This window comes from Ralstonia pickettii, from assembly GCF_001699815.1.
Classification (GTDB): Bacteria; Pseudomonadota; Gammaproteobacteria; order Burkholderiales; family Burkholderiaceae; genus Ralstonia; species Ralstonia thomasii.
Window position 1 is genome coordinate 512,028 of sequence record NZ_MCGB01000057.1, and the last position, 56,372, is coordinate 568,399.

Below are 56,372 nucleotides of genomic sequence, written 5' to 3' on the forward strand. Positions count from 1 at the left end.
GCCCGGTTTGCGGGCTGTATGCCATCGGCATCTGGTTCTTGCCGCCCAGGAAGCCGGGCTCGGCAAACACCGACTTGCCCTTCTTCTCTTCACCCGCGGCCTGGGCCGGATCGCCCGGACGGTGGTCGGGTGCGTAGTTCGGGCGGCCGGTCTTGAGGTCGATGCTGGTGGCCCAGTTGACCTTCACGAACGGGAACGCGTTGAGCAGCTTGCCGGTTTTCGCATCGTTCACGTAGAAGAAGCCGTTGCGGTCAGCCTTGCCGCCGACGCGCTTGCCGTCCATGTCGAACGTCACGAACTCGTTCACGCCGTCGAAATCCCAGCCGTCGTTCGGGGTGTTCTGGTAGTGCCAGACGATCTTGCCGGTGTCCGGGTCGATGGCCAGCGTGGAAGACGAATACAGGTTGTCGCCCTTGCGCAGATGGCTGTTCCACGGTCCCGGGTTGCCGGTGCCGAAGTAGACCAGGTTGGTCTGCGGGTCGTAGGTGCCGCCCAGCCACGTCGATGCGCCACCGGTCTTCCACGTCTCGCCGGGCCAGCTCGCGTTGAGCGTGCCCGTCATGCCGTTCTCGGTCTTGTTGCCATCCTTGTCGTACTTGTAGCCCATGTGGCCTTCGACCGTCGGACGCGACCAGATCAACTGGCCGGTCTTGGCATCGCGCGCTTCCACACGGCCGACCACGCCAAACTCGCCACCCGACACGCCCGTCAGCACCATGCCCTTCACGATCAGCGGTGCGGCGGTCGTTGAATAGCCGGCGGCGTAGTCCTCGATCTTGTCTTTCCAGACGATCTTGCCGGTGTCCTGATTGAGCGCGATCAGCTGCGCATCCAGCGTGGAGAAGATGACCAGGTTGTCGTACAGCGCGGCGCCGCGGTTGACGACGTCGCAGCAGGGCATGATGCCCTCCGGCAGACGCTGCTCGTACTTCCACAGCTTCTTGCCGGTCTTCAGGTCGATCGCATAGATGCGCGAGTACGACGCCGTGACGAACATCTTGCCGTTGTAGATCAGCGGCTGGGATTCCTGACCGCGCTGCTTCTCACCGCCAAACGAGAACGACCATGCCGGTACAAGCTGGCTGACATTCTTCGTGTTGATCTTGGTGAGCGTCGAGAAGCGCTGCCCTTGCGTACCCATGCCCCAGGTCAGCACGTCGTTCGACGATTTCGCATCGTTCTCGATCATGGCATCGGTAACGGGGGGCGTTGCCGCGTGCACGGCAACACTTGCAGCCGCCATGGCAGCCGCAAGTGCAATCACTCGTAGTGTCCTCATTCTTGTCTCCTCTACCTCTCTTTATGGTCCAGGTCCGGCAGTGTGATGTCACACCGGTCGGACTCAGGGCAAATCCCGTGCCATCGAAAAACGCCGTGAAATTGCAGTTTCAGGCCACTTGCAGTGTGTTGTTGCGTGCCATACCGCAACACATCGTTTGTTCTGTTGCGAAATGGAGCAACGCAATGAACGCAGCCCACGCGAAGACGGGGGGCTTACAGCGCGCGCGTGCGCTGGCCCGGCAGCATGCGTTGCACGCACCTCCGCTCATCGACCCACTGGTGCTTGATCACCCCGGCAACGTGGAGCACCACCAGGCAGAGCAGCAGATCGGCCGTCGTGCTGTGCACCGTGTAGAACATGTGCTGCAGTGCGCTGTCGACCCAACCCCAGGGCGGCAGCGGCACGCCCCAGAAGCGCGTTCCGTATGGATTGAACGAAGACCCGAGATAGCCCGACACAGGCATCACGACCATGCACATGTAGAGCAGGCGATGCGTAATGCGCGCCAGCTCCGTCTCCCAGCAGTACAGCCCCGGAATGGACGGTGGCGCAGCACGGCTGACGCGCACCACCACGCGCCACGCGATGACCAGCGCCGCCGTCAGCCCGAGCGATTTATGCAGATTTACCAAGACCGCCTTCCCCGGTGCGCCCTTGGCCAGACCGGTCATGTAGAAGCCCAGCGCGAACAGGCCGCATAGCAACGAGGCGCTCACCCAATGCAACGCGATCTGCAGGGCCGCGTAGGCCGGCGCGGATGCGTGGGCGGGTCGATCAGCGCGGCGCATCGAGGCTGCCCACCGAGGTTGGATACGTCACCACACCCCAGGGCAACTTGTAGCCTTGGAGCGTATCGACGACCTCGCGCTTCTGCGGGTCGATCACCTGCACAGTGTTCGAGCGGCCGCAGGCAAGCAGCAGCTTCCGATCACCCGGCGTGAAGCTGAAATGCCAGCAACGCTTGCCGACCGGAATGGCGGCCACTTGCGCAAAGGTGCGGGCATCGAACACCTGCAACTGATCAGCGCGGCTGGCAGCCACCCAGAGGTACTGGCCCTCGCGGTCAAACGCGATCCCGTATGGTCCCTGCCCAGTGGGCACGGTCTTGATCGGCTTGAAACCGGCATCCAGCAGCAACAGGTTGTTCGAGTTTTCCAGCGTCACCACATAGGTCTTTCCATCCGGCGCGATCTTGATGCCGCGCGGCCGATTGCCGTATGGCGCGACATCCACCCGCCGGATCTGCTTGAGCGTCGACAGCTCATAAACGCCGACCGTGTTGTCACCTTCGTTGGCCACCAGCAGCAACTTTCCGTCCGGTGAAAATTCGATGGCTTCGGTCTCGCGGGCGGCCTTGATGCGGCCGACCACGGCCCACTGGCTGAGGTCGATGATCGCGACTTCGGCGGGGGCTTCATCGTTCTCATCCTTCTCGTCTTTCACGGCCCGGTCGTTCTTGCCCGGCGGCCCGCCTTCCGACGAAGGCTCGTAGGTGACGAACGCCCGGCGGCCGTCGGGCGAGATGCGCATGAACTCGACATTCCTGCCGACTGCGATGCGCTTGATCTCCTTGCGTGTGCCTGTGTCAATCACCGACACATCGGCGCTGCCCTGGTTGGCCGTCAGCAACCAGCGGCCATCGGGGGTAACGGCAAGGCCGCGCGGGTCCTTGCCCACGGCAATCTCGTCAAGCTGTTTGAGCGTGCGTGCATTGAGCACGGTCACACCGCCGCCCTGATTCGTGACGTAGGCGACGGGATCCGGCACCTCGGCAACCGCCTGGAGGGTCGATACCCAACCCACGCAAAGCAACGTGGCGATCCGGAAGTAGTGGGTCAGTGCTTTCATGATGGTCTCTTATGGGCGGCTCAGTCCGCATCGGCACCGGCGGCCTTGCCTCCAAACGAATACGTCAGGCCAATCCAGATCGCGCGCGGCGGTGCCGGCGTCATGAACTGCTGCTTCGCCAACGTGTAGATGCTCCGCATGCCCGACAGGCCGTACGTGGAATAGCGCTTGTTGAACAGGTTGCTGATGTACGCCGAAATCTCGAGATGTTTCGTCGGCTTGTAGTGCAGGTTCAGATTGACGAGGCCGTAGCCGGCCACCTCGCCGTTCGGGTCGGCATTGCTTTCGTTGCCGTGTGCGATCTGCTTGCTGACCAGGATCACGTTCCCGCCCATCGACAGGTTCGGGCTAAAGGCGTACGACGCGCCGAGCTTGAGCGTCTTCGCGGGGATGCCCGGGATCTTGTTGCCGCTGACCACGTGCTGCCCGCTCGCCGTGGTGAATGCCGACTTGTAGATCGCATCGACATAACCAAAGTTGGCCGACAACGACCACTTGTCGATCTTCGTGCTGGCGCCCAGTTCCATTCCGCGCCGTTCGGTCTTGCCGACATTGGCGAAGTAGCCGTACGTGTTTGACGTGGCGATGAACTGGATGTCATTGCTCAGGCGCGAGTCGTAGACAGCCGCGCTCCAGTAGGTGGACTTGCCCAGCTTTCCGCGGCCGCCGAATTCGATGGTTTTGGCTACCACGGCTTTCAGGTCCGGATCGCCGTTGAACCCCGTGGGGAGCGAGCACGGGCTGTTCGGATCGGCGCAAGACAATTCAATCGATGTCGGAGCGCGCATCGATTCGCTGTAGCTGCCGAAGATGCCCTGCCCCGCGCCCAGGTCGTAGTTGAACCCGAGCGCCGGGTTGAAACGGCGATAGCGATGCGAGCCGGCCAGGCTGTTGGTTTCCGGTCCGGCCACCGCCCCCGGCGGGACACCGTTCGGAGCGGTTGCCGCGCCCGATCCCGCATTCGAGTACCGATAGGCATTCGCGTAGCCGGGGTTGTAGTACGACACGCCCGATACTTGGTCCGTCCAGGAGTAACCGCCGTCTTCGTTCAGGTATTTATTGTTGGCGCCGCCCTGGTTGAGCGTTGTGTAGTTGAAGCTTCCAGAGGCAGTCACGCTCAGCTTCTCCGTCACGCTCAACGTATCGGTGAAGTACAGGCTGAAGTTGTTGATGTTGGACGACAGGTTGACCGCGCCAATGACGTTGCTGCCCGTGAACAACGCGGGGTTCGATGTCGACGGTGCCGATCCATTGGCGGTGAATCCGTATGTCTGGTTCGGGCTCACCACTGTCTGATAGTTGATCAACCGTGCCAGGTAGGTCGTCTGGTCATACGTGATGCGCGAATGATCGAACGCACTACCGAAGGTGAACGTATTGTCGTGTCCCGCAAGTTGGCTGAAGTTCGACCACTGCAGGGACGTGCCCACCGTGTCCTCATGCGTGGCGGAATCGACGACGCTGGTATTGATGGCGTTGGTCCAGCGGCCGTAGCCGAGCGCAAGCGCATTCGCGCCGGTCACTGCATTGACTGCCGTGCCGTTGGGCGCCTTGTTCGCGCATTTGTACGTGGTGGTGCCACCTGCAGCGGTCGTTGCCAGCGAGCCGTCGTCGTTGAAGCAGCCGTCATCCAGCTGTGCGTTGCTGTTGACGTTGTGAAGGCTGGCCTTGCGGTAGTAGATGCTGCCGGCCAGTTGGTTCGTGTCGTTCAACCAATGGCTGCCCGTCAGGTTCAGCAGCGCCATCCGGTTTGAGATGGTGTCGGGCCACGTATAGGCGGCGCTGCGGTTCGCCATCATGTCCATCGGCAACGACTGCGTGCCGCTCAGCGACGTATCTGCCAGTGCGGCCGACAGCTCGAGCTGGGTAGCGCCGTCGTTGCCGTGCCACCGCGCTTTTCCATACAGTTGCTTGACGTTCGAACCCGAGTGGTCGCGAAAGCCGTCCTGCCGGTCGAAGTTGCCGGCGACGAAGTAATCGGTGCCGTGAGCCTTGTCGACGATACCGGTCTCAAAGCTCAGCGCACGGCGGCCAAACGACCCGCCCAGCGCCTCAATCGACGTGCCGGCGTTGTCCTTCCCGTTCTTGGTGTTGACGACAAGCGCGCCACCCAGTGTGTTGAGGCCGAACATCGGGTTGGAGCCCGGCAGGATGTTGACGCTGGACATCGCGTTCATGGGAATCAGATCCCAGTTCACGATGGAGCCGAAGGGCTCGTTCATCCGCACGCCGTCAAAGTAGACCGACACGCCGATGGGCACGCCCAGCAGCGACGACACCTGAAACCCGCGGTAGTTGATGTCGTTCTGGTACGGATTGCCCGACCCGTTGCCGATGCTCACCTGACCCAGGTTGTCGTTGAGCAGGTCCGCCAGGTTGGAGTTGCGTTGCTCGCGCGCATCCTTCGCGCTCACGCGCTGCGCATTGGCAGGAAACTGCGACAGCGGCACGCCAATGCTGTCGATCGGGGTCGAGCCGACGACCTGCGCGGTCGGCAATGCCACCGCCACGATCTGGTCTTCGGCAAACGCGGGCGAGTAAAGCCCCGCGGCAGTGAGCGCAGCCACGCCGCCTGCAAGGCACGGTGCGGCGTTGCGCACACGGCTGGTGCTCTTCTCCGAACGGCTGATAGGCGAATGCACGAAGTGTCTCCCCGAAGTTCTCGCTCGCGGGTCTCGGGTATCAATGACGTATCCCAGAGAACAGGCGTGGCGGTGGCTAATCCCGGCAGGGAATCAGCGGCAATGGGGGTGACACCTGCGCGCGTTGCGGCAGGGCAAATGGTTGGCACACGGCCATGTCTCCTCTTCTTGTTTGCCTGCGGGGTCGTTGCCTCGCAGGTCAGCGGCTGGCGCACAGGCGCGATTCCCCGGCGCCAGCCGTCCTGCTACACCATCAGAAGAAGCCCAGCGGCTTGGTGTCGTAGCTCACCAGCAGGTTCTTGGTCTGCTGGTAGTGGTCGAGCATCATCTTGTGGGTCTCGCGGCCCACGCCCGACTTCTTGTAGCCACCGAACGCTGCGTGCGCCGGATACAGGTGGTAGCAGTTCGTCCACACGCGGCCTGCCTTGATGGCACGGCCCACGCGGTAGGCGCGGTTGATGTCGCGCGTCCACAGACCGGCGCCCAGGCCGAAGTCGGTGTCGTTGGCAATCTGCAGCGCCTGCGCTTCGTCCTTGAAGGTGGTCACGGCAATCACCGGGCCGAAGATCTCTTCCTGGAACACGCGCATGCTGTTGTCACCCTTGAGCAGCGTCGGCTTGATGTAGTAACCCTTCGACAGATTGCCGGGCAGCACTTCCACATCGCCGCCGACCAGGCATTCGGCGCCTTCCTCCTGCGCGATCTCCAGGTAGCTGCGGATCTTGTAGAACTGCTGCTCCGAAGCCTGCGCGCCGACCATCGTGTCGGTGTCGAGCGGGTCACCGCGCTTGATGGCGGCCACCTTGGTCAACACCGCATCCATGAAACGGCTGTAGATGGATTCCTGCACCAGCGCGCGCGACGGGCACGTGCACACCTCGCCCTGGTTGAAGAAGCCCAGCACCAGGCCTTCGGCGGCCTTTTCGATGAAGCTCGGCTCGGCCTGCATGATGTCTTCGAAGTAGATGTTGGGCGACTTGCCGCCCAGCTCCACCGTTGACGGAATGATGTTTTCGGCCGCGCACTTCATGATGTGCGAGCCGACCGGCGTCGAGCCCGTAAAGGCGATCTTGGCGATGCGCTTGCTGGTGGCCAGTGCCTCGCCGGCTTCCTTGCCGTAGCCGTGCACGACATTGAGCACGCCCGCCGGCAGCAGATCGCCAATCAGCTCCATCAGCACGCAGATGCCCAGCGGCGTCTGCTCGGCCGGCTTGAGGACCACGCAGTTGCCGGCAGCCAGTGCGGGCGCCAGCTTCCATGCAGCCATCAGCAGCGGGAAATTCCACGGGATGATCTGGCCGACCACGCCCAGCGGCTCGTGGATGTGATACGCCACGGTGTGTTCGTTGATCTCGGCAGCGGAGCCTTCCTGCGCGCGGATGCAGCCGGCGAAGTAGCGGAAGTGGTCCACGGCCAGCGGGATGTCGGCATTCAGCGTTTCGCGCACGGGCTTGCCGTTGTCCCACGTTTCGGTCACGGCCAGCAGTTCGAGGTTCTGCTCGATGCGGTCGGCAATCTTCAGCAGGATCAGCGAGCGGTCCTGCACCGAGGTGCGGCCCCAGGCGTCAGCGGCAGCATGCGCGGCGTCGAGCGCGCGGTCGATGTCTTCAGCGGTCGAGCGCGGGAACTCGCCGATCACCTCGCCCGTCACCGGGGTCGTGTTGGTGAAGTACTGGCCCTTGACCGGCGACACGAATTCGCCACCGATGAAATTGCCATAGCGCGGCTTAAACGAAACGATGGCGCCGGGAGTGCCGGGATGAGCGTAACGCATGGGTTGTCTCCTGATGTTTGAGTGATGACCGCAGCGTCGTTGTCTGCGCTGTGTCCGGTCGTCATCTGCAAAACCCGGGCCATCCCCTGCGGTGGATGTTCGATCCACTCCCATCGCTTGTTCACGCCGATCGGCCGGCCTGACTGTTCCAGAATGGAACAACAGGTGTTGCAAAGCTCAACGCCCCATCACCTGAACACCCGATGGACGCTTGTGCGGACATACCGCTTGCATGGCATGACTTTCGCAACGTGGACCTTTCATCTGAACCTGCCAAGGCACACGATGAGAACGGCTTCACTCCATGCTGCCGCTGCTGCGCTGGCCGTTGCGTACCTGTCCGGGCCGGCCCGCGCCGATACGAACGTCGACCCGGCGGGCTCGCCGCTCTGGCCGACGATTCAGCAGGAGGTGTTTGGCGCGGCGCGGACGACGTTCGACAGCCGCATCAGGATCACCGGACCGGCGTTTGCGGAAGACGCGATGCAGGTGCCGATTGCGTTCGACGCATCGGCGCTCGGCAAGGTGGAGCGCATCGTCGTCGCGGTCGACCGCAACCCGATTCGCAAGGTGCTGGAATTCGCGCCGATGCACGTCCGCCCGGCGCTGTCGTTCCGGTTCAAGCTGCAGGAGGCCTCTGCGGTGCGCGTGGCCGCACGTACGCCGGACGGTGTCTGGCATGTCGGCACCTTGCAGGTGGATGCCACCGGCGGTGGCTGCACGCTGCCGGGCGCCACACGCCAGAACGCCACCTGGAGCACCACGCTGAACCAGGTCGAGTCGCGCGTGTTTCCGGGCTTCAACGGCGCAGGCAGCCGCATCCGTCTGCGCGTGATGCATCCGATGGACACCGGCCTGGTGGCGGGCATCCCGTCTTTCCATATCGAGCAGCTCAACCTGCTCGATGCCCGGCGTCAGCCCATGCTTGAACTGGCGCTGTACGAGCCGGTGGCCGAGAACCCGATCTTCTCGTTCGATCTGGATGGCCCTGTTGGACGCGGCATCAGCGTGGCCGGCGTCGACAACAACGGCAACCGCATCCGCGCGCAGGTGACACGATGAGCCGACGCCACCAACAGTTGGGCCTTCTGCTGTGTCTTGCGATGTTGACAGCCATCGCGCGCGCGCAGAACCCCGATTACCACCTCGTACCGCACGCGGTTGCGCCCGGCATCTGGGTGCTCGAAGGCGCCAACGCGGATTTCTCTGCGCGCAACGGCTGCAACATCATCAACACCGGCTTCATTGATACCGGCGATGGGGTGCTCGTCATCAACACGGGGCCGTCGATGCTGTACGGCGAGCAGCAACGCCAGGCCATCCGCACGGTCACCTCGGCGCCGGTGCGCTGGGTGTTCAACCTGAACTTGCACCCGGACTATTTTTTCGGCAACCAGGCCTATGCGGATGTCGGTGCCCAGGCGCTGCCCGGCACCATCGCCGGTGCGCAACGCGAGGGCGCGGCCTACGCCGACAATCTTTACCGCATCTGCGGCGCGTGGATGCAGAACACGGTATCGACACCGCCCGGCACGCCATTGACCCCTGGCACACGCACCATGGGGCACCATCGCATCGACCTGATCCGCCTCGACGGACATACCGATGACGATCTTGTGTTGGTGGACCGGACCAGCGGTGTGGTCTTCGCAGGCGGCATTGCCTTTCGAGACCGGATTCCCACCACGCCGCACGCCAACATTGCGCGTTGGCTGGCCAGTCTCGATCGGTTGCAGAAGATCGTTGCCGACAGCGGCGCGCGCGTGTTGATCCCCAGCCACGGGCCCGCGCTGGGCAAGGCGGACGCCATCGCGCAGACACGTCAGTACCTGCAGTGGCTCGATGCGCGTATGCGCCGCTCAGCGGCAGAAGGACGCGACCTGGCAGAGGTGATTGCGATGCCGGTAGACGCGCCCTACGCGCTGTGGGGTGGAATGCCCGCGGAGTACGTGCGCAACGTGACCCGCTTCTACCCACGTTACGAGAACGCCGCGCTGGCGCCCTGACATGGCGCCAGACCCCGCGCGGCGACACTGGATGCGCATCATGCTCACGACACTGATTAGTCCGGCCCCGACGGTGTCTGCGGCCCCCGCGCGCGTCACGCTGTTGCGCCTGCAGGACGGCCTGTACGCGGCGCGCGCCGTGAATGCAGAAGCCTCGCGCGCGAATGCCGGAGAAGTCGTGCCCACGCTGGTGCACACGACGGGCAACGGCGTGCTCGTGGTGGACCCTGGCCCGCACGCGCGATGGGGACACCACCTGATCGCGGCCATCCGGCACATCACGGCCGAACCCATCCGCTGGGTGGTCAACACGCATGCGCATCCCGAGCATGTGCTGGCCAACGCCGCCTTCGCACAACTGCAGCCGCGCCCTGCCTTCCTGGCCTCCGCCGCCACCGCCGACCTCATGCGCCAGCGTTGCGAAACCTGTCTGGCGCGCCTGACCGCCATGCTGGGTGCGCGCGTCATGCATGAAACGGAGATCGTCTATCCGGAACCGGCACTGCGCGATGGCGATTGGCTGCACACCGGCAAGACTGCGTGGCAAGTCCACGTCTGCACGGCCGCGCATAGCGCATCCGACACGGTGCTGTACGCGCCGCAGCGCGGGGTGCTGTGCACAGGCGGCCTGGCATATCTGCAGCGCATTCCGGACCTGCAGGACGGCTCGCTGGCTGGATGGCGCCAAGCATTGCATGCGCTTGTGCAACTGCCCGCCAACATCGTCGTCGGCACCGCCATCGGCACGCCTGCGCAGATGCTGCGGCCGACGCTCGCCTATCTCGACATGCTCGACAGCACGGTCACGCGCGCCATTGAAGGCGGCGGCGACGCAGCCCGCGCGCTCGCGTATGTCCCGGGCGACGCCTATCGCGACTGGCGCAACTTTCATCCCCGCCATGCGCTGAACGTCGGACGTGCGTGGCGCGAACTCGAAGATCGCTGGATGCAAAGCGCGCCGAGCGCCTGATCGCAGCTGCTCCATGGCTGAACAGACGGCAGACATGTGTTGCATCAACTGTCCCGCCACGCTACATCCCACGCAAAGCCGCCGGTATCCGCAAACGTTAATCAACGCGCTGCAACTCCGTGCAATGCGCCGCAAACGTCGTGGTACGCATATTGCAAAGTCCCGCCGACGTTGAGCCCGCCCCCGCGGGTTTAGCGCCAACACCCCATGCGTCCGAGCCGATTCACACGACGCATCAGACAACGACAATACGGAGACAACATGCAAAACACACGCCTTCGACCCTGCGTCCTGACCGCCATTGCAGCCGCTCTCGGCTGCGCAGCGAGTGGCGCCATCGCACAATCGTCGGTCACCCTCTACGGCACGGTCGATGCCGGCCTCCAGTATCAAAACCGCAGTGCGGCCGGCGGCAGCATCACCGAAGTGCATTCAGGCGGCATCAGCCCGAGCATCTGGGGCCTCAAGGGGTCGGAAGACCTGGGCAGTGGGTTGAAGGCCAACTTCAACCTCGAAGGGCATTTCAGCAGCGACACCGGCACGCTCACCACCGGCCCCGGCTTCAGCTCCGAGCTGTTCCGCCGGCAAGCGAACGTTGGCCTCAGCGGCAACTGGGGAGCGATCACGCTTGGGCGCCAGTACAGTCCGGCGCTCATCGGTACGATCGGCACGGAAGTGCGCGGCTTCAAGGAGCAGTTCTCGAACCTGTACGGCTGGGCCTACAACCAGCTCCCCGCACCGGGCAACGCAATGGGCGCGGGCACCAACCCCGGCAACGACGTGGGCGTGTTCATCGGCAATGCACTGCAGTACTCCAACAACTTCGGCCCCGTGTGGCTGGGCGTTGCGTATTCATTTGGAGAGACTGCCGGCAGCTTCAGGCGCGGCAATGAACTCTCGCTGGGTGCCACCTACACGGGCCCGGCCACAGTTGGCCTCGGCTATCAGTCGACGGCAGACAGCGGCACGGGCGAGACCCTCAGCCGCCTGTGGAGCGCAGGTGTGGCCGTACCGTTCGGCGCCTTTACGGGCCGCGTGAACTACATCGGCGTTACCAATAACGCGCCGACCGGCCAACGTGTGTCAGACGTCAAATCGATCGGTGCCGGGCTCGACTACAAGTGGAGCCCCGCCAATACCGCCACGCTGGCGGGCTACTACAGCAAGTACGAAAGCAGCACCCACGACAGCTCTACCAAGTCGGTCGTGCTGAGCAACGACTACGCCTTCTCCAAACGCACCACGCTTTACGCGCAACTTGTGTACGTCAATGCGGGCGCAGTGGGCACGGTGGACCCGCTGGAAAGTCTCAAGACTTCCATCGTTGCGGGCGGCACGGCGCCGGGCGCGAAGACAGTGCTGGCGGGTGTGGGGCTGAAGCATTCGTTCTGAGCCGTACCTGAGCAGAAAAAACCCTTGGCCAACACCAAGGGTTTTTTTCGCCCCTCGGATGCGAAGACGACGCACGAATCCTGACGCAGCGCATGGTCTGGGCAGGCGATCCGCGCTACGCTCACGTATCCTCAACATCACGATTCCTGCCCGTCCAGGCCACCCGGCGGGTACTCATTGGAGGTGCCTTGATCCGCGTCCTGCCTGCCTTTTTACTGGGCACGTTTAGCTCAATCCTGCTTGCCTTGAACACGCTGTTCTGGAGCGTGCCGCTGTTCACGCTGTCAGCGTTCAAGCTGCTGGTGCCGGCAGTGGCCGTCCGCCGACGGATCGACCCGATGCTCAACTGGGTCGCAACGCGCTGGATCGGTTGCAACAATGCCTGGATCGGCGTGCTGCAACGTGAGCCGTGGAGCGTGGAAGGCGCCGACAACCTGCGCTACGCGGGTTGGTACCTCGTCAATTGCAACCATCGGTCTTGGGTGGACATCTTCGTGTTGCAGCGGGTGTTGAACCGGCGCATCCCACTGCTCAAGTTCTTCCTCAAGCAACAGCTGATCTACGTGCCGGTCATCGGCCTGGCCTGGTGGGCGCTGGATTTTCCGTTCATGCGGCGGCACTCCAAGGCGGCGCTGCGCAAGCACCCCGAGCTGCGCAATCAAGATCGCGAAACCACGCGTCGCGCCTGTGCCAAGTTCGCGCACGTGCCGACCAGCGTCATGAACTTTGCCGAAGGCACGCGGTACACCCCGGCAAAGCACCGGACGCAGTCGTCCCCCTATCGCCATCTGCTCAAGCCGAAGGCCGGCGCCCTGGCCCTGACGCTCAACGCCATGGGCGGAAGGTTCCAGTCGCTGCTCGATATCAGCATCGCCTATCCGGACGGCACACCGAGCTTCTGGCAACTGGCCTCCGGCCAGGCCGGCCGGGTGATGGTGCATATCCGCGAGCTGCCGATCCCGCCGGATTTCTGCACGCACGACTACAGCACCGACTCAGCCTTCCGCAGCGATTTCCACCGCTGGCTCACCGAACTCTGGGAGGAGAAAGACCAGCAGATCGAAAACATGCTGGCGCAGGCAGCCAACCGCGTGGCGTAGCCTTCGCGTCGATGCTTTTTGACTAGGTGATCGAAGCGCCAAACAAAAAGCCCCTTGGCCGTAAAGCCAAGGGGCTTTTGCTACTGCTGGCGGGCTGGCGGAGCGGTGAGTCTGGGGCGGGCCTGTCTCAGCTCGTTCCCTGCCAATCGATTCAGGGTGGATCTGCCTCAGCGCCGAGCGGAGGCGCGTGTTCGAGCAGTGCACAGAGCCTCAAGCAGGTGAACCGGCTTGGCCCTGGGAATTTCGCATCGTCTCAGTGCCGCCTAAGTCTGCCTGCGTAGCTTCTCCATTGCGCACCTCCGCGCGCATGTCAGGAGAAGCACCATGTACCGCTACACCAAGCTTTCCCTCCTCGCCATTGCCATTGCGATGACGGGCGCGGCCGCCTACGCCGCCAAAGCTCATATTCAAAACGACGCCCTCGCTGTCACACAAGCAAAGATCCCGCTGACTCAAGCTGTCGCAGCTGCAGAGCAGCACGCCAATGGCAAGGCGTCACGCGCCGAATACGAGCAGTCGAAACAGGGCTGGGTGTACGACGTGGAAGTTGTGAGCGGAGCCAAAGTCTTCGACGTTCGGATCGATGCCGACAAGGGCACAGTCATTTCCGCTGTCGAGGACAAGGCCGATCACGACGACGTTCACGACAAGCAAGACTGATTGCGTACGGCAACCCTGGGTCTATGTCGAGGCTAAGTCCGCTCAACCAAACTGCCCTCAGGTTCCCACTAAAGCGAGGACACATCATGAATCGGTGGCAGGTAAGTGACGCATGGAACAAGGTGCCCGAGATTGCACTGTCGTTTTGGATCGTCAAGATCATGTCCACGACGGTGGGCGAGACGGGAGCCGATTTCCTGGCCGTGAATGCCGGGTGGGGCCAAGCTGCAACGCGAGCCGTGATGGCCGCATTGTTGGCAGCTGCCTTGTTTGCGCAGCTGCGGTCTCGCCGCTATATCCCGTCGATCTACTGGCTCACGGTCGTCCTGGTCAGCGTGGTCGGCACGCAGATCACGGATCTGTTGACGGATGGGTTGGGTATCAGCCTTTACATCAGCACCACCGCGTTTGCTCTGCTGCTCGCTGCCATCTTCTTCGTTTGGTATCGCGTCGAACGAACGCTCTCGATCGACTCGATCGTCACGCGTCGTCGGGAGCTGTTCTATTGGGCCGCCATCCTCTGTACGTTTGCACTGGGAACCGCGGCGGGCGATTTGGCGACGGAAGCGCTGGGCCTTGGCTTCACGTGGGGAGCCGTGGTGTTCGGCACGTTGCTCGGCGTCACGTACGCCGCCTGGCGTATCGGTGGCAACGCCGTGCTCACGTTCTGGATCGCATACATCCTGACCCGACCCTTCGGCGCGGCGCTCGGCGACTTGCTCACACAAGCAAAAACCTACGGCGGTCTCGGCATGGGCGCCATGTGGACCAGTGCCCTGTTCCTCACGGTGATTGTCTTACTGGTGGCGGCTGAGCAGTTCGGCATGGGAAGAAGCCGAGCTGTAGAGGCCACCGAATAGCGCTTCGTTTTTTAGGAGAACCCCCATGTTCCATCAACACACACTCGTTCGGGCGACTGCCACAGTCTCGGCCATCTTGTTTCTGAGCATCGCCACCGGTTGCTCCAAACCGGAGGCTCAAGCCGCGACTGGGACAGTGCCGGGCACATCGACTCAAACCGCATCACCACCCCAATCCAAAACCGCGTCGAAGCTTGGTGATCTATCGGCGTTTCGCAGCATTGCGACGGACGTTGCCAACCTGGTAGACAAAGGTGATCTGGCGGCCGCCAAAGCACGCATCAAAGATCTGGAGGTCTCTTGGGACGCGGCGGAAGCCGGCCTGAAGCCTCGGGCGGCCAATGATTGGCACGTACTGGATAAGGCCATTGACCGTGCGCTGGCCGCATTGCGCGCCGACACACCCAAGCAGCCCGACTGCAAGGCTGCGTTGACCGATTTGTTGAAAACCTTCGACACGCTGCAAGGTCGGACTTGATTTGCGAGGACGCATGATGAAGACGTCAACAGAGCACGCTCTGGCCAAAGTGCCAGAAGTCACATTGGCCTTCTGGCTACTCAAGATTGCGGCCACCACACTGGGCGAAACCGGTGGTGATGCTGTCTCGATGTCGATGAACCTGGGCTATCTGGTGGGCACCGGCATCTTTGCCGCCGTCTTCTTGGTGTCGGTAGCCGCACAAATAAAAGCCAAGGGCTTTCATCCGCTTCTCTACTGGACCACCATCATCGCCACGACCACGGTCGGCACGACGCTTGCAGACTTCGCGGATCGCTCCCTGGGTATCGGATATGCAGGCGGCTCCACCTTGCTGCTGGCGCTGCTGCTCGGCTCGCTTTTTGCGTGGTACCGCACGTTGGGGTCGGTGTCGGTGAGCACCGTCCACTCGCCCAGGGCTGAAGCGTTCTATTGGGTCACCATCATGTTTTCGCAGACCCTGGGCACAGCCCTGGGCGATTGGACTGCCGACACGGCTGGCTTGGGCTATACAGGGGCGGCCGTGGTCTTCGGGGCGCTGCTTGCCCTCATCATCGTCGCCTACTACTGGACCCGCGTCTCCCGCACGCTGCTGTTCTGGGCCGCGTTCATCCTGACACGCCCCTTGGGCGCCGTGGTCGGCGATTTTCTTGACAAACCACACAGTGCGGGTGGGCTCGCTTTGAGCCGCTACTCCGCGTCGGCCGCACTGCTTGCCTTTATCCTGACCGGCATGCTGCTCTTCAGGCAACGCGCAGCTCGGGTTGCCCATTGACTGGGGGCAATGGCTGGAGGGCACATGCGGGTATTGCTTGTCGAGTTGCTCGGGTTCATCCCCGCCCGATTCAGCGTCGACATCGGCAGCAAAACTGGCTATCGGTACGGCCGCACTGGCGCCCTGAGAATGGCGGTCCCAAACCCACGAAAACGTTGGTTGACGGTACCGCCAAGAACACGGAAACGACAAAGCCCCGCCATTGGCGGGGCTTCGTTCGAACCAGGCTCCGTTTGACCGGGGCGCTGGACTTGCTGGCGGAGCAGTGAGTCTGGGGCTGATTCGTCTCTGCGCACCGCCCTGCTAACAGGGAAATTTGCAGGGAATTTGGCACTTTCCCTTCCCCTGATCCGGCCATACCCCAGATTTTGCGCGGGCTGCCCAGAGGTTGCTCGGCACGACGACCGACTCGGAACAGCCAATAACAGGGAAGCAGGCAGGTTTTCCAGCCTGGCACGTCATGGCAAAACGTTGACGCAACAGACTGTCGCCCGCAGCGGCCGCAGACGTTCGTCTTCATCTAAAACATCCGGTCCTCCCCCAAGGTGTCTGAAATTCGGTAGCCCATTGCCCCAAGTGACCGCGGTATGTGGAACGAAACGGGAACGCATCGATGGAGTTGTAAGGCCGGAATAAATGATGTATTGTCAATGCATGTTATATCGCTGCGGGCAAAGTTGAAAACCGCGCACCCACGGCCGACGGCAAGACAGGCCGCACAGGAAGATGAGAGACACGAAGTGAAACTAGATGGCCTACTGACCAAACCAACGCCTTCTTTCGACGAGCCGCTCGAAATGCTCAAGGCGTGTCACGAGCGTATTGCCGCGCAGTGCGCCACGCTCGCAAAACTGTCTGCACACCTGCCATCGCACGGTGCGGACGAGCAGGCGCGGCAGGCGGCCCGAAACATCATGCGCTACTTCGACGTGGCCGGGCCTCATCATCATGCCGACGAAGAAGAGGATCTCTTTCCGTTGCTGATGGTAGAGGGCCAGCGCCTGCGTTCACCGGTGGTCGAGGTGATCGCGTCGCTGCTCGATGAGCATCGATCTCTGGAAGCAAGCTGGGCGCAGTTGCGAGCAGTCCTTGCCGATATCGCCCAAGGCCAGGTCCGGCCGATCGAGCGCGCCTGGACGGACAGCTTTGCTGACGCATACCGCCGTCACATCGCCGTCGAAGAAGACCAGGTTCTGGTGTTCGCCCAAGCGTGCCTAGATCGGCAGCAACTCGCAAGGCTGAGCGCAGCGATGGTTGCTCGACGCGCTGTGGCATCGCACTGAAACCCCAATGAAGCCCATCACGAGGACACTCTTTCCAGGAGAACCTTCCATGCCAACTTTGACAGACATCCACACCATCTTCGCCCAGCATCATGTTTTCGACGCGCGCGGCATTGCCAAGCGTTTCCGGCACGCGGCCATCTTCGGCGCGCTCGACGCCCTGGAGCCAGGCGAGGTGATGCGCTTTGTCAATGATCATGATCCACTCCCGCTCCTTGCGCAGATTGATCGGCACTACGGGCCGCGCGTGGATGCCGGGTATGTCGCCCGCGAGCCGGGCAACATCGTGATCGACTTTACGGTGAGAGCGGCAGGCTGAATGTCTGCCGCGTCGGCCATCAATGCCGGCGAACGTGTTTTGTGGCCGGCCGCGATCGTCGATCAGGTCGGCATAACGGATGCATGATGCGCAGATGATTCGGTCATTTGCGAACGCGCGGACACGTGCCGGTGACCTGAATACTCGTGGACAGAGGACAACATGCTGACCACAATCCAACTCGACAACGCACGCGCGCCTGACACCAGTTGCGAGACGCTTATGCCGCAGGCGCACCAAGAGATTGAGGCGACGAACGTCACCTGCAACAGTTGCGCATTGGCGCGCTTGTGCACCGCTGAGCCAGTCGACACATCGGCCGCAGAGCGGCTCAACGAGTCCATGCGCGGCATCCGTATGATCAAGCGCGGACAAGCGCTGTACCGCAGAGGCGGCAGCCTCCAAAGCATCTATGCCATCCGTGCCGGCTCCTTCAAAACCGTGATCCATCGGACAGCAGGCGAACAGGTCGTCGGCATCGCCTTGTCGGGTGACCCGCTTGGCGTTGACGGTATCGCCAGCGGCAAGCATGCCTGCGACGCGATTGCGCTGGAAGACAGCTCGGTATGCGTGATGCCGTTCGAGCGACTCGAACGCCTGTGCCATGAGCTGAAGATCGTTCAGCGGCACGTATTGAGCATGCTCAGCGCCGAGATCGTGCGCGGGTCCAAGTGGATGGCGCTACTCGGCACGATGGGAGCGGAGGATCGCGTCGCTACCTTTCTGTTCGACTTGTCGGAACGCTGGAGCGCGCGCGGCTTTTCGTCGACACAGTTCACGCTGAAAATGACACGCGCGGAAATTGGCAGCTACCTTGGGTTGAAACTCGAAACTGTCAGCAGAATGCTGACGAAACTGCAGCAGCGTCGGCTACTTGAAGTGCGCGGCAAAGACATCCGGATTCTCGATATGGACCAATTGCAGGCCGTGGCGATGGATGGCTGCACGCCGTTTTCCCGCTCCCGTTTAGTCTCGATAAACGACTAGGCTGAACAATAGCGTGACGTCCGCCTCGCATGCCCACGCGTCCAGCACCTTACCAACGAAATCCGGACTGTTGTCCATCAGGATGGACGCGGGCAAGCCTCGCATCTCCTTAAGCTGTTCCAGCACTTGCTTGACCCGCAGGCCCGGCAATGAAGTTTCAAGAACACCTACCAGCGCGTGGTCTACTACGCGTCGGACAACCCGCAGATCTTGAACGCCCCCACGACGGGGCACGACGTTTCGGTCGGGCAGTGCCTCCCCTTACATCATTCAGAAGAACTATTACAACCAGCGCATCATTTCGGAGCACCCGGACAATGTAGGATCTAACATCTGCAATATCGATGCATCCTCCTGCCTGACATAGACCGCGCCGGACATTTGTTGATCCCAAAGATGCCGACACCTACTCGTCGCTGGTATAGAGATAGAGCCAACGAGGCGATGGCCCATCAAATCGAAGGCCCATTTCACCTGAGTGCCTAACCGCCATCGCACCCCGCTACGAGAGCGCGGCGCCTCACAGTGGCAAACGAGCGCAGAAGGAGAGACGTCATGAGCGATACACGCGTTTTTGAGGTCTACCGCTACGATCCCGATTCAGATGTCCAGCCCTACATGCAGGCCTTTAACGTCGAGTTGAAGCCAGACGACCGGATGCTGCTGGACGTTCTGATTCACCTCAAGGCGCAGGACCAGACACTGAGCTTCCGAAGATCATGCCGGGAGGGCGTGTGCGGTTCAGACGCGATGAACATCAACGGCAAGAATGGCCTTGCCTGCACGACCAACCTCAACGCGCTGCCGCGCCATATCGTTCTACGCCCGCTTCCGGGCCTGCCCGTCATACGCGACCTGATCGTGGACATGACGGATTTCTTCAAGCAATACCAATCGATCAAGCCGTACCTGATCAACGACACTGCACCGCCGGAGCGTGAGCGCCTTCAATCACCTCAGGAACGCGACCAATTGGACGGCCTCTATGAGTGCATCCTGTGCGCCTGCTGCTCAAGCGCATGTCCGTCGTATTGGTGGAATCCCGACAAGTATGTCGGCCCGGCCGGGCTGCTGCAGGCGTATCGCTTTCTCGTGGATTCGCGCGACGAAGCCACTGCCGCGCGCCTGGACAACCTCGACGATCCCTACCGCCTGTTCCGCTGCCGAACGATCATGAACTGTACGAACGTGTGCCCCAAGGGCCTGAACCCAGCCAAGGCGATCAGCGAGATCCGAAACATGCTCGCCCGCAGGGCAATTTGACCGACGCCGCTTTAACGATCAGGAGAGAACATGGCAACACCACACGCCGCGCCCGGAGAGCTGATCGACGTCCGCCCACTGGGCGCTGCACTCCAGCAAGCAAAATCCGTCGCCTTGATCCGCTCGACGCACCTTGAAGTCATGCGACTCGTGCTGCCTACAGGCGGCCGTATTCCTGTCCATCAGGCGCCGGGAGAAATCACGGTGCAGTGCCTTGAGGGCGTGCTGAAGTTCGGCATGAACTCGGGCACACACACCATGCGCGCAGGAGATCTTCTGCTGCTTCCACCGGAAGAACCGCATTGGCTGGAGGCGGTGGAAAGCGCGTCGGTGCTCGTCACCCTCTATCTTCCGCAGCGCCAATAGGCCAATGGGCCAAGCGGAAGCCGCCTTTCGCGGTCCTGTTCCGAACACCCAACCTTATTGGACAGCCCCCTGCCCAGCGTGCCCCGTCAGCGGTGCCCGCCGCACTTCCGACAGGTAGAGGAGGATCAGCGACACCCACACGATGCCGTAGAGGAACATGAAGCACGACGAGCGCACTCGGAACACGTCCAACAAGACGCCAAAGATGATGGGGAGGAGAAACCCGCCCAGGCCGCCGGCCAGGCCGACGATACCGGTCACGACCCCCATGTTTGCTGAGAAATCGTCCGCCACGTACTTGAAGGTAGACGCCATGCCGAAGGCGAATACGCTGCCCATCAGGAAGATCAGCGCAATGAATGCCGCCAACGGTATCTGCAGATGCAGATTGAATGCCCCGTCGATGGTGTGGATCGCGAGGTCGGTCGGCGGATACGCAAGCAAGAACAGGCAGACCCACGCGACCCACAGCCCCCACCAGGTCACGTTCTGGGCGCCCCAGCGATCGGCAAGCCAGCCACCGACGGCCCTCAGGACCGACCCAGGCAACGAAAACCCCGCCGCAAACGCCGACGCCGCAACCAGCGTCATCCCATACTCATTCTTCAGATACTGCGGCATCCACAACGACAGGGCGGTGAACCCGCCAAAGGTGATCGAGTAGTACTGGCACAGTCTCCAGACGCGCCGGTCACGCAGCACCTTGAAACTGTCCACCCAGGACCCCTGCGCCCGCCCCGCGCCCGGGTCGGACGCCGATGCCAGCCAGAAGATGACCGCCGTCACCAGCAGGGCAACCGCATACGCACGCGGCACGAAGCGCCAGCCGTAAGCCGCCTGCAGCGACGGCGTGAGAAAAAGGTTGATGGCCGCGCCCGACGTACCGGCGCCAAAGAACCCCATCGCAAAACCGCGTCGCTCCTGCGGAAAGAAGCGCGCAACGTAGGGGGTTCCGACCGCGAAGGACGCACCGACGCAGCCGAGAAACAGGCCGATCACCAGAAACTGCCAAAGCGCGGTCGCGTAGCTGACGGCGTACACCGGCACCGCGCAGACGACAAGCAGTGTGGTCATGACGATGCGGCCGCCAAAACGATCCGTCCACGCGCCCAGGGGCAGCCGCATCAGGGCTCCGGTCAGCACAGGCGTGGAGGTCAGCAACCCGAACTCGGTGCCGTTCAGCTTCAGATCTTCGCGCAACTGGACGCCGATCACGCCAAACATCATCCACACCACAAAGCAGACCATGAACGCGAGCGTGCTTGCCAGCAGCACTGACCACGCTTGGGCCGAAATGGCCGGGGCGCCGGCCTGATTGTTCGTTGCGCCTGGTGCTCGCATGCTGGCTCCCCTTCCTCTGTGCGTTGCCGACCTATTGAACCAGGGGTCCGTTGGCGGCCCCAAGATCCACACCTTCGACTTGCGCCTGCGAAGCCAGTATCGACACGTATTGCTGCGTGGCCTTGTGTCTGACGCGCGCTTCAAGGTATTGAGCAATCTCGGCCTCGACCGCATCGAACGGCACGGTGTCGCCCGCCACGCGATGCTCGATGCGCACAACGTGGAATCCGAACCGCGTCTTGACGATGCGCGGCAGAACCCCCGTTTCAGTTGAATCGAACAGCACGCGCTCAAACTCCGGAACGCTATCGCCACGCAACAACTGGCCAAGGCTGCCGCCCACGCCCGCAGATGGGCAATTGGAGACTTCGCGCGCCACGGCCTCGAATGTTTCTGGGGCCTCCAACACCTGCTGCAGTGTCTGCTGCGCCTTTTGCAACAGCAACGCGACCGGCGCACGGTCGGTCACCGCAAACAGGATATGGCTGGCATAGACGATATCGTTGCGCCGGAAGCGAGCCGGGTGGTTCTGGTAGTACCGCTCGCAATCGGCACGGGTTGGCTCGGGTACGGCCAGCTCGCGTTCGAGCAACGCATCGACGCACGCATCATCCAGCGCATCGCTGTCTGAAATGAGCTGCAACGCCACAGCGCGTTGCCTCAGCAACTCGTGGATTGCCAACGCACAGGCCGCCGCAGCCAGCGGCTCGGGCTCGCCTGCGTGGTGCTGCTCTTCCTCTGCGATCAACGCAGCGTCGATCACCACACCGTTGATGCGCACCACGGTTGCACTGCCGGACGTTGCCTGCATGCTCATCAAGCCTCCCCCCATTCAGCGTTAACGCTTGCGCACCAACTGATACGGCCGGATCAGATACGCCAGTGACGCAAAGCCGCTCCAGATATGGACCATCCGCGTGAACGGCGTCACGAGAAAGATGGTGAAGCCGAGCAGGATGTGCAACTGATACGTGAGCGGCACGCCATCGAGCAGGCGCGCGATACCAGGGCGGAAGGTGACCACGCCCTTGACGTAGTCGGTCAGCACCTCGAACAGCGCGCCGTCCATATGCCGCATCGACAGCACCACGGTCCCGAGCCCAAGTGCGAGCTGCACCCACAACATCAGCACGATGACGATGTCCCAAGTGCGGCTGTTGCGCCGGACGCGCGTGTCCGAGAGCCGCCGATGTATCAGCATGGTCAGGCCGATGATCGAGACGATGCCTGCCGCGCCCCCGCCCACCATGGCCAGCAACTGGTGCCCCGATGCCGACAGGAAGGGTGACACCATCCAATGCGGTGCGAGAAACCCGGCAAAGTGCCCCACCACGACTACCAGAATGCCCCAGTGAAACAGATTGCTGCCCACGCGTAACGTGCCTCTGCGCAGCATCTGTGAGGTATCGCTCTTCCACGTGTACTGCTCACGATCGAAGCGGATCAGGCTGCCCAGCAGCAGCACCGCAAGGCAGATGTACGGATAGATGCCGTACAGGAATTCGTGAAGGTAGTCAGTCATGCCAGTTCTCCTGACAGCTTGAATCGGGCCGCTTCAACGGGGTTCGCGAGGGTCACGGGGATGGCCCGGCCGTTTGTCGTAAAAATGGAGCGGTTCGGTCACCGGGGTCTCCGCGCCGACAAAACGCACCGGCTCGTCGGCATAGGCGGCGTCGAGTGCCCGGTAGTCTGCGGCGCTGGGTGGCGCATCGACGTCATCATCGGCGCTCTCGCCATCCGACGACACGCTGTGCCGAATACCGGCCAGCGGTAGCAGCGCACCAACCACGAACCGATACCGGCTCGCCCGCTCGGTCAACCGCGTGGTAATGGCCTGCAAAATCTCGCCGGTCTCAGCCAGCAGACTCCGCGCCTCCTTCTCGGGCAAGCGCGAGAGGTATTCGAGAAACACCGGCAGGTAGTCCGGCAACTCGCCCGGCCGCAAATGCAGACCCTGCTTCTCATACATGTTCAGCAGATCGACCATCGCCTGGCCGCGATCACGCGACTCGCCATGCACGTGCTCGAACAAGTACAGCGAAGTCGCGCGGCCACGGTCGAACAATGCAACATAGCGCTCCTGCAGCGTCATCAGATCGCGCTGGGCGTATTCGTCGATAAAGCGGTCGAGTCCGGCGCGCACGTCCAGGGGCAGCGCGCGTGCCGCATTCAGCAGCGTGCGGGCCTCCGGCAAGGCACGCTGCGTGGATGGGTCGGGGTAATCCAACAGCGCCGACAGCACGGAAAACACAACGCCCGTCGATCCGGTGGTTGCTGCCATCATGTCAGGACTCCTGCCGGATCGGAATCGTGCGCCCGCTCTTGCGCGAGCTGAACAGCCCCACGTCTGAGGTACCGTCCGAGCATCCGTTCCCAAACGAAAAGCCACACGATGCGCGCAAGTCGAAGGCATCTTCGGCATATTCGCGGTGCGTGGTCGGGATGACGAATCGGTCTTCATAGTTGGCGATCGCCAGGTAGCGGTACATCTCTTCGACCTGCGCGGTGGTCAACCCCGCCTGTGCCAGCACGGCTGGCGCTGCCACGCCATCGACGTGCCGCGCACGCATGAAGGCACGCATCGCCAGCATGCGTTCGAGTGCAAGCTTCACGGGCGCTTCCTTGCCCGCCGTCAGCAGGTTGGCGAGATAACGCAACGGAATGCGCAGCGAGTCAACATCGGGCAGATAGCCGTTCATGCCCAGCTCCCCGCTATTGGCGGCTGCATTGATCGGCGAGAGTGGCGGCACGTACCACACCATCGGCAGCGTGCGGTATTCCGGATGCAGCGGAAACGCGATCTTCCAGTCGATCGCCATCTTGTACACCGGCGAGCGCTGCGCGCCTTCGATCCATGCAGCGGGCACGCCGTCGCGCTCGGCCTGTGCAATCACCTGCGGATCGTGCGGGTCGAGAAACACCGACAACTGCGACTCATACAGATCGGTTTCTTGCTCCACGCTTGCCGCCTCGCTAATGCGGTCTGCGTCGTACAGCAACACACCCAGGTAGCGAATGCGGCCCACGCAGGTTTCCGAACACACGGTGGGCTGCCCAACCTCGATGCGCGGATAGCAGAAGATGCACTTCTCCGCCTTGCCGCTCTTCCAGTTGAAATAAATCTTCTTGTACGGGCAACCCGACACGCACATACGCCAGCCCCGGCACTTGTCCTGGTCGACCAGCACGATGCCGTCTTCCTCGCGCTTGTAGATCGAGCCCGACGGGCATGCGGCCACGCAGGCAGGGTTCAGGCAGTGCTCGCACAGTCGCGGCAGGTACATCATGAAGGTGTTCTCGAACTGGCCGTAGATGTCCTTCTGTACGTTCTCGAAGTTGTAGTCCTTCGCCCGCTTCTCAAACTCGCCGCCCAGGATTTCCTCCCAGTTCGGGCCCCATTCGATCTTCTCCAGGCGCTCGCCGCTGATGAGCGAGCGCGGCCGTGCAACCGGCATTGCGGCGGAATCGCCCGCGGTTTGCAGGTGGGCATAGTCGAACGTGAACGGCTCGTAGTAGTCGTCGATCTCGGGCAGATGCGGATTCGCAAAAATCTGCGCCAGCAGCCGCCACTTGCCGCCCAGCTTCGGCTGAAGCTTGCCGTCAGCCTTGCGTACCCAGCCGCCGCGCCACCGCTCCTGGTTCTCCCAATCTTTCGGATAACCGATGCCGGGCTTGGTCTCCACGTTGTTGAACCACGCGTATTCCATGCCTTCGCGGCTCGTCCATACGTTCTTGCACGTTACCGAACAGGTATGGCAACCGATGCACTTGTCCAGGTTCAGCACCATCGCAATCTGTGCACGTACTTTCATGAGCGCGCTCCTGCAGGCAACGAGGCGGGTGAGGTGTCGTCAAGCCAGTCGATCCGCTTCATCTTGCGCACGATCAGGAACTCATCGCGGTTCGATCCAACCGTGCCGTAGTAGTTGAACCCGTAAGACAGTTGTGCGTAACCGCCGATCATGTGGGTCGGCTTGATGGCAATGCGGGTGACCGAGTTGTGAATGCCGCCCCGCGTGCCGGTAATTTCGGAGCCGGGAGTGTTCACGATCTTCTCTTGCGCGTGGTACATCATGACCATGCCGCGCGGCACGCGCTGGCTCACCACAGCACGGGCACAGAGCGCGCCGTTGGCGTTGTAGCACTCGATCCAGTCGTTGTCGGCAATGTCGATCTGCTTGGCGTCGGCTTCTGCCATCCACACGATCGGCCCGCCGCGCGACAGGGTCAGCATCAGCAGGTTGTCCGTATAGGTGCTGTGGATGCCCCACTTCTGGTGCGGCGTGATGAAGTTGAGCACCAGTTCCGGATTGCCGTTCGAGCGTTTGCCGACCATCGCTTCATAACTGCCCGTGTCGATGGGTGGCTTGTACACGCACAAGGACTCGCCAAAGGCGCGCAGCCACGCGTGGTCCTGGTACAACTGCTGACGGCCGCTGATGGTGCGCCACGGAATCAGCTCGTGCACGTTGGTATAGCCCGCGTTGTACGACACGTGTTCCGACTCGATTCCGCTCCACGTTGGCGAAGAAATGATCTTGCGTGGCTGCGCCTGGATGTCGCGGAACCGGATCTTCTCGTCCTCGCGGGCATCTGCCAGATGCGCGTGTTCAATACCCGTCATGGCCGACACCGCTTGCCATGCCTTGACGGCCACCGCACCATTGGTCTCCGGCGCAAGCGACAGGATGACCTCCGCCGCATCGATGGCCGTGTCTATGCGCGGCCGGCCGTTCGCGCAACCCGCATCGTCAACGCGGTAGTTCAGGTCGCCAAGCAGCTTGACCTCGTCTTTCGTATCCCACGAAATGCCCTTGCCGCCATTGCCCAGTTTGTCCATCAGCGGGCCAAGCGACGTAAATTTCTGGAACGTGTTTGGATAGTCGCGCTCGACGGCAATCACCGCAGGCATGGTCTTGCCTGGCACCGGATCACACTCGCCACGCTTCCAGTCGACCACGTCGAACGGTTGCGCCAGTTCTGCCGGCGAGTCATGCGCGATGGGCGCCAGCACCACATCGCACTCCACGCCCAGATGTCCAACGCTCAACTCCGAGAACCGTTTGGCGATGCCCTTGAAGATTTCCCAATCGCTCTTCGATTGCCACGCCGGATCCACCGCCGCCGATAGCGGATGAATGAACGGGTGCATATCGGACGTGTTCATGTCGTCCTTCTCGTACCACGTCGCGGTGGGCAGCACCACGTCGGAGTACATGCACGTCGTGGACATGCGAAAGTCCAGCGTCACCAGCAAATCGAGCTTGCCCTGCGGGGCGTTGTCGTGCCAAGCGATCTCTTCCGGGCGCTTGCCGCCGCTCTTGGCAACTTCCTCGCCCTGCACACCATGCACCGCGCCCAGCAGATGCTTGAGAAAGTACTCGTGCCCCTTGCCGGAAGACCCCAGCAGGTTCGAGCGCCAGACAAACATGTTGCGCGGGAAGTTCACCGGGTTGTCTGGGTCTTCACAGGCCATGTGCAAGGCACCGGAGGCCAGCTCGCGCGCAACGACGCTGGGCGCTTCGCCCGTGCTGGCAAGGCTGCGGCCGACGTCCAGCGGATTCGCCGCCAACTGCGGCGCCGACGGCAGCCAGCCCATGCGCTCTGCGCGCACGTTGTAGTCGATCGGCGTGCCATGAAAGCGCGACTTGTCGGCCAGCGACGATAGCAGCGTCGTCGGATCCATCGGGTCGTAGCGCCATTGGTCAGTATGCGCGTAGAAGAATGACGTGGCGTTCATGTGCCGCGGCGGCCGGTGCCAGTCCAGCGCAAATGCAAGCGCGGTCCAGCCGGTCTGCGGCCGCAATTTTTCCTGCCCCACATAGTGCGACCAACCGCCCCCCGACTTGCCAACGCAACCGCACATGATCAGCATGTTGATGATCGCGCGGTACGCCATGTCCATGTGGAACCAATGGTTGATCCCGGCCCCGATGATGACCATGGACTTGCCCTGGGTTTTGTGCGCGTTTTCGGCAAACTGCCGCGCCACCGAAATCACATCCGCCCGATTGACGCCCGTGATGGCTTCCTGCCAAGCCGGCGTGTATGGCAGGTCATCGTCGTAGCTCTGCGCAATGTCGCGACCGCCCAGGCCCTGATCCAGGCCGTAGTTGGCGACAAACAGGTCGTACACCGTTACGGCCAGCATCTCGCCATCGCACGTCTGCAGGCGGCGTGCGCCAAGTGCGCGCGACAACTCCGACGGATGCCCTGTGTGGTTGAAGTGCGGATGTTCACGATTGCCGAAGTACGGAAACAGTACGTCGACCACTTCGTCATATGCCTTGGCAAGCGAAAGCTGCGGAACGATTACCGCCCCTGACGACGCTTCCGACTTGAGGTTCCATTTGCCCTTGTCTTCGCCGTCTTTCTGCCCCCAGCGGAACCCCACCGACCCGACCGGCGTGACGACCTTGCCCGACAGCTCGTCGATCATCACGGTCTTCCAATCGGGGTTGTTCGCCTCGCCCATCGCGCCTTCAAAATCCGATGCGCGCACCAGCCTGTCGGGCACATACTGGTCGCCGCGCCGCACAAGCCGCACCAGGCAGGGCATGTCGGTGAAGCGGCGGCAGTAGTCCATGAAGTAGTCGCTCTTGCCCGCCAGGTGGAATTCCTTGAGGATCACGTGCCCCATGGCGAGCGCCAGTGCGGCGTCGGTGCCTTGCTTGGGATGCAGCCAGATGTCGCCAAACTTCGCGCCCTCGGCGTAGTCAGGGAACACCGAAACAATCTTCGTGCCCTTGTAGCGGGCTTCCACCATGAAGTGCGCGTCGGGCGTGCGCGTCTGCGGCACGTTCGAGCCCCACAGCATGATGAACGTCGAGTTGTACCAGTCGGCAGATTCCGGCACGTCGGTCTGCTCGCCCCAGGTTTGCGGCGAGGCGGGCGGCAGATCGCAGTACCAGTCGTAGAAGCTCAGGCACACACCGCCGATCAACGACAGATAGCGCGAGCCGGCCGCGTACGAGACCATCGACATAGCAGGGATCGGTGAAAACCCCACCACGCGATCCGGGCCGTACTTGCGGATGGTGTAGACGTTGGCGGCGGCAACGATTTCGTTGACCTCGTCCCACGTTGAACGGACAAAGCCGCCAAGGCCGCGGCGGCTCTGATAGCTGCGGCGCGCGGTGTCGTCTTCAACGATCGACTGCCAGGCCTGGACCGGGTCCATGATCGCACGGCGCTCGCGCCAAAGCTTGACGAGCGCGCTACGCACCATCGGATATTTCAGCCGATTTGCGCTGTACAGGTACCAGGAGTACGACGCCCCGCGCGAACACCCGCGCGGCTCATGGTTCGGCATGTCAGGGCGCGTGCGCGGGTAATCCGTCTGCTGGGTTTCCCACGTAACGATGCCGCCTTTGACATAGATCTTCCAGGAGCACGATCCTGTGCAGTTGACCCCGTGCGTGGACCGGACGACCTTGTCGTGCTGCCATCGTTGGCGATATGCCTCTTCCCACTTGCGGTCTTCGTCTGTGACAGCCCCGTGTCCATCCGAGAACGCTGGCCGCTCGGTGACGAAAAAGCGCAGCCTGTCAACGAAATGGCTCATGGGGACCCCTTCCTGGTTTGCATCGGCAAGCGTTGTCCATTAAAGGAAGAGAATGGCGATATGTAAACTCCGGCTTGTGCGCCAAGCTGTAGCCCCCCCTTCTGCACAGGCCCACTTGTGCACCGCAAAGAGGCCGCGCCGGGTTTCGACGGAGGCAATGGACCATGCCTCGCATGCTATCTAGCCACACCTGCTGAACGGCCCAAAGCCGAGGCGATTCAGTTTGATGCTACTCATGCGCACGTTGTTGATTGGCACCGAATCCTGACCCAACCGAGGTCGCCGCGGGTACCGTGGAACAAAGGGAAATTGACCGGTCAGAAGCCGCCGCTCAAGCTCAGCGAGATCTGGGCGATCCGCGTGCGCCTGCAACTCTCCTCCAACTTGCGTGATCTGGCGACGTTCAACCTCGCCATTGACAGCAAACTCCGAGCGTGTGATCTCGCGAAGCTACGTGTGTGGGATGTCTGCCATGGCGAGCGTATCGCCATTCGGCCCAATGGCCCAGTAGGTATGGTTCAACGATGGCTCTTGTGTGCGGCTGCGCCCGGAATATCCACATCACGTCTGGAGCTACGACTTCGTGCACCACACTACCGAAGACGGCCGCAGCCTGCGGCTGATGACGCTCGTCGACGAGTTCTCGCGCCAGTGCCTGGCCATCAAGGTAGGACGACGCTTGAACAGTATGGACGTCATCGAGACACTGGCTGACGCCATGCTGGCACATGGCATCCCCGAGCATGCGCGCTCGGACAACGGTGCGGAGATGACAGCGAACATCGTGCGTGACTGGCTGGGCCGTTTGGGCGCGAAGACGCTGTTCATCGCACCCGACAGCCCGTGGGAAAATGGCTACTGCGAGTCCTTCAACGGCAAGCTGCGCGATGAGCTGCTCAACGGCGAACTGTTCTACAGCCTCAAGGAAGCGCAGGTCGTCATTGAACAATGGCGCCAACACTACAACACGCAGCGCCCGCATTCGTCGCTTGGATAAAGGCGCTGCCCGAGGTGCTCCGCCGCTTTCCATACCACGCGGAGGCGTCGAGGGAAGGGTCTTTTCGAAATCCCGATGGTGTGGCGTTCAAACTCCAAAATTTACGGCAGATTGCCGCCGGCAAGGGTTTAGGGAACGTTTCAGAAACGGATCGCGCGGTTTGGTCCGAGTTTGGGGCGTCGCCCACGGCGGTGAAATCACTGACTGCGTACGTACAGCCCGTCGCTGCCCAGCCCAATCACTGCGCGGCGTCGCTGCGCCGGATCACCGGCAGCCCCCAGGAGTAGTGCAGCGCGAGGGTGCGGATAGCAAAGCAGATTAAGGCGCCAAACCACGGCGTGAGCGTGAGCGTCCAGTCCATGCGCTGTCCAAGCACCTGGATGGCCGCCCCGACCAGCGCTGCCACGGCGTAGATTTCCTTCTCGAGGATGATCGGCACGCGGTTGAGCACCACGTCCCGTGCCACGCCGCCGCCGACGGCCGTCACCATGCCGAGAAGGATGGCCACCTCAATGTTGTGGCCGAACCCCAACGCCTTATGCGCCCCGACGACGGCAAAGAAGCCCAGCCCGAGCGAATCGAAAAAGATGATCGGCTGTTTGAGGTGGTCAATCATGGGGCGTGCCCAGATCGCAATCGCTGACGCGAGCGCTGAGGTGGCGAGGTAGCGCCAGTCCGAAATGCCCACCGGCGGCAGTGCACCGATACACAGGTCTCGAATCACGCCGCCGCCGCACGCCGTCAGATAGCTGATCGCAAGAACGCCAAACAGGTCGAGCCGCTTCTGTTCGGCTGCGAGGGCACCACTGACCGCGAAGGCGAGGGTGCCCAGCAAGTCGACCAGGACAAAGAGGTTGTGCTCCATCATGTTGCCGGAGAAGTGCAAAGCCATGCCGAGGCCGCCGTGAGCATCGCGTGCAGGCCGGTTTCCAGCGTCGGATGAATGACCGGTGCGAACTTGGGTGAATGGTTACTCGGTATTTTGTTGACCTGCCTGGCCGCTTCGGCTTGTGCATAGATTTGAGGGTCGGTTCCGCCGATGAACCAGAAGACGTAAGGCACATTCCAGGCACGCCCAAAGATGCTGAAGTCTTCACTGGCCGACGCAGGCTTCGTCTCGTAAGCCTTGTCGCCGAACTGGGCCTTGAAAGCCTCTGCCAGCCGCTGCGTGGCGGCCGCGTCGTTTTCGGTGAGTGGATACGCGCTGAGGGTCGTGAACTCCGGCGGCCGCTCGGCGTTCGATGCATCGCACTCCGCACAGCAAATCCGTTTGATAGAAGCCAGCATGTATTCGCGCACATCTTCGTCGAAGGTGCGCATGTTGAGCTTGATTGTGGCTTCGTCCGGGATGATGTTTTCCTTGGTGCCGGCCTGCAGCGCTCCAATGGTCAGCACGGCATTGTCCATCGGCGAAATTTCACGAGAGACAATGGTCTGCAAACGCAACGTGGTGGAGGCGGCCATGATGACCGGATCAATCGACGTCTGCGGCTGAGAGCCGTGCGAGCCGCGACCGAACAGCCGGATTTTCAGGCTATCGCCCGCTGACAGAATGACGCCGGGCCGGTAACTGACCGTGCCGCTGGCCCCGACCATGACATGCTGACCCAGGATGATGTCCGGCTTGGGAAAGCGTTCGGTGCCCCAGTCGTCCACCATGCTGGCGGCGCCGCGCCCTACCTCTTCGCCCGGTTGGAACACCACCATGACCGTACCCCGCCAGGCGTCGCGGTGCTCTGCGAGAACGCGCGCAGCACCGATCAGCCAGGTCACATGCATGTCATGTCCGCATGAATGGGCAACATCGACTTCAACGCCCTCCTCATCCTTGGCCTTGACGGTGCTCGCGTAAGGCAAGCCGGTATTTTCCGCCATGGGCAGCGCGTCCATGTCCGCGCGTAGCATCACCGTAGGGCCATCTCCATTGCGCAGCACGCCGACTACGCCCGTGATACCGACATCGCGTGTGACTTCATAGCCCAGCGCCTCGATATGGTCGGCGGCGATCTTGGCGGTCCGGACTTCCTGCATGGAAAGCTCGGGGTGCTGATGGAGGTCTTTGTAAATGGCTTCGAGCTCGGCCAGCAGCGTGTCGCTGCGGCCGTGCAGCGCGTTGACGAGTGCGTTCATAAAAACTCCCGGGATGCCTTGTGCTTCGCATACACATTCAGTTGCCGCCCTGAAGACTCCATGGGGACGCCCTCTTCAGCGCGGACCCCACAAGGGCTATTCCGCAGCGCACCGGGTCAGGATGACCCTGACCGCGCCAGCAACATGAGGCTCAGTACGCCGACGAGACAATTAAAGAGCATGGAGTAAAAAGGTGCCACTTTGCCGTTCGATGGCACGCACCGACTGCGCCCAGTTCCCCACCTGCGTCTCTATCTTGATGACCTCTGCGCCCATGTCGGCAGGTAGCATGACGCAAGCTTGGTCTGCCAGCACGCACGAGCAGTCTCGCACCGCCACGCCTTGGAGGCAGTTGTCGATCGTATACCCGGAGCAGGTACACAGCAGAAACTGCGTGGTCGCCGAGCAGGACGCCAGGAAGTCCGCCGAGGAGCGGCTCAAGAAGAAGATTGAGGCACAGCAGGTTGCCACGACAGCCGAGCTCAGCAAGACCGTCCTGCTCACCTTCATGGGACAGCGCTACATTCCGAGCGATGTTATGGCAAGACAGATTGACGATCAATTTTCCGTCGAAATCGGCGTCAGGAATTCTGGTCCCAAAGCGATCAAGGGCATCAAGGTGCAGCTCGTCTTCAAGAATACCTTCGGGGAGGCCATCTCCAAGATGCATCTGAATATCGAGCAGGCGATCCCGCCCGGCGGTGAATACGTCTGGAAGGGGAGCAGAAAGATCAACGAGTTCATCGATGAAGATCGCCACTTGATGCACTTGAAGGACGGCCAGTTCTCGGCAGAGATGCAGCCAACGATGGTCGTGTATGCGGACGGCTCCACCATTGGCAACCCCGACGCAACTTGACTGGATGTTTCGCCCCTTCTGAGCGTTAGCCTCTTGGCGCCAAATCGCTTTTCCCGCGACAGGTCTATTGCAGGAGTGAAGCCCATTTGCGGTTTCAAAACGCGCCGCTGTGTCATAGCAATGGCTGACGCCTGCCACGCAGCCCGCTCCACCTGATGGCAGGTTAGATGCTGCGTTTTTTTGCTTTTTTTTCGGTTCATCGCCGAATTCCGCGGAGGGCTTGTGGTCCGGCGGCAGAATTCGGCCAGGAACTGTCGTTCAAGCGATGCAACAATTTGCCGCACAGGCCGGCCAAAAGATTGCCTTGGCAAATACAGCCCTGAAGGGCGCGTGTGAACGCCCGCTTCAAGTTGAAGCGGATCATCGATACGCATGCGGCAAACCGATTGGCAACGTCGTCTTGACGTAGATCTGGATACTGATGCTCTTTTTGCGGTGTAATACTGCGCATCCGCACATGCTGGACATTGTCCGCACCAGGACCGCCCGGCAGCTTCACTAGCCCATCATGCATTTCGCTCGCACCCGCAAAAGACTGACCGCCTGGCTTGGCCTGGTGGCGATGGTGCTTGTGCTTTTTGTGCCGATGGTGAGCCAGGCGCTGGAATTGCACGAGCTGCGGGCGTTCGAGCAGGCCGCGCCGCTTTGCGAGGCCAAACAGTCTGCCTCCGCCAATACCGATCTACCCGCTGGGCACGACATGCCGGCCGGCCACCATGCGGCATGCGGCTACTGCGATCTGCTGGCAGAACACGTGCTGGTGCCGACTATCATCCCAGCGATGGCGGCACCGGCGCCAATCCATGCAACGGCATGGTCCCCGGAGCCCGGGCGCCTGGCCGTGCACCAAGCGCGCGAGGCCGGACGGCCGCGCGATTCACCCCTCCTCTTCTGACCACGTCAACCCGGGCAGCGATTGCGCAACGCACTCGCACCCGGCCAGGGCCGTTTTCAGACAAGACGCCGTGCGACGCACCGACCACTGGTCAGGGCGCGCACGTACATATCAGAGCGAGGAATCTCCATGGCAACACCATCCAACATGATCCGACGCGCAGCACTGCTCGCCTGCGCCGTCGGCGTGTTTGCACCTATCGCGGCGCATGCCTGCGCCACCTGTGGCTGTTCACTCAGCACCGACGCCGCGATGGGCTACTCGGCCATCCCGGGTTGGCGTATCGGCTTCGAATACACCTATCTTCCTCAGAACCAGTTGCGCAACGGCACTCACGCGGTCACGCCAGCGCAGGCTGCCGCCATCAACGATGCCGGCGGCAACCAGGAAGTCGAGCGCCAGACCATCAATCGCTACATCAACCTCGGCATCAATTACAGCCCGAACAGTAGCTGGAACTTCGGCGCGATCGTGCCGTACGTGGACCGCAGCCACACGACGTACGGCGCGGCCACGTCCGACCAGCTCACCCCGGGCAATGTCAGCGGTGGCACCGCTAGCGGCCTGGGTGACATCAAGCTGATCGCCAGCTACCAGGGCTTCCTGCCCACGCACAATCTGGGCGTGCAACTGGGCGTCAAGCTGCCGACCGGCCGCTACGGCGGGCAGAACGTATTGACCGGCAATACAGTCGGGCGCAATCCGGTGTTCTTCAACAGCGGCCCGAGCGCGACGGGCGGGCAAGCTCTGGATACCAGCCTGCAGCCCGGTACAGGTAGCACCGACGTGATCCTGGGTGCCTACTACTACCAGCCCGTCAGCCAGGATTTCGATGCGTTCATCAACGGCCAATTCCAGGCCGCCGTGCACCAACGGCTGAATGAGGCTGGCGCGGACTTCCGCCCCGGCAACCTCGCCACCATGAGCTTTGGCGTGCGCTACGAGGCCAATCCGCACGTCGTGCCGCAGTTGCAGTTCAACGTAACGCGCAAGAACGCCGACAAGGGCGCACTGGCGGATACCACCAACACCGCAGGCACGGTGATCTACCTGTCGCCGGGCGTGACGGTGAGCGTGGCGCACAACGTGCAGATCTACGCATTCCTGCAGAGGGCGCTGTACAGCAACCTGCAGGGTTACCAGCTCTTCCCGCGCTGGTCGGGCACCGTTGGAGCCAGCTATGCGTTCTGATACGGAGTGCCGTTCGCCGCGCGCATGGTCGCGACGTACGTGGCTGCAAGCGGCCAGCACGGTGGCGCTGGGCACCGGGCTGGGTAGCCCATCTCACGATGCACATGCCGCGAGCCTTGAAGTCGGGCGGCCGGCGCCTGCCCTGGTGCTGCACACGATTGATGGCCGCAACATCTCTACCGAAGACCTGCACGGTCATGTCGTGATCCTGAGCTTCTGGGCGACATGGTGTGGGCCGTGCCATCAAGAGCTACCGTTGCTCTCCGATTACGCGGCGAAACACGCGCATCGGGGTCTACGCGTCCTCGGCTTCAGTCTGGACGAGCCAGCCTCGTTGTCAGCGGTGCGGGAAATGGCGGCGGCATGGAGCTTTCCCGTGGGGCTGCTTGGTAGCGCCTATGCGGGTGGCTACGGCCGCATCTGGCGAATTCCGGTCAACTTCACGATCGACCGCAACGGCCTGCTGGCCGACAACGGCTGGGACTCGCGTGAACCCGCGTGGACGGCCGAACGGCTTGATCGCATCGTCACACCGTTGTTGCGTTGAAGGGCCGATCGTGGCGGCGTTGCGCCCATCAAAAAATCCAGCGCATGCCGCCTCGCCTGCTATCGGCAGACGCTGCCAGGGAAGGGGCGACTGACCGTTTTGGGTCGGGAAGCGACCGTCGGCTATGCAAATTGACTGGATGTTTCGCCCCTTCAGAGCGTTACTGGTGTTACCGCCGCGGCTAGCGTGGCGGCCCACACCAGGAGCTCATGATGAACAAATCCCCGACCCCGAAAGGCACCCGGCCGTGCCTCCACGACCAAGTCTGCAACCGGTCCGGAGAAGAGCCGTAAAGGCCTCAAGGCAACTCAGGCCAAGGCCCCCGCCTCCGCCAGTCGCCGCCGGGCCACCAAGCCCCCTCCCGCTGCGGCTTCAAGTGAAGCCGTGGAGGCTTTCGCCACCAAGCAGGCCCAACCGATTGCCCTGCTCAAACAAGCCTCCGGCGCCAGCCTGGCTGATCTGATGAGCGCCACCGGATGGCAGGCCCACTCCGTGCGCGGCGTGATCAGCGGTGTGTTGCGCAAGCGCCTGCAACTGCTGGTGATCTGCGAAACGGTTGAGGGGAATGATGCGTTCAGTCATCACTCGACGCGTTGAATGCGCTCTTCCAACTGGGGCTTGAGACAGCCCAGCACGCCGCTCAGCCGTCCGGCCGATTCAGTCTGAAATACGCGTTCAGCAGTGAGGACTTGTGCACCACGCCAAGCAATGTCTGCGGAGCACCGTTGCCTCCCACGGCGGGTATACCGAAAGCTGCGGGCGCTTGGCGACGCACCGACAAGCGATCCGAGGTCACCGCTACGTGACTCCCCAACCCTGTAGCCGGCTGAACGCGTTCCTCGCCGCCGTCATATCGCCACAGAACCGCCTGCGCAGGGGGCGAGCAGAACCCTGTGACACGTAACGACCCGATGCGCCACGCTCAGCGCGCGATCATTGAAAGTTGTTTTTCCATTCGCGAAGCGCGGCAAAGACGTGCACATCGCCAAGACTGGCTGACGGCAACCGACTGAGCGACTGCCGCACGCTGGGTTCGCGCGAGCGAAGGAACGGGTTGATCTGACGCTCGAGCCCAAGGCGGCTCGGTAGCGTCGGCAATCCTTGCGCGCGCAACATCTCGCAATAGGGCACGTGGCGGGCCAGAGCTTCGTTAGATGGTTCGACCGTCTGCGCGAACCGCAGGTTGGCTAGCGTGTATTCATGCGCGGGACACACTTGCGTCTGCGCGGGCAAGGCCGCGAGCGTATCGAGAGATGCCAGCATCTGCTCCGGTGTGCCCTCGAACAACCTTCCGCAGCCTCCCGAAAACAGCGTGTCCCCGCAAAACAAGAGCGGTCCATCGGGGCAGGCAGCACTGAAATAAGCGATGTGGCCGGCGGTATGTCCCGGCACATCGATCACCTCAAACTGCTGCTCCAAGACATCCACCCGATCGCCCTGCCTCAGCCGGCGCGCAGGCTCGGGAATCGGCTCGCCCGCCGGACCGTAGACAGCAGCGCCGGTTTGCTGGCGCAGCGCCTGCACTCCGCCGACATGGTCGGAGTGATGGTGCGTCAGAAGTATCCCCTGCAGAACCAGACCGTGCTTCTGCAGATAGTCGAGCACTTGTGCAGACTCCCCAGGATCCACGACCCAAGCGTGTCGCTCATCATGCAATACCCAAATGTAGTTGTCAGCGAACGCCGGCAACGGTCGAAGTGTCAACATGGGGAGCCAGCCTTCAGACAAATTCCAGCGCCGACGGCGCCTCGGCTTGCGCGGCGTTGAGTTCATCGCTCGCCGCCAGCGCGGCCAGTTGACCGACGACTCCGTATAGATAGAAGCGGTTGGGCTCTTCATCCGTAGTGCACAACGAGAGCGAGCGCGATTGCGAGGATCGGTCGACCGGCAGCATGGGCGAAAACACCGCCCCCGGGGCATTCAGATGCTCGTCCACGCCCTTGCCGGCGTTGGCCCGATAAAAACCGCCCACGACGTGCTGCCCGATCATGTAGACAACAGGTTCGGCCACGGCGCCGTGCAATCGCTCCCTCGTCGGCACCCCTTCCTGGATGATGACGCGGCTAAGCGGCTGACTATCCTTGGTAACAGCCGAAAGCGGGCCCGAGAGCGCGGTGAAGAGATGAGGAATCATGGCGCGTTGCTTCCGAGATCAGATCAGGCACGCTGAGCCATGCCCGCGCGATGGCACGCTCAGCGATAGTGACCGAGGCGCTCAAGCACCTCGATCTTGTAGCCGTCCGGATCCTGGATGAAGAAGAAGCGGGCTAGCAACGCATCGTTTGCCTTGAATTCCTTGACCGCCAGCGGCTCGTAGCCCGCCCTGAGCAATTCGGCATGCTTGGTGGCCACATCGTCGACAACCACGGCCACATGGCCATAGCCGTCGCCGTGGGTGTAGGGCTCCTGGCGGCCCTTGTTCAAAGTCAGTTCCAGTTCAACATCGTTCTCTGCATTGCGCAGGTAGACGAGCCCGAAGTCCGGAAAATCGAGCGTATGCGAGGGCGTGAGGTCCAGTACCTCGCGGTAAAACTTCAGCGACGCGTCCAGGTCGCGCACGCGGATCATCGTATGGATGAGCTTGGCCATGTTTCAGTGGGTAGTCTGTAGTGTTCTCTTCTGCGGTGCCATCTGTGCCTGCATCACCCCCTCAGCCTGCCGTGCAGCTTCGAGCTGGTCGCATTTGCGACGAAGGTAGCGCAGACAGGTCACCCGCAGGAAGGACGTGAAATTCTGAACGTCGCCCCTGTGATGCAGGATCTCGTCGTGAAACTGGACGATCAGCGCGTTGGTGGTCATGTTTTCATCCGCGGCGAGGATCGCCAAGGTATCCCAGACAAAGTTTTCCAGCCGGATGCTGGTGTGTACCCCATGAATGCGCACGGAGCGCGTACGCGACTCATAAAGAATGGGATCAGCGGTGACGAAGAATTCACACATCGCAGTCTCCTGCAGAGGGTCAACCGACGCTGCGGCACTCAGATCGAACGTTGCGACATCTGCTTGGCAATGTAGTCAGCCTGCCGGATAGCGAGCGTAACGATGGTCAATGTCGGGTTTTCCGAGCCGCCCGTGGTGAACTGGCTGCCGTCGCTGATGAACAGATTCGCGATGTCATGTGTCTGCCCCCATTTATTGCAGACGCCATCCTGCGGGCGGGCGCTCATGCGGGCGGTACCCAGATTATGGGTCGACGGATACGGCGGCGTGCGGAACGTCTTGATCGCACCGACTGCACCGTAGATGCGCTCGGCCTGGGTGTAGGCGTGTTTGCGCATGGCGATGTCGTTTTCGTGATCATCGAAGTGCACATTCGGCACGTAGTTGCCCCATTGATCCTTGACGTTCGTATTGAGCGTAACGCGGTTCGTCTCACGCGGCATGTCTTCACCGACGAGCCACATACCCGCCAAATTCGTATAGTGATCCATCCACCACGCGAAGTCGGAACCCCATCCTCCCGGATTCAGAAAGGCTGCCATGAACGGAATACCCAGCGACAGCGTTTCGAGTTCGTAACCGCCGACGAACCCACGACGGGTATCGTGGCGAGCCTCGTCACGCACAATGCCGGCCATGGTCGTGCCGCGGTACATGTGCACAGGCTCCTTGAATGCCGCATAAACCGACCCGGTCATATGGCGCATGTAATTGCGGCCGACCTGACCCGACGAATTGGCCAGACCGTCCTTGAACATGTTCGAAGCGGATAGCAGCAGCAGACGCGGTGTTTCGATGGAGTTCCCCGCCACGCAGACGATGCGCGCCTTTTGCCGCTGTTCCTTGCCGTCCTTGTCCATATAGATGACGGCATTCACGCGCCCCTTGTCATCGTGTTCGATGCGGGTGACATGCGCCTGCGTGCGCAACTCGAAATTGCCGGTAGCGTCTGCCTCGGGCAACTCGGTGTACAGCGTCGACCATTTGGCGCCGCTCTTGCAGCCCTCGAAGCAGAAGCCGAGCTGCATGCAGCGTGCGCGACCCTTGCGCGGCTTGCTGTTGATGGCCATGTTGCCGGTGTGCACTTCCTTATAGCCGAGCCGGGTGGCGCCGTTGTACATCACCTTGAAGTTGTTGTTGCCCGGCAGGCCCGGGATGCCATTGGTGCGCGTGACGCCCATCTTGTCTTCGGCCTTGGCGTAATACGGCTCCAGCTCCTTGAGCGTGAGAGGCCAATCCAGCAGATTCGCTCCCTTGAGGTCGCCGTAGAGCGTCCGGGCTTGAAATTCATGCTCCTGGAAGCGCAGAGAAGCGCCGGCCCAGTGCGTGCTTGTACCTCCAACCGTCTTGCAGATCCAGGCAGGGAGTTCCGCAAAATCCTTGGCAATGCGCCAGCTTCCGGAGGTCGTGCGCTTGTCGAGCCAAGCCAGTTGGCTGAAGGCCTTCCATTCATCATTGATGAAGCTGGCATTCGACTGCTTGCCGCCCGCTTCCAGCACGACGACCTTGATGCCTTTCTGGCACAGCTCGTTGGCCAGCGTGCCGCCGCCGGCACCAGAACCGATGATCACGACGACCGAGTCATCGCTGAAATCAAACGTTGCCATACATGTCTCCTGTATTGCGCACCAGCATGCCGCCGGCATTTTTGTCTCGCTCCGGTCAACGGGCTCGGCTCTGCGTCGAGCGCTTAACGGGCCTGAAGCGGAGGGTTGTTGCGACGCGTATCAGCCCAGAAACGGCGGCGGACTCGCTTCCACCGGGGGCGCTGGCAACCACTTCAGATCCTGGAAGCCGCGAGTGATATAGCCCCCCTTTTCCCACGCCGATCCCGGGTAGCCGAACGTGGCAAACGCCATTTCGTTGTCGTAGAGCGAGGTCACACACTGGCCTCGAACCGTGTTGAAGAAGGGCTTGCCTTCCATGGCCTTGACCGCTGCCAGGCGCCTCTTTGCGCTGGCCTTGATGAAACTGCCGCCAGCCAGCTTATCGAGCGCGGCAATACCTTCGTGCAACTGCGTGGCCGCCTGGGCGTCCTGAGCGGCTTTTGCATCCAGGTCTTTCACGAGCAGTGCATAAGCGGCGTCGGGCAGCTTGGCGTGGGGAAACAGCACACGCCCCATCTGCAGCAGCGTGTCGCCCTCGGCCTTGCTCAGCGCCTTGAGCTCGACAGCCCACACCGTAGACGGGGCCAGCAACGCCAGCGGGCTGCCGATGGCCAACGTGCCCACGAGCACGCCGGTACCTTTGAGCATGCTTCTACGTGTCAGCGTCAGTTCCTTCTTCGAAGCTGCCGCGCCCGGTTCTTGATCATGTGAAATGGGAATGACTTTCACAGGCGTAACCTCCAGAATGTTCAGCGCTTGTCGCCATGCGGCGGACTGACGCGCGTTTTCACAATGTCACCACGAACAGCAAGACAGCTCGCTAAACTCATTGATCGGGGCAGTCGGCCAAAATCCACGCAGCCAGAATCCTGGCATCCGCATCGGACAACTGGGCCTGAGGCGGCATGGCAATCTCACCCCATTTTCCTGCCCCGCCTGACTTGATGCGCGCACCGAGGACAACGGGATTCCCGCCTTTGTATTTGGCCGCCACGTCTTTGTAGGCGGGCCCGACCACGCGTGATTCGACCGCGTGGCAACCAAGGCATGCATTCTGCGAGAGCAGCGCCTTGGCCCGGCCAACATCCAGTGCAGCATGCGACGCGCTCGCCGCCAATAGAGCAGCGCCAATCAATGCGCTGCGGAACAGGACGCGCAGGGTCTGCATGTGCGCGTCCTCACTTGACTTGGGCGGGATATTCAAGGGTGTCGTCTCCATCATGGATCTGGCTCCTCTCTGATGAAGGAGTTGATGGGACTATAGGAGCAAGCATGAGAGCACGGGTCACATCCCGTTATTCACAGGGGAAACCCTTGTGAAGCAATTGAGTCGGAATGACGCAAACGTGCGCGCAGTATGGGCTGGCTGGGCCTGAACTAAAGTTCGAACTTGCGCTGCTGTTGTGTCTCAACGCACGCGATGACCGTTCCACCTCGGGCAACGCATCCGCCCTGCAAGATCCGCATGGCATTCTGTTTGTTGCGCAGTAACGCCCCACGCCGCCCCGTTGCTCGTGTTTCGACAAACGGGGCGTGATCGCCAGGCTGCGGCCCAGGATCACTGAGAAAACGCACGCCGGTCCAGACCTCGGATGCCCTCAGGCAGCACGTGCCATTGCCCATCGATTGGGCCACCCAACGCCAGTTGCTCGGGTTCATCCCCGCCTGACTCATTACCGATATCGGCAGCAAAACCGGCTAACGGTACTGCCAAGAACGCGTAAACGACAAAGCCCCGCCAATGGCGGGGCTTTGTTCGAACCAGGCTCCGTTTGACCGGGGCGCTGGACTTGCTGGCGGAGAGGGTGGGATTCGAACCCACGGTACCGTCGCCGGTACGCCTGATTTCGAGTCAGGTACATTCGACCACTCTGCCACCTCTCCGGTAACTGGGTCGCTGAATCGCGAAACCGCGACTATAACAGAATTTTTCCGGCCAGATCAAGAGGGCCCCGGCGCCACTCGATCAAACTGCGGGCTTCAGCACTTCCTGGCCACCCAGATACGGGCGCAGTGCCGTCGGCACCGTGACCGAGCCATCGGCGTTCTGGTAGTTCTCCAGCAGGGCCACCAGCGTACGGCCCACGGCGAGACCCGAGCCGTTGAGCGTGTGCACCAGCTCAGGCTTGCCCTGCGCGTTGCGGAAGCGCGCCTGCATCCGGCGCGCCTGGAAGTCGCCCATGTTGGAGCACGAGCTGATCTCGCGATACGTGTTCTGCGCCGGAATCCACACCTCGATGTCGTACGTCTTGGTGCTGCCGAAACCCATGTCGCCGGTGCACAGCACGACGGTGCGGAACGGCAGTTCCAGCTTGCGCAGGATGTTCTCGGCGCAGTTCGTCATGGCCTCCAGCGCGGCGGCCGAGGTTTCAGGCTGCACGATCTGCACCATCTCAACCTTGTCGAACTGGTGCTGGCGGATCATGCCGCGCGTGTCCTTGCCGTACGAACCGGCTTCGGAACGGAAGCACGGTGAATGGGCCGCGAACATCATCGGCAGCGTATCGGCGGCCACGATCTCGTCGCGCACGAGGTTCGTGAGCGGCACTTCGGCGGTCGGGATCAGGTAGAAGTTCTCGACGCGCTCGCCGTCTCCCTCTTCTGCGCTGTGCCCCATCTTGCGCGGCACGCGGAACAGGTCTTCCTCGAACTTCGGCAACTGGCCCGTGCCACGCATCGAAGCAGCGTTGACGATGTACGGCACGTACGCCTCGGTGTAGCCGTGCTCCAGCGTGTGCGTGTCGAGCATGAACTGCGCGAGTGCGCGATGCAGACGCGCCACCTGCCCTTTCAGGACGGTGAATCGTGCGCCCGACAGTTTGGCGCCCGCGTCAAAATCCAGCCCCAGCGCGGCGCCCAGGTCTACGTGGTCCTTCACGGGGAAGTCGAACGTGCGCGGCGTGCCTTCGCGGCGCACTTCCACGTTCTGCGTCTCGTCGCGGCCGGCCGGCACGCTTTCGTGCGGCAGGTTCGGGATCGACAGCATCAGGTCCTGCAACTTCGCCTGCACCACGTCGAGTTGCGCGGCAGACGCTTTCAGCTCGTCACCGATGCCCGACACCTCGGCCATCACGCCCGATGCGTCCTCGCCCTTGCCCTTGAGCACACCGATTTGCTTGGACAGGCTGTTGCGGCGGGCCTGCAGCTCTTCGGTGCGGGTCTGGATGGCCTTGCGTTCCGCTTCGAGCGCGGCAAAGCCGGCCACGTCGAGCACGTAGCCGCGATCTTTGAGGCGCGCGGCGACGGCGTCGATGTCTTTGCGCAGCAGTTGGATATCAAGCATGGTGGAGAAAAAGGAAAGCGAAGATTGCGAGCGATCTGAATGACCGAAAAGACCGATTTTATCGTACCGGCCCGTAGGGATTATTTGTTGCGGGAGGATTTGTCCTGCTCGGCATGCCACTGCGCATCCAGCTCGCGCAGGTGCCGCAGCTTCTCGCCAATCTTGCCTTCCAGGCCGCGCGGCGTCGGCACGTACCAGTTCTGCGCGGGCAGATCGTCGGGAAAGTAGGTTTCGCCAGCGGCGTAGGCCTCGGGCTCGTCATGCGCGTAACGGTAGGCATGGCCGTAGCCGAGTTCTTTCATCAGCTTGGTCGGCGCATTACGCAGGTGCACGGGCACGTTGCGCGACTTGTCCTGGCTGACGAAGGCCCGCGCCGCGTTGTAGGCGTTGTAGCCGGCGTTCGACTTGGGCGCGATGGCCAGGTAGATCACCGCCTGGGCCAGCGCAAGCTCCCCTTCCGGCGAGCCCAGGCGTTCGTACGTTTCCGCGGCGTCGAGCGTGATGCGCCCGGCGCGCGGGTCCGCCAGGCCGATGTCTTCCCACGCCATGCGTACGATGCGGCGCGCAAGATAGCGCGGGTCCGCGCCGCCATCGAGCATGCGGCAGAACCAGTACAGCGCGCCGTCCGGGTCGGAGCCGCGTACGGACTTGTGCAGCGCGCTGATCTGGTCGTAGAAGGCGTCGCCGCCCTTGTCGAAGCGGCGCAGATTTTCTGACAGCGCAGAGGCCAGCAGCGCCTCGTCAACGGCGGGCACCGCATCGCCATCCGCTTGCGCGCGCGCGGCGCGGGCCACAATTTCAATGTTGTTGAGCAGCTTGCGGCCATCGCCGTCGGCCGACGCGACGATGGCGTCGAGTGCGGCGGGCGTCCACTCCAGCCCGCCCAGCTCCTGACGTGCACGTTCGGCAAGCTGCTTCAGCTCGTCGTCCGACAGGCTCTTGAGCACGTACACCGCAGCACGCGAGAGCAATGCGCCGTTCACCTCGAACGAGGGATTTTCCGTCGTCGCGCCGATGAAGGTGAACAGCCCGCTTTCCACGTGCGGCAGGAAGGCATCCTGCTGGCTTTTGTTGAAGCGATGGACCTCGTCGACGAACACAAGGGTGCGGCGGCCGTGGGCACGAAACTGCTCCGCACGCTCCACGGCCTCGCGGATGTCCTTGACGCCAGACAGCACGGCGGACAGCGCGATGAATTCCGCGTCAAACGCGTTGGCCATCAGCCGCGCCAGCGTGGTCTTGCCCACCCCGGGCGGGCCCCAGAGGATCATCGAATGCGGCTCGCCGGAGGCGAAGGCCACGCGCAGCGGCTTGCCCGGCCCCAGCAGATGCTGCTGGCCGATCACATCGTCGGCGGAATGGGGGCGGAGGCGCTCGGCCAGCGGCATGTGGGCGGGCGCGTCCGGGAAGAGAGATGCGGAAGCGTTCATGCGGGGATTGTCGCAGAATCCGCCCGCCGGCCGGTTCCCACGGCAACGTCAGGCAGCGCGTGCGTCCAACGCCGGCTCCTCTGCGACCGGGCTGCTCCGGCCAATCCACCATCAGCACGCAGCTGTCCACGCTCGAAACCCGCCTGGGCTACCGCCTATGCGAACGCGGCCGCAGCGGCTTCCGGCTCACCGCGCGCGGCGAACGCTTCGTCGATTCCGCACGCAAGCTGCTGGGCGCGCTCGATGTCTTCAGCGCAGAGGCCCGCAAGGTGGGGCGTACTCTGGTCGGCACGTTGAATCTCGGATTGATCGGTCATGCGCCCATCAACGCGAATGCGCGCATCAGTCAGGCCATCGAGCGCTTTCGGGAGCGCGATGAATCCGTGCATTTCATGGTCTCGGTGCGCCCGCCCGGGGAGCTGGAAGGACTGCTGCTCGACAACAAGATCCACATGGCGATCGGCTATTTCTGGCACCGTGTGCCGGCGCTGGACTACACGACGATCTTCCACGAGACGCAGCTTGCGTATGCGGGACGCGGCCATCCGCTGTTCCGCAAGGCTGGGGACGTGACGCCCGCGCAGGCGCTGGCGCACGCATGGGCGTGGCGCAGCTATCCGCTGCCCGAAGCGGCGGGGTCGCCGGCCGAGCGGCCGGTGACTGCGGTGGCAGACAACATGGAAGCGGTGGCAATGCTGGTGCTTTCGGGCCGGCACCTGGGTTACCTGCCGGAGCACTTTGCGGCGCCCTATGTGGCCCAGGGCCTGTTGACGCCGTTGGCACCGGCAGCCATGCGCTACGAGGTGCCGTTCGACATGGCGGTGCGCCGCGACGCCCGGCGCAATGATCTGCTGGCCGCCTTCATCGCTGACATGAAAGCGGCCCACGCCTGAAAAGGCGGGGCAATCCGTCAGTTCGATGCCCGCTGTACCAGCCCCATGAACGCCTTGGCGGGCAGCGGCCCGTGACACGATTGCGCGCCGTTGGACGCACGCAGCAGCAGCCACACGTTCTCGCTGGCCGGCGGCTGAATCACGAACGGCTGACGCGCCGAAGCCTCGGGCAGGCGCGGATCGGCCGGCGCCTGGATCGGCACGACCTGCCCGGCGTGGCCCTTCACCAATGCGCTGCACTCGGCGCTGGGCAGCTCGGTCGCGTGCAGGAAATCCTTGTTGACCAAGGCCTCGGCCAGCACCGTGTCTGGCGCGGTGAGGAAGGAATCGACGTCAAAACGGGACGCACCGGTGGAGGCACATCCCGCAAAGACGGCCGCCGCTGACGCAGCGACGGCAACAGCGGCTGCTCGGTGCAGCGACGTGGTGAACGGCAAAGGCATGGTCGGTCTCCTGGTCGAAAACCGGCCTGCACGCGTCATTGCTTGATGACGTCGGCCCCTTTGGGCGGCGTAAAGCGGAACACGTTGGCCGGCAGTTGCGGATTCTTCTGGATGTTCGAGAACGTCAGCAAGGTGGTGTTCCCGAAGGCGTCGCGCAGCTCCATCCCCTGCAGCTCGCCGCTGCGAAAACCGATGGCGATGCGCTGGAACTGGGTGTCCTTTGCCTTGGGGGTGAGTTCGACCCAGTCGATGCCGTCCTTGGTGCCGCCTTCCTTAAGCGTGAAGTTTTTGGCCAGATCATTGCTGCCAAACAGGATGGCAGCGGGGCTGGAGCCCAGCGACGCATCAAGCTTGCGCTCCGTGATCTGGTTCAGGTCCTTGTCGAAGATGTACAGCATCTGGCCGTCGGCCGAGAGCTGCTGTTCGTACGGCTTCACATAGCGCCAGACGAAGCGGCCCGGGCGCGAGAAGACAAAATCGCCGTTGGACGTCCCGGCCACGCGCAGCGGGCTGCCGTTGGTGCCGCCCTTCACCTGCCGTTGCACGAACTCGCCGCGCGCAGTGCTGACGTTGCTCACAAAGGCGTTGAGCTGTTCGACCGCACCTGCATAGGCGCCGGCAGACCATGCCGCCAGAGAGACCAGCCCGGCGGCCATCAGGTGACGCGCGTTCAACACAAACATAGGAATCCCGGTTTCAGTTGATCTTGTTGTTAGTGGCCGGCAGCGACGGAACATTCCGCCCGTGCGGTAACGCGATGTAACGGCAAATGCGCGCAGCGCGCGGGCAGCGTCATTCCTCTTCGACGACGTTGCCGTTGCGGTTGGGCGCCAGGATTTCACGGTTGCCGTTGCCCGACATGGCGGACACGAGCCCCGCCTTTTCCATGTCTTCGAGCAGGCGTGCGGCGCGGTTGTAGCCGATGCGCAGGTGACGCTGCACCAGCGAGATCGACGCGCGGCGATTCTTGAGCACCACATCGACAGCCTGGTCGTACAGTGGATCGGCCTCGCCGCCGCCCGCACCCACAAGGCCAGCACCGCCACCAGAGCCATCGCCACCGCCCTCGCCATCGGCCACACCGCCTTCGAGAATGCCTTCGATGTAGTTCGGCTCGCCTTGCGCCTTCAGGTTATCGACGATGCGGTGGACTTCCTCGTCCGACACGAACGCGCCGTGCACGCGCACTGGCAAGCCGGTGCCCGGCGCGAGATACAGCATGTCGCCCATGCCCAGCAGCGCTTCGGCGCCCTGCTGGTCAAGGATGGTGCGCGAGTCGATCTTGCTGCTGACCTGGAACGCGATCCGCGTCGGCACGTTGGCCTTGATCAGGCCCGTAATCACGTCCACCGACGGACGCTGCGTTGCCAGCACGAGGTGGATACCGGCGGCACGCGCCTTCTGCGCAATCCGCGCGATCAGCTCTTCGACCTTCTTGCCGACCACCATCATCAGGTCGGCCAGTTCGTCGATCACGATGACAATCATCGGCAGCTTGTCGAGCGGCTCCGGCGCGTCAGGCGTCAGGCTGAACGGGTTGGGAATCTTTTCTTCGCGCGCAGCGGCTTCTTCGATCTTCTTGTTGAAGCCGGCCAGGTTTCGCACGCCCATCTTGCTCATGAGCTTGTAGCGGCGCTCCATCTCGCCCACAGCCCAGTTGAGCGCGTGACCGGCTTGGCGCATGTCCGTCACGACTGGGCACAGCAGATGGGGAATGCCTTCGTAGATGCTCAGTTCCAGCATCTTCGGGTCGATCAGAATCAGGCGCACCGCGTCGGCCTTCGCCTTGTACAGCAGCGACAGGATCATCGCGTTGATCCCGACCGACTTACCTGAGCCCGTGGTACCAGCCACCATGCAGTGCGGCATCTTGGCCAGGTCGGCCACGACCGGCTTGCCGGCAATATCCTTGCCCAGCGCCAGCGTGAGCTGCGATGCGCTCTCGTTGTAGACCTGCGAGCCGAGAATCTCCGACAGGCGCACCGCTTGGCGCTTCGGGTTCGGCAGCTCCAGGCCCATGCAGTTCTTGCCTGGAATTGTCTCCACCACGCGGATCGACACCAACGACAGCGAACGCGCCAGGTCCTTCGCCAGGTTGACGATCTGGCTGCCCTTGACGCCCGTGGCGGGCTCGATTTCGTAGCGCGTGATGACCGGGCCCGGATAGGCCGCCACCACCTGCACTTCCACGCCGAAATCCTTGAGCTTCTTCTCGATCAGGCGCGAGGTGAATTCCAGCGTCTCGGCGCTCACGGTTTCCACAACCGGCGGAATCGGATCGAGCAGCGCGAGCGGGGGCAGGTCGGAATCGTGCATGTCGACAAACAGCGGCTGCTGCTTCTCGCGCTCCACGCGCTCGCTCTTGACCACGGCGGTCGGGCGCACGATCTGCACCGGCGGCGATTCTTCAATGCGCACGCGGCGGGTTTCGACCACTTCCTCGCGCTCGACCTTGGCCGCCTCGCCGATGGCGCGGTCCTGTTTGCTCTCGCGGCGCGTCTTGAAGCCGACGAACAGCATCTCGACGCCGGCGCCGATCTGCTCGGCCAGGTTCAGCCACGAGAAATGGAAGAACAGCGACAGCCCGACCAGGAACGTAAACAGCAGCGCCAGCGTGCCGCCGGTAAAGCCCAGCGAATGCTGCATCGCCCCGCCGATCACATCGCCCAGCACGCCGCCCGGCGCACGCGGCAGCTTCATGTGCAGCGAGTACATGCGGATGGCTTCCAAACCCATGCTGGAAGCCAGGATGAGCGCAAAGCCGATCCACGTGACACTGGCATCAACGCGCGGCATGGAGGTGCGCGGCAGGCGTTCGTCCGACATCAGCTCGCGCCAGCCGCGCCAGACCTTGCGCACGAGCAGCACCGCCCACCAGTAGGCGGACGCGCCAAAGACAAACAGCAGCAGATCGGCCAGCCACGCGCCCACGCGGCCGCCCAGGTTGCGGATTTCGTCGACCTGGCTGGCGTGGGTGAAACCGGGATCGGCGCGGTTGTATGACAGGAGAATGATCAGGAAGGCGATGGTCACCGCCAGCAACAGGAACCAGCGGACCTCCCCCAGCAGCCGCCCAATGCGGGACGGCAGTGCGGACGGATCGGTGCGGGTTGTCGGAGTGGTGGAAGCTCGAGCCATGCGGGAGACGGGTGCGCCGCTTGGACGAGGCCGCGCGGCTTGGGACAGCACAAATACGATGCCAACGATTGTAACGCGGCCCTATCACCGCCATTGGAATTTACAACCGGGCGGACGAGGGGGTGCCACTTTATAATGGCGCCCATCACCCTCACCTAGCCTGCACGGCGGCGCTCCACCCCTCGTGCCGCGCACACTCAGAACGCATCATGGCAAAACACGCAAAAGTGCTGATCCTTGGCTCCGGCCCCGCCGGCTACACGGCCGCGATTTACGCTGCCCGGGCCAACCTGAACCCGGTGCTGGTCACCGGCCTGGCGCAGGGCGGCCAGCTCATGACCACCACCGACGTGGAAAACTGGCCCGCTGACAAGGAACACCTGCAGGGCCCCGAGTTGATGCAGCGCTTCCTGGAGCACGCTGAGCGTTTCAAGACCGAAGTGCTGTTCGACCACATCCACACCGCGCATCTGAAGGAAAAGCCGATCCGCCTGGTGGGCGATTCTGGCGAATACACCTGCGACGCGCTGATCGTCTCCACCGGCGCTTCGGCCCAATACCTGGGCCTGCCGTCGGAAGAAGCCTTTGCGGGCCGCGGCGTGTCTGCATGCGCCACGTGCGACGGCTTCTTCTACAAGGGCCAGGAAGTGGCCGTGGTGGGCGGCGGCAACACCGCCGTGGAAGAAGCGCTTTACCTGGCCAACATCGCCAGCAAGGTCACGCTCATCCACCGCCGCGACAAGTTCCGCGCCGAACCGATCCTGATCGACCGACTGCATGAGCAGGAGAAGAAAGGCAAGATCGAGATCAAGACCAACATGGTGCTCGATGAAATCCTGGGCGATGAATCCGGCGTGACGGGCGCCCGCCTGAAAGGCACGCACGAGAACGAAGGCAAGACCGAAGAGATCAAGCTGGCGGGCGTGTTCATCGCCATCGGCCACAAGCCGAACACCGACATCTTCCGCGGCCAGCTCGACATGAACGACACGGGCTATATCCGCACGAAGAGCGGCCTGGACGGCATGGCCACGGCCACCAACATCCCGGGCGTTTTCGCCGCCGGCGACGTGCAGGACCACATCTACCGCCAGGCCATCACCAGCGCCGGCACGGGATGCATGGCAGCACTGGACGCCCAGCGCTACCTGGAAAGCCTGGAATAAGCTGCACCGCCCCGGGTTTCCCGGGCGCAAACAACGCGGCCGATGGGTGACCATCGGCCGCGTTGCCATGTGCGGCACCTTCGTATAATCGACACACGCCCCACCCCGGTGTGCTCGCCTGCCTTCACCATGAAACGCGCCCCTTCCCCCGCCAACAAGCTCAGCCTGACCGATCTGGCCGGCCTGCGTGACCAGCTCAAGCATGAGACGCAAGCACGCGAAGCCGAACGCCAGCGCGCCGAAGCCGCCGCACGCAAGGCGGCCGAAGAAGCCAACGTGTTCCGTGCCAGCATCGGCGAGGTCAGCGCGCTGCGCCAGAACAAGCGCGTCGAACATCCGCGCAATCCGCCCGCGCCCGAACCCGTGCACTCGCGCGCCGAAGAGCAGACCGTGCTGCGCGATTCCCTGTCGGATGAATTCGACGTGGACAACTTACTCGAGACCGACGACACGCTGTCCTACCGGCGCCCCGGCATTGGCGACGACGTGCTCAAAAAGCTGCGCCGCGGCGAGTGGGCTACGCAAGACCAGATCGACCTGCACGGCATGCGCCGCGAAGAAGCCCGCGAGGCGCTGGCCGCCTTCCTGCGCCGTGCCGTGCAGCGTGGCATCCGCTGTGTGCGCGTGATCCACGGCAAGGGACTCGGCTCGCCCGACAAAACGCCGGTGCTCAAGGGCAAGGTACGCTCGTGGCTGGTGCAGAAGGAAGAGGTGATCGCCTTCGTCGAGCCGCGCAACACGGCGGGCGGCGCGGGCGCGGTGCTGGTGCTGCTGCGCCAGCCGTACGGCTCCTGACGCGCAGCCCTCCTTACACCTGCTCACAACAAGAACAACACGCACATGCACGTGACCCGCCTGCAGTTGGTGATGCACTGGGTGGAGATCCTCGCGGTCTTCTCGTTTGCCATCTCGGGACTGGCCGAAGCCAAACGGCGCCGGCTCGATGCCGTGGGCGCGTTCATCGTCGCGTTCCTGACCGCGTTTGGCGGCGGCACGCTGCGCGATCTACTGCTGGATCGGCGGCCCTTCTACTGGATCGAGCACGAGCAATACCTGCTCGCGCTGTTCGTGATGAGCCTGTTCGCCAACTGGGTGATCCGGCTGGTGAGCCAGCTGGTGTCCGATCGCGTGCTGATCGTGGCCGACGCCATCGGCATGGGGCTCTTTGGTGTGCTCGGCACGCAACTGGCGCTTGATGCGGGCGTGCCGATCTTTGTGTCGGTGATGATGGGCGTGATCACGGCGGCCTTTGGCGGCCTGCTGCGCGATGTGGTCTGCAATGAAGTCCCCATGCTGCTGCGGGACAATCACCCGTACGCAACGTGCGCGTTTCTCGGGTGCTTCCTCTACGTCGGGCTGACGCAGACGGACCTGCTGCCAAGCGTGTCCGTGGTGATCGCCACGCTGGCGATCGTGATCGGCCGGCTGGTGACGCTGCGCTGGAACATCACCCTGCCGCGTTGATCAGGCGCTGACCGGCGCGAGCGCGCCGGCCACGGGCAGCGGCTTCAGACCGCTGCTTCGTCCTTCTCACCGGTGCGGATGCGGATCACCTGCTCCACCGGCATCACGAAGATCTTGCCGTCGCCGATCTTGCCGGTCTTTGCTGCCTTGACGATCGTGTCGATCACGTTTTCGACCTGGCTTTCGGCCACCACCACCTCGATCTTGATCTTCGGCAAGAAGTCGACCACGTATTCCGCACCGCGATACAGCTCGGTGTGCCCCTTCTGGCGGCCGAAACCCTTGACCTCAGTGACGGTCAGGCCGGTCACCCCCACGTCGGCGAGCGACTCGCGCACTTCGTCCAGTTTGAAGGGCTTGATGATGGCGGTGATCTGTTTCATGGGTGTCTCGCTCACTAGTTGGTGAAGTATTCAAGCGTCCAATAATACTGGAGCCGGTTAATGCGCACATCCTGGGCGATGCCGGCCACCGTTTGCAGCAGCGTCGGATCGTCGGGAAAGTTCTTCAGCACATCATGTTCGCTGCCATCGCGCAAGGGGCGGCGCTGCCACGTGTTGCCATGTTGGTCGCTGTAGGCAATGGGCGTGCTGGAGCCAAACACATACAGGTTGTCGAACCACAGCACACGCACGCCGGGCCCCAGCGCGCGATGCAGCCGTTCGACGTGCTGGCGCAAATGCTGCAGCGGCACATGCGACCACCAGCAGCCCGCCGTCATCACGTCAAACGTGCCGGGCGCGAACGGCAGCGCATCGTTGTCCGCGCGCACAAACGACGCCCCGGCGATGCCTTTGCCACGCGCAACGCGCAGCACGGTGTCGTTGTAATCCGCGCAGACGATGCTGCGCGCATCGGTCATCGGCTCGGCCCAGAAACCGGTGCCGCACGCGAGATCCAGCACCCGCGCGCCGCGCGTCAGATCATGCACGCGCGCCTTCAACCGCGCCAAATCGCCCTGCCGCTCGGGCTTCGTATAGATGCGCTCATATTCAGGGGCGCGCTTGGCGTAGTAATCGAGCATGCCGGGGGCTTACTCTTTGAAGCGCGACGTAATCGGATACCGCCAGTCGCGCCCGAACGCCCGCGGCGTCACGCGGATGCCCACCGGCGCCTGACGCCGCTTGTATTCATTGATCTTGATGAGGCGCACGATCTTCTGCACGTCGGCCTCGGCAAACCCGGCCGCGATGATGTCGGCCACCGGCTGGTTCTGCTCCATGTAGCGCTGCACGATGGCGTCGAGCGCATCGTATTCGGGCAGGCTGTCCTGGTCGGTCTGGTTCTCGCGCAGCTCGGCCGATGGTGCGCGGGTCAAGATGCGCTCCGGAATCACCTCCGACAACGAATTGCGGTAGCGGCACAGTCGGTAGACCAGCGTCTTGAAGATATCCTTGATCACGGCAAAACCGCCGGCCATGTCGCCGTACAGCGTGCAGTAGCCGACCGCTATTTCACTCTTGTTGCCGGTCGTCAGCACGATCCGGCCGCTCTTGTTGGACAGTGCCATCAGCAGCGTGCCGCGAATGCGCGCCTGGATGTTCTCTTCCGTCGCATCTTCGGGCAGCCCGCGGAACTCCTCCGCCAAGGCACCCTTGAATGCGTCGAACATCGGGCTGATGGCGATTTCGTCGTACTGCACGCCCAGCCGGGCCGCCATGTCGCGCGCATCCACCCACGAGATATCTGCCGTGTAACGCGAGGGCATCATGACCGCGCGCACGCGATCCGCGCCCAGCGCGTCGACGGCAATCGCCAGCACCAACGCTGAATCGACGCCACCCGACAAGCCGATGATTGCGCCCGGGAAGCCATTCTTGCCGAGGTAGTCGCGCACGCCCAGCTTGAGCGCTTCGTATACCTGGGCTTCCAGCGGAGGCTCCGGGACGATCGTGCCCGGCAGCGCGCGTCCGCCGTCGAACTGCACGTAGCCCACGCCCTCGACAAACTGCCCCATCCGCAAGACGACGTTGCCTTCGGCATCGAGCACGAACGAGCCCCCGTCGAACACGAGTTCATCCTGCCCGCCGACGAGGTTTGCATACACATGCGGCAATCCCGATTCCTTCACACGGGCACCGATGATCCGCTCGCGCAGGTCTTCCTTGTCGAGGTGGTACGGCGAGGCGTTGGGGATCAACACAACCTGCGCGCCGGCGGCCTTGGCATAGGCCGTGGCCGTGGCGTACCAGGCGTCTTCGCAGATGATGACGCCGAAGCGCGTGCCGTCCACTTCGAACACAAAGGGCTCGGTGCCGGGCTGAAAGTAGCGCTTCTCGTCAAAGACCTCGTTGTTGGGCAGTTCAAGCTTGTCGTACCGGCCGACCACACGGCCGTCAAGGGCCACTGTGGCGCTATTGGTGGGCTTGGGCAGCACGCCGGGCGCTGGGGCTTCCAGCGAGAGTTGTGGGTGCCCGATCAGCACGTGCAAGCCCGGGAATGCCGCCAGCTCGGCGATGAGCGCATCGAGCGCGCGTGCGCTGGCGTCGATGAACGCCGGGCGCAGCAGCAGGTCTTCGGGCGGATAGCCCGTGAGCGACAGTTCCGGCGTGAGCAGGATGCGCGCACCAGCCTGGTGCGCTTCGCGCGCGGCGGCGACAATGCGGGCAGCATTGCCGGCGAAATCGCCGACGGTGCAGTTGATCTGGGCGAGAGCGACAGAGACGGTCATGGGGGCAATGTGGATTGCAAGCGCGGCATCCGAAGCTCGAATTAGAATCGGCGGCATGACCTCTCGCCCCCTTGCTCCCGAGCCTCAAGCGCGCGCTGGTTCGCGACACGAATTGACCGATTATCGCACGCGACTTGTGACCGATCTGCGTGACATCGGCCGCGATGCCTGGGATGCCCTGCTCGCCCTGCAGCCCGAGGCAACGCCTTTTCTGCGCTTCGATTTCCTGCACGCCCTGCATGCGAGCGGCAGCGCGTCGCCCGACACCGGCTGGTCGCCGCAATACCTGACACTGTGGCAAGACGGCCCCGACGGTGAAGTGCTCGCCGCCGCTGTGCCGCTGTATGTGAAAGGTCACTCCTATGGCGAGTACGTCTTCGACTGGGCCTGGGCCAATGCGTACGCGCAGCACGGGCTCGAGTACTACCCGAAATGGCTGTCGGCCATCCCTTTTACGCCGGTGCAGGGCGCGCGGCTGCTGGCGCGGGATGCGGCTGCGCGCGCAGCGCTGGTCGAAACGTTGCTGGCAGTTGCGCGCCAGAGCGCGTTGTCATCGCTGCATGTGCTGTTTCCCACTGCCGACGAAGCCGAGCAACTGCACGCCGCAGGCATGCTGCTGCGGCAAGGGGTGCAGTTCCACTGGTGCAATCCGGGCTTTGCAAGCTTCGACGATTTTCTGGGCGCGCTGGAACAGAAGAAGCGCAAAAATATCCGCGCCGAGCGCCGCCGCGTGCACGACGCCGGTATCACGTTCCGCCACGTGCCCGGCGCAGCCGCGACGGACGCGGACTGGCGCTTCTTCCACCGCTGCTATCGCACCACCTACCGCGAGCATCACTCGTCACCGTATCTAAACCTGGAGTTCTTCCGCCAGATCGGGCAGACGATGCCGGAAAACCTCCTGCTGGTGATTGCCTCGCGTGATGGCAATGACATCGCCAGCGCGCTGCTGGTGATCGACATGCGCCCCGAGGCGTCCGTCATGTACGGCCGCTACTGGGGCGCGATCGAGCATCACCCCTGCCTGCACTTTGAGACGGCGTATTACCAGCCGTTGACGTACTGCATCGCGCACGGCATCCGCACGTTCGAAGGCGGAGCGCAAGGCGAACACAAGATGGCGCGCGGCTTCGAGCCCGTGGCGACGCTGTCGGCACACTGGCTGGCGCACCCCGCATTTGCCGATGCCGTGGGCAGGTTCCTCGACCGCGAAACGGCCGGCATGGAAGCGTATCTGGACGAACTGACGGACCGCTCCCCGTTCAGGCAGCGGCCGGGATCGGATTAGCAGCGGGAAAACAGCGGAGGCGGGAAAGACAGCGTCCGCACGAACGGCGGACGCGAAGGTGCAGCTTAGTGCTCGGCAGGTTTCTGCTGGGCGATCACGCAGTGTGCGGCGTTCGAATCAACCGCCATGGAGGGAACAGCCATGGAGGGCGATGCGACGGCACGCTCGCCAGCGTGGGCTGCGTCCGGTGGCCCAACCAGCAGCGCCCACGCGGTGAATGCGGCCATGGCCACGGCGGAGAGCACGGGAACGACAACGGTCTTGTTCAACATCGCAGTACCGGGGGTTGGAGTCAAACTTGCCCGGGAGTCTAGAGGGGTCGTTTCCGGTGGGCAAATGAGCGTTTCTTAAATCTCTGTGTAGCAGAACTACCGGGCGGTAAGTATGCGCTATGCGTGAAAAATATCATGGAACGCATACAACGGGCCCACCCGGCCGCAGATGGCGCCCCGATGCGAGTCGACGAATCTCCGTGCGTTACATCGATGACGGCTTTGCAAAGAAAAAATCCCGGCACTCC

At 62.7% G+C, this 56,372-nt stretch carries 55 protein-coding genes, 1 tRNA gene and 3 pseudogenes (1 of these 59 only partly in view); 28 read left to right on the plus strand and 31 right to left on the minus strand.

Translation table 11 applies throughout. From position 1 onward, the window contains the following. From BEK68_RS10250 to exaC, 5 genes are all read right to left on the minus strand, one after another. Window positions 1-1,279, minus strand: partial view of a PQQ-dependent methanol/ethanol family dehydrogenase gene (locus BEK68_RS10250; protein ID WP_009241205.1) — the 5' portion only. The gene continues 476 nt to the left of window position 1, outside the view; 1,279 of the gene's 1,755 nt are visible here — the first part of the coding sequence; the start codon lies at window positions 1,277-1,279; its stop codon lies beyond the left edge, outside the window. A 215-nt stretch (window positions 1,280-1,494) separates the two neighbouring features. Next, entirely contained in the window at window positions 1,495-2,070 is a 576-nt protein-coding gene (locus BEK68_RS10255) for a cytochrome b (RefSeq protein ID WP_009241206.1), read from the minus strand. Then, window positions 2,057-3,130: a beta-propeller fold lactonase family protein gene (locus BEK68_RS10260; RefSeq protein ID WP_009241207.1), complete on the minus strand. Its 1,074-nt coding sequence runs from the start codon at window positions 3,128-3,130 to the stop codon at window positions 2,057-2,059. The genes BEK68_RS10255 and BEK68_RS10260 overlap by 14 nt, the downstream gene beginning before the upstream one ends. Window positions 3,131-3,150: 20 nt before the next feature. Next, window positions 3,151-5,772: a TonB-dependent receptor domain-containing protein gene (locus BEK68_RS10265; protein ID WP_009241208.1), complete on the minus strand. Its 2,622-nt coding sequence runs from the start codon at window positions 5,770-5,772 to the stop codon at window positions 3,151-3,153. A gap of 253 nt (window positions 5,773-6,025) precedes the next feature. Beyond that, window positions 6,026-7,546: an acetaldehyde dehydrogenase ExaC gene (gene exaC, locus BEK68_RS10270; protein WP_004631207.1), complete on the minus strand. Its 1,521-nt coding sequence runs from the start codon at window positions 7,544-7,546 to the stop codon at window positions 6,026-6,028. A 285-nt stretch (window positions 7,547-7,831) separates the two neighbouring features. Between exaC and BEK68_RS10275 the strand changes: the two genes are divergently transcribed. The 15 genes and pseudogenes from BEK68_RS10275 (at window position 7,832) to BEK68_RS10340 (ending at window position 20,005) form a co-directional block, all read left to right on the plus strand. After that, entirely contained in the window at window positions 7,832-8,608 is a 777-nt protein-coding gene (locus tag BEK68_RS10275) for a quinoprotein dehydrogenase-associated SoxYZ-like carrier (protein WP_009241209.1), read from the plus strand. Then, a complete protein-coding gene (locus BEK68_RS10280) occupies window positions 8,605-9,552 on the plus strand; it encodes a quinoprotein relay system zinc metallohydrolase 1 (protein ID WP_009241210.1) in 948 nt (315 codons plus the stop codon). The genes BEK68_RS10275 and BEK68_RS10280 overlap by 4 nt, the downstream gene beginning before the upstream one ends. Before the next feature lie 40 nt (window positions 9,553-9,592). Beyond that, window positions 9,593-10,522 (plus strand): MBL fold metallo-hydrolase, encoded by a 930-nt coding sequence (locus BEK68_RS10285; RefSeq protein WP_004631212.1) that lies wholly within the window; start codon window positions 9,593-9,595, stop codon window positions 10,520-10,522. 261 nt (window positions 10,523-10,783) lie between these two features. Continuing rightward, window positions 10,784-11,914 carry a porin gene (locus BEK68_RS10290; RefSeq protein WP_009241211.1) on the plus strand — a complete coding sequence of 377 codons (1,131 nt, stop codon included), beginning with the start codon at window positions 10,784-10,786 and terminating at the stop codon, window positions 11,912-11,914. 188 nt (window positions 11,915-12,102) lie between these two features. Next, a complete protein-coding gene (locus BEK68_RS10295; protein WP_009241212.1) occupies window positions 12,103-13,014 on the plus strand; it encodes an acyltransferase in 912 nt (303 codons plus the stop codon). Between the two features lie 324 nt (window positions 13,015-13,338). Next, a complete protein-coding gene (locus BEK68_RS10300; RefSeq protein WP_004631218.1) occupies window positions 13,339-13,674 on the plus strand; it encodes a PepSY domain-containing protein in 336 nt (111 codons plus the stop codon). Between the two features lie 86 nt (window positions 13,675-13,760). Next, window positions 13,761-14,534 (plus strand): COG4705 family protein, encoded by a 774-nt coding sequence (locus BEK68_RS10305; RefSeq protein ID WP_004631220.1) that lies wholly within the window; start codon window positions 13,761-13,763, stop codon window positions 14,532-14,534. A 25-nt stretch (window positions 14,535-14,559) separates the two neighbouring features. Further along, entirely contained in the window at window positions 14,560-15,012 is a 453-nt protein-coding gene (locus BEK68_RS10310) for a hypothetical protein (protein WP_009241213.1), read from the plus strand. Between the two features lie 16 nt (window positions 15,013-15,028). Further along, window positions 15,029-15,787, plus strand: coding sequence for a COG4705 family protein (locus BEK68_RS10315; protein WP_004631224.1), 759 nt, complete (start codon window positions 15,029-15,031; stop codon window positions 15,785-15,787). Window positions 15,788-16,464: 677 nt separating this feature from the next. Beyond that, on the plus strand, window positions 16,465-17,070 hold the full coding sequence (locus tag BEK68_RS10320; protein WP_249262914.1) for a hemerythrin domain-containing protein: 606 nt from the start codon (window positions 16,465-16,467) through the stop codon (window positions 17,068-17,070). A 49-nt stretch (window positions 17,071-17,119) separates the two neighbouring features. Continuing rightward, window positions 17,120-17,389, plus strand: coding sequence for a DUF2249 domain-containing protein (locus BEK68_RS10325; RefSeq protein ID WP_004631230.1), 270 nt, complete (start codon window positions 17,120-17,122; stop codon window positions 17,387-17,389). Window positions 17,390-17,551: 162 nt separating this feature from the next. Next, on the plus strand, window positions 17,552-18,376 hold the full coding sequence (locus tag BEK68_RS10330) for a helix-turn-helix domain-containing protein (RefSeq protein WP_009241215.1): 825 nt from the start codon (window positions 17,552-17,554) through the stop codon (window positions 18,374-18,376). A 156-nt stretch (window positions 18,377-18,532) separates the two neighbouring features. Continuing rightward, window positions 18,533-18,740, plus strand: a pseudogene (locus BEK68_RS26135) (DUF2334 domain-containing protein); the annotation flags it as partial. Window positions 18,741-18,931: 191 nt separating this feature from the next. Continuing rightward, complete coding sequence (locus BEK68_RS10335; protein WP_009241216.1) at window positions 18,932-19,639, plus strand: succinate dehydrogenase iron-sulfur subunit; 708 nt, start codon at window positions 18,932-18,934, stop codon at window positions 19,637-19,639. 30 nt (window positions 19,640-19,669) lie between these two features. After that, the gene (locus BEK68_RS10340) at window positions 19,670-20,005 is read left to right on the plus strand and encodes a cupin domain-containing protein (RefSeq protein WP_009241217.1); all 336 of its coding nucleotides are present in this window, start codon (window positions 19,670-19,672) and stop codon (window positions 20,003-20,005) included. 54 nt (window positions 20,006-20,059) lie between these two features. On the opposite strand, the gene BEK68_RS10345 is transcribed toward BEK68_RS10340, so the two are convergent. Genes BEK68_RS10345 through BEK68_RS10370 form a run of 6 tightly spaced genes read right to left on the minus strand, consistent with a single transcriptional unit; the run spans window position 20,060 to window position 28,910 of the window. After that, window positions 20,060-21,346 carry an MFS transporter gene (locus BEK68_RS10345; RefSeq protein ID WP_009241218.1) on the minus strand — a complete coding sequence of 429 codons (1,287 nt, stop codon included), beginning with the start codon at window positions 21,344-21,346 and terminating at the stop codon, window positions 20,060-20,062. Window positions 21,347-21,377: 31 nt separating this feature from the next. Continuing rightward, entirely contained in the window at window positions 21,378-22,163 is a 786-nt protein-coding gene (locus tag BEK68_RS10350; protein ID WP_009241219.1) for a peptidylprolyl isomerase, read from the minus strand. A 21-nt stretch (window positions 22,164-22,184) separates the two neighbouring features. Further along, window positions 22,185-22,868, minus strand: coding sequence for a respiratory nitrate reductase subunit gamma (gene narI / locus BEK68_RS10355; RefSeq protein WP_009241220.1), 684 nt, complete (start codon window positions 22,866-22,868; stop codon window positions 22,185-22,187). 33 nt (window positions 22,869-22,901) lie between these two features. Then, window positions 22,902-23,630, minus strand: coding sequence for a nitrate reductase molybdenum cofactor assembly chaperone (narJ, locus tag BEK68_RS10360; protein WP_009241221.1), 729 nt, complete (start codon window positions 23,628-23,630; stop codon window positions 22,902-22,904). Between the two features lies 1 nt (window position 23,631). Beyond that, the gene (narH, locus tag BEK68_RS10365; protein WP_009241222.1) at window positions 23,632-25,158 is read right to left on the minus strand and encodes a nitrate reductase subunit beta; all 1,527 of its coding nucleotides are present in this window, start codon (window positions 25,156-25,158) and stop codon (window positions 23,632-23,634) included. Beyond that, complete coding sequence (locus tag BEK68_RS10370; protein WP_012436181.1) at window positions 25,155-28,910, minus strand: nitrate reductase subunit alpha; 3,756 nt, start codon at window positions 28,908-28,910, stop codon at window positions 25,155-25,157. Before BEK68_RS10370 ends, narH begins: the two co-directional genes overlap by 4 nt. Window positions 28,911-29,171: 261 nt before the next feature. On the opposite strand from BEK68_RS10370, the pseudogene BEK68_RS26140 reads away from it, so the two are divergent. Both BEK68_RS26140 and BEK68_RS10375 read left to right on the plus strand, forming a co-directional pair. Beyond that, window positions 29,172-29,405: pseudogene (locus BEK68_RS26140) on the plus strand (integrase); the annotation flags it as partial. A gap of 16 nt (window positions 29,406-29,421) precedes the next feature. Further along, a pseudogene (locus BEK68_RS10375) lies at window positions 29,422-29,907 on the plus strand (integrase core domain-containing protein); the annotation flags it as partial. Window positions 29,908-30,145: 238 nt separating this feature from the next. Here the strand turns inward: BEK68_RS10375 and BEK68_RS10380 are convergent. The 3 genes from BEK68_RS10380 to BEK68_RS26565 form a co-directional block, all read right to left on the minus strand. Further along, entirely contained in the window at window positions 30,146-30,775 is a 630-nt protein-coding gene (locus tag BEK68_RS10380) for a trimeric intracellular cation channel family protein (RefSeq protein ID WP_012436182.1), read from the minus strand. Then, window positions 30,772-32,037 (minus strand): M20 family metallopeptidase, encoded by a 1,266-nt coding sequence (locus tag BEK68_RS10385; protein WP_009241226.1) that lies wholly within the window; start codon window positions 32,035-32,037, stop codon window positions 30,772-30,774. Before BEK68_RS10385 ends, BEK68_RS10380 begins: the two co-directional genes overlap by 4 nt. A 171-nt stretch (window positions 32,038-32,208) precedes the next feature. Beyond that, entirely contained in the window at window positions 32,209-32,328 is a 120-nt protein-coding gene (locus tag BEK68_RS26565; protein WP_352173658.1) for a hypothetical protein, read from the minus strand. Between BEK68_RS26565 and BEK68_RS10390 the strand changes: the two genes are divergently transcribed. The 5 genes from BEK68_RS10390 to BEK68_RS10410 all read left to right on the plus strand — a co-directional run bounded on the left by BEK68_RS10390 (window position 32,327) and on the right by BEK68_RS10410 (window position 36,126). Continuing rightward, entirely contained in the window at window positions 32,327-32,896 is a 570-nt protein-coding gene (locus BEK68_RS10390; protein WP_012436183.1) for a hypothetical protein, read from the plus strand. The two genes, BEK68_RS26565 and BEK68_RS10390, sit on opposite strands and share 2 nt — an antisense overlap. A 508-nt stretch (window positions 32,897-33,404) precedes the next feature. Beyond that, the gene (locus BEK68_RS10395) at window positions 33,405-33,791 is read left to right on the plus strand and encodes a DUF2946 domain-containing protein (protein WP_004631244.1); all 387 of its coding nucleotides are present in this window, start codon (window positions 33,405-33,407) and stop codon (window positions 33,789-33,791) included. 129 nt (window positions 33,792-33,920) lie between these two features. Next, window positions 33,921-34,982 carry a hypothetical protein gene (locus BEK68_RS10400; protein ID WP_012436184.1) on the plus strand — a complete coding sequence of 354 codons (1,062 nt, stop codon included), beginning with the start codon at window positions 33,921-33,923 and terminating at the stop codon, window positions 34,980-34,982. After that, entirely contained in the window at window positions 34,972-35,529 is a 558-nt protein-coding gene (locus tag BEK68_RS10405) for a TlpA disulfide reductase family protein (protein WP_009241229.1), read from the plus strand. Before BEK68_RS10400 ends, BEK68_RS10405 begins: the two co-directional genes overlap by 11 nt. A 384-nt stretch (window positions 35,530-35,913) precedes the next feature. Continuing rightward, a complete protein-coding gene (locus tag BEK68_RS10410; RefSeq protein WP_009241230.1) occupies window positions 35,914-36,126 on the plus strand; it encodes a DUF3489 domain-containing protein in 213 nt (70 codons plus the stop codon). Window positions 36,127-36,462: 336 nt separating this feature from the next. Here BEK68_RS10410 and gloB read toward each other — a convergent pair whose 3' ends face one another. The 7 genes from gloB to BEK68_RS10445 form a co-directional block, all read right to left on the minus strand. Continuing rightward, window positions 36,463-37,236 (minus strand): hydroxyacylglutathione hydrolase, encoded by a 774-nt coding sequence (gloB, locus tag BEK68_RS10415; RefSeq protein WP_009241231.1) that lies wholly within the window; start codon window positions 37,234-37,236, stop codon window positions 36,463-36,465. Between the two features lie 13 nt (window positions 37,237-37,249). Beyond that, a complete protein-coding gene (locus tag BEK68_RS10420) occupies window positions 37,250-37,663 on the minus strand; it encodes a glutamate--cysteine ligase (RefSeq protein ID WP_009241232.1) in 414 nt (137 codons plus the stop codon). A gap of 59 nt (window positions 37,664-37,722) precedes the next feature. Then, the gene (locus BEK68_RS10425; protein ID WP_004631256.1) at window positions 37,723-38,118 is read right to left on the minus strand and encodes a VOC family protein; all 396 of its coding nucleotides are present in this window, start codon (window positions 38,116-38,118) and stop codon (window positions 37,723-37,725) included. Window positions 38,119-38,121: 3 nt separating this feature from the next. Further along, window positions 38,122-38,469 carry a ribbon-helix-helix domain-containing protein gene (locus BEK68_RS10430; RefSeq protein ID WP_004631258.1) on the minus strand — a complete coding sequence of 116 codons (348 nt, stop codon included), beginning with the start codon at window positions 38,467-38,469 and terminating at the stop codon, window positions 38,122-38,124. A 38-nt stretch (window positions 38,470-38,507) separates the two neighbouring features. Continuing rightward, entirely contained in the window at window positions 38,508-40,076 is a 1,569-nt protein-coding gene (locus BEK68_RS10435) for a GMC family oxidoreductase (protein WP_009241233.1), read from the minus strand. Window positions 40,077-40,196: 120 nt separating this feature from the next. Beyond that, window positions 40,197-40,805, minus strand: a complete 609-nt coding sequence (locus tag BEK68_RS10440) for a twin-arginine translocation signal domain-containing protein (protein ID WP_009241234.1) — start codon at window positions 40,803-40,805, stop codon at window positions 40,197-40,199. A gap of 97 nt (window positions 40,806-40,902) precedes the next feature. Continuing rightward, complete coding sequence (locus BEK68_RS10445) at window positions 40,903-41,298, minus strand: c-type cytochrome (RefSeq protein ID WP_004631264.1); 396 nt, start codon at window positions 41,296-41,298, stop codon at window positions 40,903-40,905. A gap of 113 nt (window positions 41,299-41,411) precedes the next feature. Here BEK68_RS10445 and BEK68_RS25740 point away from each other — a divergent pair, with 113 nt between their 5' ends. Beyond that, window positions 41,412-41,567 carry a hypothetical protein gene (locus tag BEK68_RS25740; protein ID WP_004631266.1) on the plus strand — a complete coding sequence of 52 codons (156 nt, stop codon included), beginning with the start codon at window positions 41,412-41,414 and terminating at the stop codon, window positions 41,565-41,567. Window positions 41,568-41,870: 303 nt separating this feature from the next. On the opposite strand, the gene BEK68_RS10450 is transcribed toward BEK68_RS25740, so the two are convergent. The 3 genes from BEK68_RS10450 to BEK68_RS10460 all read right to left on the minus strand — a co-directional run bounded on the left by BEK68_RS10450 (window position 41,871) and on the right by BEK68_RS10460 (window position 44,747). After that, window positions 41,871-41,960: transfer RNA gene (locus tag BEK68_RS10450), tRNA-Ser, on the minus strand. A gap of 82 nt (window positions 41,961-42,042) precedes the next feature. Further along, the gene (gene serS, locus BEK68_RS10455; protein ID WP_009241235.1) at window positions 42,043-43,359 is read right to left on the minus strand and encodes a serine--tRNA ligase; all 1,317 of its coding nucleotides are present in this window, start codon (window positions 43,357-43,359) and stop codon (window positions 42,043-42,045) included. Between the two features lie 80 nt (window positions 43,360-43,439). Beyond that, window positions 43,440-44,747 carry a replication-associated recombination protein A gene (locus tag BEK68_RS10460; RefSeq protein ID WP_009241236.1) on the minus strand — a complete coding sequence of 436 codons (1,308 nt, stop codon included), beginning with the start codon at window positions 44,745-44,747 and terminating at the stop codon, window positions 43,440-43,442. A gap of 26 nt (window positions 44,748-44,773) precedes the next feature. Between BEK68_RS10460 and BEK68_RS10465 the strand changes: the two genes are divergently transcribed. Continuing rightward, complete coding sequence (locus tag BEK68_RS10465) at window positions 44,774-45,682, plus strand: LysR family transcriptional regulator (RefSeq protein ID WP_009241237.1); 909 nt, start codon at window positions 44,774-44,776, stop codon at window positions 45,680-45,682. A gap of 17 nt (window positions 45,683-45,699) precedes the next feature. Here the strand turns inward: BEK68_RS10465 and BEK68_RS10470 are convergent, their stop codons facing one another. From BEK68_RS10470 to BEK68_RS10480, 3 genes are all read right to left on the minus strand, one after another. Continuing rightward, window positions 45,700-46,125: a hypothetical protein gene (locus BEK68_RS10470; protein ID WP_004631287.1), complete on the minus strand. Its 426-nt coding sequence runs from the start codon at window positions 46,123-46,125 to the stop codon at window positions 45,700-45,702. A 35-nt stretch (window positions 46,126-46,160) separates the two neighbouring features. Further along, window positions 46,161-46,808 carry an outer membrane lipoprotein chaperone LolA gene (lolA, locus tag BEK68_RS10475; protein WP_004631288.1) on the minus strand — a complete coding sequence of 216 codons (648 nt, stop codon included), beginning with the start codon at window positions 46,806-46,808 and terminating at the stop codon, window positions 46,161-46,163. 109 nt (window positions 46,809-46,917) lie between these two features. Continuing rightward, on the minus strand, window positions 46,918-49,263 hold the full coding sequence (locus BEK68_RS10480) for a DNA translocase FtsK (protein ID WP_009241238.1): 2,346 nt from the start codon (window positions 49,261-49,263) through the stop codon (window positions 46,918-46,920). A gap of 209 nt (window positions 49,264-49,472) precedes the next feature. Here BEK68_RS10480 and trxB point away from each other — a divergent pair, with 209 nt between their 5' ends. From trxB to BEK68_RS10495, 3 genes are all read left to right on the plus strand, one after another. Next, window positions 49,473-50,429 (plus strand): thioredoxin-disulfide reductase, encoded by a 957-nt coding sequence (gene trxB, locus BEK68_RS10485; RefSeq protein WP_004631290.1) that lies wholly within the window; start codon window positions 49,473-49,475, stop codon window positions 50,427-50,429. Window positions 50,430-50,558: 129 nt separating this feature from the next. Continuing rightward, complete coding sequence (locus BEK68_RS10490) at window positions 50,559-51,224, plus strand: Smr/MutS family protein (RefSeq protein ID WP_004631291.1); 666 nt, start codon at window positions 50,559-50,561, stop codon at window positions 51,222-51,224. A 45-nt stretch (window positions 51,225-51,269) separates the two neighbouring features. Further along, entirely contained in the window at window positions 51,270-51,893 is a 624-nt protein-coding gene (locus tag BEK68_RS10495; RefSeq protein ID WP_004631292.1) for a trimeric intracellular cation channel family protein, read from the plus strand. 44 nt (window positions 51,894-51,937) lie between these two features. Here the strand turns inward: BEK68_RS10495 and BEK68_RS10500 are convergent, their stop codons facing one another. Genes BEK68_RS10500 through BEK68_RS10510 form a run of 3 tightly spaced genes read right to left on the minus strand, consistent with a single transcriptional unit; the run spans window position 51,938 to window position 54,564 of the window. After that, a complete protein-coding gene (locus BEK68_RS10500; protein WP_004631293.1) occupies window positions 51,938-52,276 on the minus strand; it encodes a P-II family nitrogen regulator in 339 nt (112 codons plus the stop codon). A 14-nt stretch (window positions 52,277-52,290) separates the two neighbouring features. Further along, window positions 52,291-52,917: a class I SAM-dependent methyltransferase gene (locus BEK68_RS10505; RefSeq protein ID WP_004631294.1), complete on the minus strand. Its 627-nt coding sequence runs from the start codon at window positions 52,915-52,917 to the stop codon at window positions 52,291-52,293. Between the two features lie 9 nt (window positions 52,918-52,926). Further along, window positions 52,927-54,564 carry an NAD+ synthase gene (locus BEK68_RS10510; RefSeq protein WP_009241239.1) on the minus strand — a complete coding sequence of 546 codons (1,638 nt, stop codon included), beginning with the start codon at window positions 54,562-54,564 and terminating at the stop codon, window positions 52,927-52,929. A 55-nt stretch (window positions 54,565-54,619) separates the two neighbouring features. Between BEK68_RS10510 and BEK68_RS10515 the strand changes: the two genes are divergently transcribed. Further along, complete coding sequence (locus BEK68_RS10515; RefSeq protein ID WP_009241240.1) at window positions 54,620-55,852, plus strand: GNAT family N-acetyltransferase; 1,233 nt, start codon at window positions 54,620-54,622, stop codon at window positions 55,850-55,852. A 65-nt stretch (window positions 55,853-55,917) separates the two neighbouring features. Here the strand turns inward: BEK68_RS10515 and BEK68_RS10520 are convergent, their stop codons facing one another. Continuing rightward, the gene (locus BEK68_RS10520; protein ID WP_009277435.1) at window positions 55,918-56,124 is read right to left on the minus strand and encodes a hypothetical protein; all 207 of its coding nucleotides are present in this window, start codon (window positions 56,122-56,124) and stop codon (window positions 55,918-55,920) included. Between the last annotated feature and the right edge of the window lie 248 nt (window positions 56,125-56,372).

Coding starts and splice junctions, on each gene's coding strand:
- BEK68_RS10255 (WP_009241206.1), bottom strand. CDS start 2,070: ATGCGCCGCGCTGATCGACCCGCCCACGCATCCGCGCCGGCCTACGCG.
- BEK68_RS10260 (WP_009241207.1), bottom strand. CDS start 3,130: ATGAAAGCACTGACCCACTACTTCCGGATCGCCACGTTGCTTTGCGTG.
- exaC (WP_004631207.1), bottom strand. CDS start 7,546: ATGCGTTACGCTCATCCCGGCACTCCCGGCGCCATCGTTTCGTTTAAG.
- BEK68_RS10275 (WP_009241209.1), top strand. CDS start 7,832: ATGAGAACGGCTTCACTCCATGCTGCCGCTGCTGCGCTGGCCGTTGCG.
- BEK68_RS10280 (WP_009241210.1), top strand. CDS start 8,605: ATGAGCCGACGCCACCAACAGTTGGGCCTTCTGCTGTGTCTTGCGATG.
- BEK68_RS10285 (WP_004631212.1), top strand. CDS start 9,593: ATGCTCACGACACTGATTAGTCCGGCCCCGACGGTGTCTGCGGCCCCC.
- BEK68_RS10290 (WP_009241211.1), top strand. CDS start 10,784: ATGCAAAACACACGCCTTCGACCCTGCGTCCTGACCGCCATTGCAGCC.
- BEK68_RS10300 (WP_004631218.1), top strand. CDS start 13,339: ATGTACCGCTACACCAAGCTTTCCCTCCTCGCCATTGCCATTGCGATG.
- BEK68_RS10305 (WP_004631220.1), top strand. CDS start 13,761: ATGAATCGGTGGCAGGTAAGTGACGCATGGAACAAGGTGCCCGAGATT.
- BEK68_RS10310 (WP_009241213.1), top strand. CDS start 14,560: ATGTTCCATCAACACACACTCGTTCGGGCGACTGCCACAGTCTCGGCC.
- BEK68_RS10315 (WP_004631224.1), top strand. CDS start 15,029: ATGAAGACGTCAACAGAGCACGCTCTGGCCAAAGTGCCAGAAGTCACA.
- BEK68_RS10325 (WP_004631230.1), top strand. CDS start 17,120: ATGCCAACTTTGACAGACATCCACACCATCTTCGCCCAGCATCATGTT.
- BEK68_RS10330 (WP_009241215.1), top strand. CDS start 17,552: ATGCTGACCACAATCCAACTCGACAACGCACGCGCGCCTGACACCAGT.
- BEK68_RS10335 (WP_009241216.1), top strand. CDS start 18,932: ATGAGCGATACACGCGTTTTTGAGGTCTACCGCTACGATCCCGATTCA.
- BEK68_RS10340 (WP_009241217.1), top strand. CDS start 19,670: ATGGCAACACCACACGCCGCGCCCGGAGAGCTGATCGACGTCCGCCCA.
- BEK68_RS10345 (WP_009241218.1), bottom strand. CDS start 21,346: ATGCGAGCACCAGGCGCAACGAACAATCAGGCCGGCGCCCCGGCCATT.
- BEK68_RS10350 (WP_009241219.1), bottom strand. CDS start 22,163: ATGAGCATGCAGGCAACGTCCGGCAGTGCAACCGTGGTGCGCATCAAC.
- narI (WP_009241220.1), bottom strand. CDS start 22,868: ATGACTGACTACCTTCACGAATTCCTGTACGGCATCTATCCGTACATC.
- narJ (WP_009241221.1), bottom strand. CDS start 23,630: ATGATGGCAGCAACCACCGGATCGACGGGCGTTGTGTTTTCCGTGCTG.
- narH (WP_009241222.1), bottom strand. CDS start 25,158: ATGAAAGTACGTGCACAGATTGCGATGGTGCTGAACCTGGACAAGTGC.
- BEK68_RS10370 (WP_012436181.1), bottom strand. CDS start 28,910: ATGAGCCATTTCGTTGACAGGCTGCGCTTTTTCGTCACCGAGCGGCCA.
- BEK68_RS10380 (WP_012436182.1), bottom strand. CDS start 30,775: ATGATGGAGCACAACCTCTTTGTCCTGGTCGACTTGCTGGGCACCCTC.
- BEK68_RS10385 (WP_009241226.1), bottom strand. CDS start 32,037: ATGAACGCACTCGTCAACGCGCTGCACGGCCGCAGCGACACGCTGCTG.
- BEK68_RS10390 (WP_012436183.1), top strand. CDS start 32,327: ATGACGCAAGCTTGGTCTGCCAGCACGCACGAGCAGTCTCGCACCGCC.
- BEK68_RS26565 (WP_352173658.1), bottom strand. CDS start 32,328: ATGCTACCTGCCGACATGGGCGCAGAGGTCATCAAGATAGAGACGCAG.
- BEK68_RS10395 (WP_004631244.1), top strand. CDS start 33,405: ATGCATTTCGCTCGCACCCGCAAAAGACTGACCGCCTGGCTTGGCCTG.
- BEK68_RS10400 (WP_012436184.1), top strand. CDS start 33,921: ATGGCAACACCATCCAACATGATCCGACGCGCAGCACTGCTCGCCTGC.
- BEK68_RS10405 (WP_009241229.1), top strand. CDS start 34,972: ATGCGTTCTGATACGGAGTGCCGTTCGCCGCGCGCATGGTCGCGACGT.
- gloB (WP_009241231.1), bottom strand. CDS start 37,236: ATGTTGACACTTCGACCGTTGCCGGCGTTCGCTGACAACTACATTTGG.
- BEK68_RS10420 (WP_009241232.1), bottom strand. CDS start 37,663: ATGATTCCTCATCTCTTCACCGCGCTCTCGGGCCCGCTTTCGGCTGTT.
- BEK68_RS10425 (WP_004631256.1), bottom strand. CDS start 38,118: ATGGCCAAGCTCATCCATACGATGATCCGCGTGCGCGACCTGGACGCG.
- BEK68_RS10430 (WP_004631258.1), bottom strand. CDS start 38,469: ATGTGTGAATTCTTCGTCACCGCTGATCCCATTCTTTATGAGTCGCGT.
- BEK68_RS10435 (WP_009241233.1), bottom strand. CDS start 40,076: ATGGCAACGTTTGATTTCAGCGATGACTCGGTCGTCGTGATCATCGGT.
- BEK68_RS10445 (WP_004631264.1), bottom strand. CDS start 41,298: ATGATGGAGACGACACCCTTGAATATCCCGCCCAAGTCAAGTGAGGAC.
- BEK68_RS25740 (WP_004631266.1), top strand. CDS start 41,412: ATGACGCAAACGTGCGCGCAGTATGGGCTGGCTGGGCCTGAACTAAAG.
- serS (WP_009241235.1), bottom strand. CDS start 43,359: ATGCTTGATATCCAACTGCTGCGCAAAGACATCGACGCCGTCGCCGCG.
- BEK68_RS10460 (WP_009241236.1), bottom strand. CDS start 44,747: ATGCCGCTGGCCGAGCGCCTCCGCCCCCATTCCGCCGACGATGTGATC.
- BEK68_RS10465 (WP_009241237.1), top strand. CDS start 44,774: ATGCGGAAGCGTTCATGCGGGGATTGTCGCAGAATCCGCCCGCCGGCC.
- BEK68_RS10470 (WP_004631287.1), bottom strand. CDS start 46,125: ATGCCTTTGCCGTTCACCACGTCGCTGCACCGAGCAGCCGCTGTTGCC.
- lolA (WP_004631288.1), bottom strand. CDS start 46,808: ATGTTTGTGTTGAACGCGCGTCACCTGATGGCCGCCGGGCTGGTCTCT.
- BEK68_RS10480 (WP_009241238.1), bottom strand. CDS start 49,263: ATGGCTCGAGCTTCCACCACTCCGACAACCCGCACCGATCCGTCCGCA.
- trxB (WP_004631290.1), top strand. CDS start 49,473: ATGGCAAAACACGCAAAAGTGCTGATCCTTGGCTCCGGCCCCGCCGGC.
- BEK68_RS10490 (WP_004631291.1), top strand. CDS start 50,559: ATGAAACGCGCCCCTTCCCCCGCCAACAAGCTCAGCCTGACCGATCTG.
- BEK68_RS10495 (WP_004631292.1), top strand. CDS start 51,270: ATGCACGTGACCCGCCTGCAGTTGGTGATGCACTGGGTGGAGATCCTC.
- BEK68_RS10500 (WP_004631293.1), bottom strand. CDS start 52,276: ATGAAACAGATCACCGCCATCATCAAGCCCTTCAAACTGGACGAAGTG.
- BEK68_RS10505 (WP_004631294.1), bottom strand. CDS start 52,917: ATGCTCGATTACTACGCCAAGCGCGCCCCTGAATATGAGCGCATCTAT.
- BEK68_RS10510 (WP_009241239.1), bottom strand. CDS start 54,564: ATGACCGTCTCTGTCGCTCTCGCCCAGATCAACTGCACCGTCGGCGAT.
- BEK68_RS10515 (WP_009241240.1), top strand. CDS start 54,620: ATGACCTCTCGCCCCCTTGCTCCCGAGCCTCAAGCGCGCGCTGGTTCG.
- BEK68_RS10520 (WP_009277435.1), bottom strand. CDS start 56,124: ATGTTGAACAAGACCGTTGTCGTTCCCGTGCTCTCCGCCGTGGCCATG.